Raw genomic sequence first — 54,734 nt, forward strand, 5'->3', positions numbered from 1 at the left:
CTTGCCCCCCTCTCCCCCGATCGGATCGCCGATTGCTCGGGAGCAGGAGCGGGGCTCCTGCCCGATCTGGGCAGGTCCGCTTCGCGGGAAAAAGGAGATCGAAACAATGGCGAAACTCACAAGACAGCAGCGCAAGGCACATGCCGAGGCCGAGGCCATTTTGACGAAAGACCGGCTTACCGAGAGCGAGCGCGAGTTTGTCTTTCAAAACTGGCACGAGGGGGCAAACTTCATCAATGGCGCAGCAGGCGCGTTCTTTACCCCTTATGATTTGGCCGGAGATTTTGCGCTCGATGGCGGAGGCGGTCGCGTCGTCGACCTTTGCGCCGGTATCGGCATTCTCTCCCATTTCATCAGAGAGCGGGCCAGATACGGCAGCCGCGTCACCGAGCTTACCTGCATCGAGATCAACCCCAAATACTGCGAGGTTGGCCGCAAGCTCCTGCCCGATGCCCGCTGGATCAACGCGGATGTGTTCGACTGGCGGGAGCTTGATCTAGGCAGGTTCGATATCGCCGTTGGCAATCCACCGTTTGGCCGTGTCCGCCGCAACGCCAACGGTCCCCGTTATCGTGGTGCGGAATTTGAGTTCCACGTCATCGATATTGCCGCCGAGCTGGCCGACCATGGCGCTTTTATCATTCCGCAGGGATCGGCCTCTTTTCAGTATTCCGGCCGACCATATTTTGACCGGCGCACCACAGGCAAAGGCGTCGATTTCGAGAAGGCGACCGGCTTTGTTATGGAGGCAGGAGTCGGAATCGACACCGCGATTTTCAAAGACGCTTGGAAAGATACCAGCATCATTTGCGAAATCGTTTGTTTTGATTTTGCCGAGGCCCGCGCCCGACGTGCTGCCGAGGCCGAGCGGATCGCCGCCAAACCCATGCCCCGGCCCGCCGAGCAATTGGCGCTACTCTAGGAGGTTAGATCATGTCCAAGAGCCATACCTGGGCCGCTCTACGGCAGGACGTAGAGCGGTTTGAGGTCGGGACGGATGCACGCTGGCGCGCTGAGTACCGGCAAGCTCAATACGAAAAGCGTCTGGCCGGTATCCAGCCGGACTTGTTCGGAGGCCCCACGCTGGAGCATTTTTTCAAATGCTCGACTGCTCCCGTAATGCAATGGTCGCCGGACTATGACGTGCAGCGATTTCATGACCTGTCACCCGAAGAGCAAACGGCGCTTCTAGCCGTTGATCCCCAAACCCCATGGGCGCGAACGGGCCGAAAGGCCCCTTCGCCGGCCGAGCGAGACGCAACAATTGCTGGCGCTAGGAATTGGCTGCGCCTCGGGCAGCGTGTACGCGTCAAATGCGCTCCCCCGTCGATCGATGGGCAATCCGAACGGCGCGTCGGTCGTGAGGGCGTCATTTGGCGTCTTTGCAGCGCGGTTTTTGCTGACTACGTCTATGTGAACCTTGATCCAAGGGGGCGCGAGCGAAGCGAAAAGATCGCATTCATCGAGTTGCGGGACATAGAACCCATCGAAGACTAGGAGGCACTATGAGCCGCTACATCATCGAAATCCGATCAAAAACAGCGACCGATCCGGAGGCGACAATTGGCTATGATCGCCCCTTGCGTACGTATTTTCTCACAGCGTTTCCCGATCCGGAAAACGAGGCCGTCGCCCTTTGGCTAGGGGCATTCCTTGAGGAGTACCCCAGCCTCGAAAGCCTTGTTCTGGCTGTCCGCACGCAGGGTTATGAGATTACGGGACTCACCCATGCCGACATGATCGCCATGCTGAAGGAGGCGGGACGCCCTACACCGCCCGGTATTGGCGAATTGCTGGGCCTTGTTCGATAGCAGATCAAACCCGGCCAGCCGTCGGGCGCATCGAGCGCCCGCCGACAGGTTACGAGGGGAGCCCCTAAAGCCCCTCCCCTCGTGCTCCCCTTCCCCCACGCGGACATGCCTCCCTTTGGTCAACATGAAGATCAGCCGGTTTTGGCGATAAGGCATGTTGTCGGCCAAACTCATGAAGCATCGCGGGAACTCGCCGGGGGAATGCCGATGGTCGCACAGTCGCGCTATCAACCCGCGTTGCCGAGCAGCTTCTTCGTTCAAGACGCGTCTGTATCGCGAACCGGTGCTGGTCAGTTTCATGGCGGTCAAAATGATGAGCTTTTCGATGGTCTGCTGCGCGAATTTAGCGGCTGACCGTTTTTAGCAACCCTTCAGGTTCTCCACTTCGTTGCGATCGCTGCGCGATGCGAAAAACGGCCGGACGCCGCTGCATTAGCTACGCACCATGCGAAATCATCATTTTTAGGGGAACCGCGATGAAACAGACCATCACCTACCTCCGTCTTACTGGCCGCCGCATCATGACCTTCATCAAGAAGCTGATCGGCAAGGCTAGGCATCAGGGCACGCTCAAAATCGGAGCGACCATCGGCTTTCCCCCTCTCTTCTCGATCTCCATCAGCTACGATGCGAAATTCGAAGGCAAGGCCGACAACGACAACAAGAAAATCGCCAAAACCGGCTGATCTTCAAGCCGCCCCTTCGGGGGCGGCTTTTTATCCGTGCCCATTTGGGTTCTGACTAAGAACCCAATTAGAACCCGGTTCCAGATAAGAACCCACATGGAACCCGGTTCCCGTCCGGTTCCATGTGGCCTTGTGCTGACTATGTGGCGGGTTTAAAGTCCCATCAAATCCGGTAGGAAGTGACAATATGGTAACTTCTTTACTGTATAGAACCGGGTAGGAACTCAATTGGAAGGGAGATTTAGTAATGCCGGTTATTGTTCTTTGCTCGACCAAGGGCGGCGTCGGGAAGTCCACGACGGCTCTTGTCTTGGCGCAGGTCTTCGCCAAAGCCGGATCGGCAGTTACCCTCATCGATGCGGACCCAAACCAGCCTATCGCGACATGGCAGACCCGTTTCGGAGACTCTGTCCCCGAAAAGCTGCACGTCCTGGGCGGGATCAATGAAGAGACGATCGTGGATGCAATCGACAATGCAGCCGCACAGCACCCCTTTGTCATCGTTGATCTGGAAGGATCGGCCAACCTGACCGCCAGCTATGCGATTAGCCGCGCCGACCTTGTTCTAATCCCAATGCGGGGCAAGCAGCTCGACGCCGATCAAGCGGGCAGGGTCATTTCGCTGATCGAACGGGAGAGCAAGGCTTTCCGCCGCAAGATCAATTACCGCGTCATATTCTCGATGACGACAGCGCTGTTGAGCAGGGAGCAGCGCCATATTCGTTCCAGCCTCGAAGAAAAGGGCATTCCAATTCTGCCAGCGTCGATGATGGAGCGGGCCGCCTTCAGCGCCATGTTCCAGATCGGCGGGACGATCTTCGATCTCTCTACCGATGACGTGTCAAACCCGCAGGCCGCACTGGTCAATGCTCAGGAACTGGCGACCGCAGTTCTTAACGTCCTGCGCCAGACGGAGGCAGAAGCGGCATGAGCAAAGACCGCATTCCGCTAGATCTACCTGACCTTGGCGATATGTCCGGATTTCAGCCACGCTCTGAGCCGCCAGTCGATACCAAGCAGGCCGTTCAAGAGGTGGCCGCGCGGCATAAGTTCACCGCCCGCCATGCCCCGGCCATACCGGAGAAAGTACAGGCCGCCGAACCGGCAAGTTTCGACGCGCGCAGTCTTCGCCGGTCGAACCGCACCGCCAAGCTGAATATCGCCACCACCGAGGCCAACCGGGAACGGTTCTGGAGGTTGGCGCAGGCCATGGGGATCACATCAGGAGACGAAGCCTTGTCCGCGATGATGGATGCCCTAGAGGCACAGCAGCGCGGGGCAGGGGGCCGGTAGCCGGTCAATCCCGGCCTCTTCCATGACATTCCGGCCGGCGTTGGCAATCGCCGGTCATGACGCGCAGAGCATACGGCTGGCAGTCGCACTATTCCTTTGCCTTGTCTTGCTTTGAATGACGGACGGCTGACAGGCGGCGCGTCTGGCGCAGCATCGCCGCCCCAAAAATTTCCCCGGCCCTTGGCCTCCTCGCGCAGCAAATTTTTCGGGCTTTGACGCCCTCCATTTCATTACGGCCCTTCGGGTGCGCCAGCCGCTTACCCCCCTGTCTCTTGAGCCTCCGTCAGCAAGACGAGGCAAAGGAGATAGCCGTGAGCGAAGCCCGCACAGATACCTATCAGCGCATTACCGACACCATCGTTGAAGCCCTTGAGGCCGGAACCCGACCATGGATGAAGCCGTGGAGTGCGCAGAATATCGGCGGCACCTTTCCACGCCCGGTTCGGTCCACCGGGGAGCCATATCGCGGAATCAACGTCCTCCTGCTCTGGATCGCATCCGCCGCTCATGGGTTCCAGTTTGACCGGTTCATGACCTACAAGCAGGCGCAGGGGCTTGGCGGCCAGGTCCGCAAAGGCGAAAAGGGAACTACGATCGTCAAATATGGCACCATCACGCGCACCGTGGATAATGGCCGTGGTGAAGACGAGGACCGGGAAATCCCATACCTTAAGGGCTACACCGTCTTTAACGTCTCGCAGATCGAGGACTTGCCCGGAGACTATTATCAAACCCCGGCAATCTTGCCCGAGGAACAGCGTATCGAGGGCGCCGAGCTGTTCATCGCCAATACCGGCGCGAATATCCGGCACGAGGGCGACAAAGCCTGCTATATTCCAGCAACCGACCTCATCAGAATGCCGCCGTTCCGGGCATTCGAGAACGCCGAAGCGTATTATGCGACGCTTTTTCACGAAACATCGCACTGGTGCGGCGCAAAGTCTCGACTGGACCGTATCAAGTCCACTGACATGCGCACACAGGACTATGCTTTCGAAGAGCTTGTGGCCGAAATTTCGGCTTGTTTTTTATGCTCTGACCTAAGCATCACTGCCAAGGTTCGCCCTGAAAGCGCATCATATATTGCCGGTTGGCTGAAGGCCCTGAAGCAGGATAAGCGTCTCATATTCAAGGCAGCTTCCAAGGCGCAGGCCGCAGCAGATTACCTTCATTCATTGCAGGAAAACCGGGCGGCGGCTTAGGCCGCCCCAAAGGAAAATGGGGCATCTGCCCTCGATTCACCTACGTATATATGCTACATAGTGATTAACAAATCTGAGGACCGCCATGGCACACGCCGCACGTCATTCCGACACCACCCCCGAACAGGTCATTCGCGCATTGGCACGCCAGCACGGCATTATCGCTGAGCGTACCGCGACTGACGAACTGGCCGACACCATCACCGAGCTTGCCGGTGATGAGGTCGTGCATGACGAGATCGAGGATCTTGTCGTCACAATGCAACGCAAGGGTATTATTTCGCCTGAAAAAGCAACTGCACTATATGGCGATTATTTAGCAAACGCATGACGTTCGACCCCTTCGGCGATTATTCTACACGAGGTTATCTTAGGAATACCCGAGGAGCCGATGAAATAACGGTAAAGCGGCTGGAACACGCCGCTTTTCGTGGTGCTCTTGATTCAGCGCTCGAATACCTGAAATCCAGATCAACGCTGACCTATGAGGACGTTCTGCAGACGCATGCAAAACTGTTCTCGGCCGTCTATCCATGGGCAGGGCAGGACCGTTCGGTTACGGCCCCCGATAGCGCTATAGGCAAGAACGGTAATTTCAACCTGTTTTCCCATCCCGATGATAGTCGCCGCGCGGTTGAAATGGCCTTGGGTATGGCCGCCAATCGCGACACTATGCGGGCCAAACCCGGTGAGATCATGGGCCTTCTGGCCTATGCGCACCCTTTCCTTGACGGAAACGGGCGCGCGATCATGACCCTTCACGCGGAACTCTGTCGGCGTGCGGGTATGAACATTGATTGGTCGCAGACCAATAAGGCTGATTATCTCGATGCGCTGACCAAGGAATTAGAAGCCCCGGGAAAGGGGCACCTCGACAACTATTTAAAGCCATGGGTCCGTATAGAAACCTTGGACCAGGCCCAGACAGCCGACACGCTGCGCGGTCTGCCTGGGCTTGGTCCTTCAGAGGCTTCGAAACATGGGCCAGTTATCATCCCAAAGCGCGATCTCGACGCCGGCGTGACGAAGGCTGATATTGAACGAGCCTTAGCCTCGAGCGATAGTTTCAACGACACGGACCGCAATCTCGAGAGGATGGCGGCGAACGTCTACAAGGACCCGGCGCAGGTCATCCAGGACATTCGAGAAGCGGCAATCTCGGGCGCGATCGGTGACCGTTCGGTGGTCAAGCGCATCGAATTGGACCCGGATTCCTATGGTCCCTACAAAGGTGCGGGCGGTATTTTTTCCAGCCAGCAGGAGCGGAAGGACTATCGCAACGCCATCGCCGCACGTTCAGGATTGCGCGGTGCTGCCGACCATCTCATTTCGACCGCTCATAGCATCCGGCAGACAGTTGCCAGCGACAAGCAGCAGCTTGCCGAGCGAGGCAAGATCGAGATCCGTATGCCAGACTCCGCGATGATGAATGCTATCGAGAAGAAGCAACCATTGTCCGAGGCGCAGTCGACCGAGATAGACAAGGCCATCCGTTCCTTCGAGCATCGCTTTGGTGATGATATTGGCAAAGTGCGGACTGCCCGCAACCTTGAGCCGCTTGCCCAGAAGCACGGGCTCGACATTCAGCAGCTGACCATGGCGCGGCAAGTGCTGAAAACGCTGGACAAGGGACAGTCTCAGGTGCGTGAGCAGGCCCAGGCCATCAACCAGTCTCAGCAGTTGGGCAAAGGCGGGCTTACGCGCTAATCGCTGTCCGAATCTCGAAGCGGGCGAGGGGGTCGATCACCTCCTTGCTCATCTACCTTGTCAGTTCACGTATTGCCGACGATGGGAAGCTAAGGGCGGTGTGCCGCCCCGCAACCGCTCCCATCTACGATTTTCCCCGGCCTTTGGCCTTCCTCGCGAAACAAAATCGCATCTAGTCCCGGTACTCCGCTGCGCTACGGCCTTCGGTGCGGTTCGGTCCATTTCCGCCCTTTGAAAGCTCCCATCGGCAACACGCTAACAAGGAGCTAAGCAATGACCGACACCCTCGCAAACTTCATCCAGATCGACGGCAAGAAGATCACCGGCAACATCGCCACCCTCTCTTTCGACATCGATGTAACCGGCGAGCCGTTCAACAGCGACAATGAGAAGGCCCCGAAGTACCGCCTTTTCGCCAAGAGCCCGCGTGGTCGCAACGTAGAAGTCGGCGGCATCTGGGAACGCTTCAACAACGAGGACAAGCCGTACCTGGCGCTTACCCTGAACACAGGTCACTCCCGCTGGTACGCCAACCTTGGCCGCTATCCGGGTCAGGACGACGACACCATCTTGGCCGTCATCCCGAACGACTACCTCAACAGCGAGCGCCGGTCCTGATGGACCGGCCTTGCCCCGGCTCAGCCGCTACGGCGGCCGAGCCGAGCAGGGGAGACGATCATGAGCAATGACAACACCCGCCTTTACCGCGTGGAGATCCAGCACATAAACGGGCAGGTTGATTGCCATCAGTGCCTCCACGCTGACCAGCTCGGAGAACTTCTGGCGCCGATCGTCGCCGAAGGGGAGGCCGCGGCCGGGATGACGATCGAGATTTTCGATTATCAACGGTGGCGTCCAGACGCGGCAAACAAGCCGCTCATCCGGTTTCAGGCGGTATAACGCCGGTCGACGGGCAAATAGCCCGTCGAAATAGCCCGGGAGGAAAACGGCTGGAACCTGCCGGCGTCGAGGGTCGCTATAGGCGGCCTATGGGGGCAGAGCATGCGGATAGGTATTCTCTCTCTCAACATTGGGCGATTGGACCAAGCTGGCCATCTTGCGTCAACGATGGACGGTTCCCCCAATTTTGCCGCTTCGCAACAAAATCGGCACCCCCATCCACCCTTCGGGCCGCTTCGCGGTCATTGACCCAAGCCGTCCACCTTGGGGCCGAACCTCTGTTTTCATTCAGAGGAGCTAACGATGACCACATACGATCACATTCAGGAATTGAGAGCCGAGCTTCGCAATGCGGTGTACGCAGACGAGCGCCGGTGGATTGAGGCGGAGCTTGTGAGGGCGACGGAACAGTACGAGGCTGAAGAGGCTGCTTTCATAGCGGATCTTCTCGCAGAGCCGCCCCACTGAGGGCGGCTTTCATGAACCGGGTTTCGGCCCGGTTCGGTTTTCCAGCCCGTAGGGCCGCAGCCCGCCCAAAGGGCGGGCGAAGCAGACGAAGGCCAGAACGCGCTTATCCAAATTGCGCCGAAGAGATGGCCGAAGTCTTGTGGTAAACCGAGCCGGGACGGCTTCTGTCCTGTAGCCTTACCAGCAATCATTCGACCTGGCGCTGACGCGCTAGGTCTTGAAGATTGGTTTTCCAGCCCGGAGGGCCGAAGCCCGCCCAAAGGGCGGGCGAAGCAGGCGGAGGCCTGAACGCGCTCCCACATAGCGCCGAAGAGAAGGCCGGAGCCTAGTGGAAAACTTGGCCCGAAGGGCCGCCGCTTTTATGTCCCGGCGTCGATCGTCTGTTTCGGCGCGAATTGGGACGCACCGACTCTTGAAGCCATTTCCTCACGACGGAAATAGATCGCACGACCGCAGCGCAGCGGCGGATTGCCACCTGTGAAAACTATCTGCTCATCGGTTCGCATCTGCGTCACCTCATGAGGCAAGATCAAGGGTCTTTGCGTCAACTGCTTGGAACGGGTGCGACCACTCCGGCCCCCGTTGGAGTTGCGCGTTACCTGATCAACCTCAATTGTGGTCGTGCCGCAGCGTTTGGAAATATACTCCGCGGTATCGGTATCGTTGACGGCAGCAAATGACACCCAGGATGCGGATTCGAACCACTTGCTGGTCGCGTCGCGGCCGCCAAATGCTTCGCGCATTTGTCCGAGTGACTGAAACAATAGCAGCAATGTGATGCCGTACTTGCGGCCAGCATCGCGGGCCGTCTCGATAATCCGCATATAGCCCAGCCGTGCGGCCTCATCCAGCAGGAACAAGGCGCGTTCGTTCACATCGCCATTGCGATTGTAGAGCGCTTTCAGAAAGGCACCGATAATCACGCGGGCCATGCCTGGATGATTTTCGAGCGTCGACAGATCGATGTTGATGAACACCGTCATGTTGCCCGAGGCGATATCTTCTGTTTGGAATGTGTTGCCAGACACCAGAGCCGAATAGTTGTCATACGACAACCAATGCGTCTCCTTGGCAGCGGTCGCATACACGCCCGAAAAGGTCTGCTCCGTCATGTTGATGAACGGTGCAACGTTCTCTCGTACGAACCGGGATGACGTGCTCTTGTGGATTTTTTCGAGCTTCTTCTGAAGTGTCTTTTCAGGTTGGGCGAGGCGTTTGCGTACCATGCGTAACGTCTTCTCGCCGGTCTTGAACTCTGGATCTTCTTCCGGGTCATCCTCAACATCGTCGGAATCGGTCAGCATGGTATCGGCTATGATTGCCGTTATGAGCTGTTCAGCCATGGTGCGGAAAAAATCATCAGAGCCGGAGGATACGCGTGGCTTCTCGCTCATCAACCAAGCCGCAACTGAGGCAATATCTTCCTCCGATGTGTTGCCGTGTTTTCCGATCCAGTCGAGGACGTTGAACCCGATATGGGACGCACGGGGATCAAGCGAATGAACTGTTTGATGATTGCGATAACGATGGTCTGAGACCATCGGCGCAATCTCGGTTGAGGGGTCGAGTACGATCAGCGAGCCTTTGAACTTAAGGGCAGTCGGGATCACGACCGATGTTGTCTTGAAGCCACCGGAGCCCGCGAACGCGAGGCCGTGGGTAGAGCCGAAACCGGCGTCGAAGCAGAGCAGGGGGGCTTTGCCGCCCTTACCCCATGTTTCCTTTCTGCGTGGATCGAACCCCACCTGGCCGACGGTATCCGCGTCAGGCCGGTAGTTCTCACCAACGACGATGCCGCCGGAAGTGGGGAAGAGCTTTGCGGCTTGTGACTGACTCATCCAGTCGTTAGCGCCATGAACAGCTCGAACGCCCTTAAGCCGTTTTGGACCGGTAGCGCCGAATGCCATGTTGCCGCGCTGACCGATCTTTATTCCGAACATGGCGACGAAGAATGATGTTGCGGCTCCACCGATCGTAAACCAGTCAACTAGTGGGCCAAGTTCGGTGTCTGGCTGACCGGCTTGAACGGACATGAGCCGCATTATCTCGCCGCCCACGCCTAGCGTAGCGGCGACGCCGCCGCCAATCATGACACCCCAGCCAGCCCACTGAATGAACAGTGATCCTTTTGTAGCGAACAAAAATATGATGCCGAGCAGCGCCGCTGTGACATAGGGAACCGCGAGCCCGATGCGACCTAGCGTCTGATACGATTGGCTACTGGTCCCGAAACCGGCGAACCAGAATTCAATCCCCTTCATTCCGATCGCTGCCGCCAGCATCAGTGCTGCCGGTGCGATCAGTAGCATCATTTTCTTGCTTGCCATCCTCGAACCCTCTTTTGCCCATGGCTTCGAGTCTCGCCCATTCTCCGGGGTCATTCCTCAGCCGCTCGTCCAGTTCACAAAGCCACCCTAAAAGGACGGCTTTGTTCATTTCGCGGAGTCCAGCCTTAACCACCAAACCGCCGAGCTGGATCTTCTCACGCGTATCTTTCTTGCGATCTTCGTTGCGGGCAGACTGCAATTGTCTCTCCGTGTACGCGATCCGGCCTCTGAGCCTTCGCGTTCGACTATTGCGCCTTGGATTGAAATCGCGTCACCACCTCTTTCAGCGCTTGAACGAGGTCGGAGTCAGCCACATCGATCTCATGAAGTCCGGCTTTCACGGCAAGACCACCGAGGCGTTCCGCCTCTCTGGCTTCCGCCTCTTTGAGTTCGTTCCTGAGCGCATCCATTTGCGCTCTGATCTCTGCTGGTGACTTTGGTTTTCTCGCCATTATCAGTGCTCCTTTGCGTTACAGTCTGAAGTTTTGCCTTATCCCAACGCGGCAGGCAATCTAACATATCTGCGCAGCGGCAAATCAACTTTACAATGTACCGGCTTGCCGGTACTTTTTGGTCTGTTTCTAACAGCGCAGTAATACGTTGCGTTGCAACGTCTGCTTTAAGCGCCCATTTGCTAGGGCGCTCTTGATATGGGATAGGCGCTCTTGGCCATCACGCACTTTACGCCACAGATTATAAGTCGCGGCGAAGGCCGGTCGGCTGTGGCTGCTGCTGCGTATCGACATTGCGCAAAAATGGAGAACGAGCGAGAAGGGCGCGTTGCTGACTTCTCAAACAAGTCCGGCCTTGCTCACAGCGAGTTTGCCATTCCCGACGATGCGCCCGAGTGGGCGAAGGCGATGGTTCAAGGCAAGACAGCGGCTCAGTCTTCCGAAGCATTCTGGAATAGGGTCGAAGCCTTTGAGGCCCGGAAGGATGCGCAGCTTGCCAAGGAGTTCATTCTGGCACTGCCGATCGAGCTTTCAACCGCGCAGAATATTGCCCTTATGCGGGATTTCGTTTCCGCTGAGATCACAGCTAGAGGGCTTGTGGCAGATTGGGCCTATCACGATGCGCCGGGCAATCCCCATGTGCATCTTATGACCAGCCTTCGCCCGCTGACGCAGGATGGATTTGGCGGCAAGAAGATTCCGATACTCGATCAGAACGGCCAAACAATCCGGGCAAAAAGCGGCCAGATTCAGTACAAGCTATGGGCGGGTGACAAGGCGGATTTCCTTGAACTACGCAATAGCTGGTATGCATCTCAGAACAAGCATCTGGAGTTGAACGGGCATGATGTCCGTGTCGATGGCCGGTCTTATGCCGAGCGTGGCATTGACCTGGCACCGACCAATCATATCGGTGTTGCAGCCAAGAACATTCAGCGCGAGGCTGAGGCCGAAGGTCGGACAGTTGACCTCGAAAGACTGGCCGAGCATCAGGCGGTTCGGGTCGAAAACGCGAAGCGTATCGAGCAGCGACCCGAGATCGTGCTTGAAGCCATATCGCGCGAAAAGAGCGTTTTTGATGAGCGCGATGTGGCGAAGTATCTGCATCGCTATGTTGATGATCCGGGACAGTTTGCCAATCTGCTTGCACGCGTCATGCAGAGTGCCGAGCTGGTGATGATCGAGGCCGAGGGCGTGGATTTCGCCACGGGCGAGGTGCTGCCGAACCGCTATGCCACGCGAGACATGATCCGCATCGAAGCCGAGATGGCAGATCAGGCTGAACGCCTTTCTGTGCGTGGTGGCTTTGCAGTTTCGGCTTCGTCGCGTGCGGAGGTCATTGCAGCACAGGAACACCAATCTGCCGAGCGCGATGTTGCTATAGAGCGCATTACCGGTGATGAACGCTTGTCGCTTGTCGTAGGTCGCGCCGGTTCCGGCAAGACCACGATGATGAAGGCTGCCCGCGAAATCTGGGAGGCCAATGGTTTCAAGGTTGTTGGCGGCGCACTTGCGGGCAAAGCCGCCGAAGGGCTGGAGAAGGAAGCGGGGATCACCAGCCGCACACTCGCGTCATGGCAATTGCAATGGCAGCGCGGGCAGCATCAGCTTGACGACAAGACGGTGTTCGTCATGGACGAATCCGGCATGGTGGCGTCACGCCAGATGGCCGACTTTATCGCCGCGGTCGATAAGGCGTGCGCAAAGATCGTGCTCATTGGTGATGCTGACCAGTTGCAGCCTATCGAGGCGGGTGGGGCATTCCGGAAGCTGGCCGACGCCATTGGGTATGCAGAGCTTGGAACGATCTGGCGTCAGCGCGAAACATGGATGCGAGAAGCCTCCATGGATCTCGCCAAGGGCGATGTGCAGAAGGCACTTACCGCCTATAACGAGCGTGGCCATATCGTTGAAGCACAGACCAAAGACGGCGCGATCGCCGCATTGGTCAAAGACTGGATCCAGGACTACGACGCCAATAAGTCGAGCCTTATTCTGGCTTTCATGCGCAAGGATGTTCGCGCCCTCAATGAGCAGGCGCGAGCCTCGCTTAAAGGGCGGAAAATCATCGGGGCGGGGCACGAGTTCAGGACAGAGGATGGCGTTCGTGAGTTTGCCGCCGGCGACCAGATTGTGTTCCTCAAAAACGAGAAATCCATCGGTGTCATGAACGGCATGATCGGCCGAGTGGTCGAAGCCGAGAAGGGGAAGATCGTCGCGGAGGTCGGAGACGATAAGCGGCGTGTCGAGATCGATCAGGCGCTATATCGCAATGTTGATCATGGCTATGCCACGACCATCCATAAGAGCCAGGGTGCGACTGTCGATAAGGTCAAGGTTCTCGCTTCGCCCATGTTCGATCGTCATCTTTCCTATGTGGCGCTCACTCGTCATCGCGATAGCGTTGAGCTTTACGCCGCCACGGAAGAGTTCGCCAGATATGGTCGCGTCGATCATGCAGCCGGCGTCACCGGAAAACTCGTCGATGCTGGTATGGCGAAATTCCGGGAAGGCGAGGACGTGAAGCCGACCCCATATGCCGATCTTTTGGATGCATCTGGGACCACGCATCGCCTTTGGGGCGTCAGTCTGCCCGATGCGATGGAGAAGGGCGGCGTGACGGTCGGTGACGTGGTTACGCTGCGCAAGGATGGGACCGAGGAGGTCATCGTCTCCGTACCGGTTATCGATGAGGTGACGGGTGCCAAGACGTGGGAAGAGCGCATTGGCGAGCGCAATGTTTGGTCTGCAACGCTTGTTGGTGACCGAGATACGGCAGCGCAGAGCATTGCCGCCGCCCATCTGTATTCCAAGGGCGGGCGTGTCGACCATAGCGCTGGCATCGTTGGCGAACTTGTCGAGGTCGGGAAAGCCCATTTCCGCGAAGACGAGGAAGGCCGCGAAACGCCATATGCAGATGTTCTCATGCCAGATGGTGCGGTGCATCGCGTATGGGGCGTTTCCTTGCCCAAGGCTGTAACGCACTCCGGCGCGGAGTATGGCGATACTGTCCGCCTCCAAAGAGATGGCGTCGAAGACGTCAACGTGCCAGTTCGCACGGTCGATCAGGCGACGGGCAAAACGACGACCACATGGGAAAGCGCGCAGCGCAATGTATGGACGGCAAAGGTCATCGAGACGGCCGCCGCCCGTGAAGCTCGTATTGATGCCCTTGAACAGCAGCCGCAGCAATCGAAGCTGCTGGCCCAGCTCGTTGCCCGCATGTCGCGTTCAGGGGCGAAGACAACCACGCTCGATTATGCAGGGTCGCGACACTATCGACAGGCGCTCGACTATGCCACGAACAGAGGGCTTTACGGGCTTCGGGTCGCGGCGGCGCTTGCCAAGGATCAGGCTCGTTGGATCAAGACGCAGCGCGACCGGCTGGCAGCAGCTGGCGCGAAACTATCCAGCTTCATCGAGCGGTTCGGCCGGGGCCAGACCGTTCAATCTCAGCCCGCCAATACGGCGGCTCAAAGCCAGCCTTGGTTACGCGGTGTCGCGACCTGGGCGAAGTCGATCAAACAGGCAGTGGAGGCGAAAGTGCAAGGCGATGCGACCCTTACCGTTCATTGGACCGATATCAACAACCGTATGAAGCTTATCTATGAAAAGCCGGACGACGCCATGAAGGCGATGAATCTTGCGCCGGCTCTCAATAGTGATGACGCGACGGCGAAGTCTGCGCAGGACCGCATCATCAACCAGCTCAGTGCCAACCCCGAAGCCTATGGCGAGTTGCGGGGAAAAACTGGCATGTTCGCGTCGGGCGCGGCCAAGGCCCAGCGTCAGAACGCCATGGGCCACGTCGATCCACTGGCGAAATCGATCAAAGATTACATCCGCATCCGCGCCGAGGTGCAGGAGCTCCACACCGGCACATTGAGCCAAGAACGGGATCGCCAACGTGTCGATGTTCCGTCAATTTCCAATGAGGCCAGCAGGACCCTTGAACGCATCCGCGATGCAATCGACCGTAACGATCTGCATTCCCATCTTGGCTTTGCCCTGTCCGACAGGATCGTGCGAGCCGAGATCGAAGGCTTGAACAAGGTGCTGGATCAGAAATTCGGAGCCAACACCTTCAGCAATGCCGAGGCGAAGGGCAAGAAATTCGACAATGCCGCCTCCAAGGTTGCGCCCGGTGATCAAGCGAAGCTGGTTGCAGCATGGCCTCTGTTCAACGCTGCGCACCAGGTTGCGGCTCATGAAAAGCAGCAAGTGCAAGCGCAGGCAAAGGCTCAGGCGCAGAAGCCGGGGATGACCCGTTGAGCACCCGTCGCAAGGCCCTCACCATTCTCGGCGCTGGCGCAATTTTGATCGGTGGTATCGCCGGCACGTTCGCCTTTGGAGGCTACCGGATCAATTTCACGCCGTCCTACAATCTTGGCCTCTGGCAGATTGTCGCCATGGACAGGGAAATTAGGGCAGGGGACCGCATATTCATCTGCCCGCCCGACGGCGCTGCGGTCAAGCTGGCTCTTGAGCGCCAGTACCTACCGCGCGGGCTTTGCGCCTCTGGCAGCGGCCCTCTCATTAAAACTGTTGCGGCGGTGGCCGGTCAATCGGTCGAAATTGGCGGCCAGGTCATCATCGATGGTAATCCGCTTCATTCATCGCGCGTCCTCTCCGCCGACGCAGAAGGCCGCGCCATGCCGGTCTATGCCGGTGGAATTGTTCCCGAGGGCATGGTTTTCCTGCATTCCGAATTTGTTGGTTCCTATGACTCGAGATACTTTGGCCCGCTCCCCGCAAACGGCACTCTTGGCCTCGCGCGGGAAATCCTCACTTACGCCCCGTAACCTCGCGATCAGCGCCGCATTCGTCGCTGGCGGTGTCATCACGGGCACTATCGGGTGGAGCGGTCATGCCATCGCATTCCCGGTTGGCGTAGCGTTTCCCGCACTATGGGCATTCGCCCCCTCGCGTGTGGTGGCGTCGCTTGTGGCGGCTGCCCATTTCTTGGGAGCTTCGCGCGGCCTGCCGGTCGGAACTTCAATCTTCTTTGGCGAACAGCTCGCCATCGGAATTTCATTCTGGCTGATGGCGTCGATCCTGTTCGTCATCGTCCACGCCACACTCTGGACCTCGAAAGGCGGTTGGCATCGTCCGCTTCGCTATGCGATCGCCGCCATCCTCATGAGCGTGCCGCCATTCGGGATAACGGGCTGGGCAAGCCCGATCACAGCGGCCGGCATTCTTTTTCCCGGCTGGGGGTGGTTGGGCCTCGCGGCGATGGCGACCGGCCTCCTCGTCATGACGACGAGAGCTTGGCCGGCCGCCGCGCTCGTCCTTGGTGGACTTTACGCATGGTCCGCCGCAACGTGGACACCACCAGCTCTACCGGAGGGCTATGCCGGCATCAACACGGCATTCAAGTTTACTGCCCAAGGCCAGTACGCCGACTATTCCCAGCACCTTGAGACAATCGGGCTCGTCAAGGAGGCCGTGGGGCAGGGGGCGTCTGTCGTCGTCCTGCCAGAAAGCGCGCTTGGCCTTTGGGGACGGACGACCGAGAGTCTTTGGCAACGAGAATTGGCCGATCTCGATGTGCGAGTTATTGGCGGCGCTACCGTGGTCGATTCTGTCGGCTACGAAAACGCGATAATGGAGTTGACCCGCGACAGTTCGCAAATAGTCTACAAACAGCGAATGCCCGTCCCCGTGTCGATGTGGCAACCGTGGACGACTGGCGGCGCGCACGCTCAGTTCTTCCGCAATCCTTACATCGATGCAGCTGGTCAACGGGCTGCGCCGCTCATCTGCTATGAGCTTCTTCTCGTGTGGCCTGTTCTGCAGTCCATGATGCACGAGCCCGATATGATCATCGCGAGCGGCAACGGTTGGTGGACTGGTGGCTCCAACATTGTCTCCATTTTGAAAGCGAGCGGCGAGGCATGGGCCTCTCTGTTCGATATCCCTCTAGTAATGGCGTTCAACGAGTAAGAAAGGACCTGCCATGATTGATGCTGATTTCATCAAGCAATGCGCCGATCCACGGCTAAGCGTCGAGATCGTTCAGCAATTCGTTCAGGAGATCGGAGCACCCGACCACCTGCAGGTGACTGTAAAGAGCGGCAACCGCACTTTTGCCGTCCCGAAACCGGCGACTGCCGAAGAGGCACTGGACCTCACTAAGAAGTACGTCGGCCAAGCGGTCGTCCGGGTTGGTCTGACACAATATCCGGCCGGAATCGGCATAAAGAATGCGGATGAGTTGAGCCTGAAGCTATTCGATTCATGCGAAAATCTCCGCATGGGGACGGCGATGTTCAGCAAGATCTATCGCATCGCTACAAAATTTTACGGCAACCCGCGCCCCGAAGCATTCGAGGACGCCATGCTTTCCTACGCCAGTGGTTATTATGAAGGTGAGAACGTTTTCTATGCCGAAGATCCCGGCGACGTTGCCGTGTGGAAACAGGCCCCGGGCACCCAAGAGGGCACGGGCGAAAACGAGGCCGCTGATCCTGTCGGAGATGTCATGGCGGCGGGGGCAGGCGAGGGAGGGCAATTGCCGGCTGACGTTCCGGCAGAAGACCCGAACCGCGCCACCATGCGGATCAACCTCAGTGGGATAAAAGACCATAATGTAGAGGTGGGGCCGGCCAGCAAGTGAAGTCTCATATCATCATCGAGATCATGCTTTGTGCCTTCCAGTGCGAACCCGTTCAAGTCGGGGTTTGGGATGGCGACACAATCAGGATCGAGAGCCGTAGTATAGAGCGCGTTCGCATCTTCAACATTGACGCCCCAGAGCTGGAGGGCAAATGCGGATACGAAATCGACCTGGCATTTAGCTCGAAAAGCCGGCTGGCCGAAATTCTTCAGGGGCAGCGCGTGCAAATTCATCGACAGGGCGAAGACCGATACGGACGCACCCTAGCCGCACTTTCGGTCAATGGCCGAGATGTGGGAGACCAGTTGGTACGGGAAGGACTTGCTAGAACATGGAGCGGCCGACGTGAGCCGTGGTGCAGATAGACCGAGAGGCACTTCTATTTGATAACTGATGAGACCGAACACCTGACAAAGACGCTGGCTTGGACCGTGGCCATGATTGGGCAAAGCGGTCCCGACGGTCGCAAACGTATCGCCTCCGCATATAGAGAAGCACGAGAGCTTATCGCCGGTATCCCGAAAGACAATGGCGATGCTCGACCGCGCATAACCGCCTGTTTTGCACGCTCAGACGCCTACAGAGCGGCAAATGACATAGCTTGCGTCGGCTGGATACTTACGGCGATACAAGAGAGGGTGAACGAAAGAGACCTTCCTGATTGGCGGAAACTCCGCAAGGTCGTCAACGCATCTGTGAAAATGTTACCCATGACAAAGCCTACGTTGCACTAGGGAGACAATGCCTTAGAATTGTCAGTAGATGTTCTGAGGTGTCGTTTGAAAAAGCTCGAACTTGTTTTCAATATCAGTGGTTTCGTGGCTTTGGCGACGTGGATTTTGTCTGACGAATATTCGGCCTATGGCGCCCTCGCGTCGATATGCTATCTCGCGATCGCTTCAATCTATCTCCTCTTGACCTCACAAGAGAAAATCTACCGCTTGTTTGCGTCAATTTCGCTGACCGTGATTTCGGCCGCGCTCGGAATAGCGTTGCTGCGAATGTCGGGGCTAACCGGCTAAATTGCTGCATTTCTTGGCGGCGACGCCTGCCGCAACTCCAATTGCTCCAACTGTCTGATGGGCAACGATCAAGGATCGCCGTCCTACCGCGACAGGTATCCCGCTAGAAACTCGGCCGCGCTCTGGTGAGCTGCGCCGGCACTGCGCGTCCCTGACTTCAAGAAAAAGTCGTGCGCCCCGCCTTCGTAAACATCAAGGGTAACAGGGCCGCCAAGCTGCTGTGCCATCCGTTGCAGCTCCCGGCCAATGGACAAGGGAAACGTCTGATCGGCACTGCCCCAAATCAAATGAAGGGGTGGCAATGAGTGGACAGGCTGCGAATAGCCGCTTGGGAAACCGCCATCGACCAGCACCAAGGCGTCAATGTCAGATCGCCCAGCCGAAGCCGCCGCCGCGATTTGCGCACCTAGGGAAATGCCGAGAACACCTACCTTGCCGTCGTGGCGTGGTCGACTGTCGAGATAGGCGGCTACATCTTGAACGGCGGAAATCCAGTCCGGCAACCGCTGCGCATAATGGGTTATCCGCGCCCGCGCGCTGCCCGCCGTAGCGATGGCGTCGAGGTCGGCCGCTGACAGGATATGAACGAGATACGCATTCAAACCCGCTGCTCGGAGCGTCTGCCCTATCTCGCCGTAAACGGACGCTCCAAAGCCCCTGCTGCCGCTCAAGATTAGAACAGCCGGGCAGGTTGCGTTCGCGCAATCCCCGAAGCTCTCAACAAGAACTGCGCCGTTGGTTGTCGGCACTGTGAACTGTTGCCGAGATGATTGAGCGGTCGCCCCGACTGAAAAAAGGGAAAGGGCCGTAATGATGATGCTGAATAGACGCATGAACCTACCTTGTGTGCTTTCGCCGCTAAACTCCCCCAAACCTGCGACAGACGTGAGATTCATGCTTTCTTAAATATGAATCGATCTTATAAAATTTTAGCATTCATGTTGCGGAATTGCGGCACTAATAATTTGGCCACCATAAAAATCAGTGTCAGGGTGGCAAACAATGGGCAATGTATCCAGCAGCGTGCGAAAGAGTTTTCTAATAAAGACCCTTCTCGCGTTTGTACTGAATATCATACTCTACTCCGCTCAAGCCCATGCGGGATATGCTGATCTCATTCTAGACGCGAATACAGGCAAGGTTCTGAGTTCAAAGAACGCAGACGTTTTGAATCATCCTGCGTCGCTCACCAAGATGATGACACTCTATATGACTTTCGAGGCGCTGCATGACGGCCGCCTTTCTTGGGATCAGCGTATCACCATGACGAAGAACGGGGCTGCAACCATTCCAACAAAACTTGGTGTCCCGGCCGGAAAAACCTTCACCGTGCGCGAGGCGGTGCTCGGCATGATCGTCAAATCTGCAAACGATGCGGCCGAAGCGATGGGCGACCATCTTGCAGGATCGGAAGAGAAGTTCGCGTCTGCCATGACGCGAAAGGCCCGCCAACTCGGCATGAACCGCACCACGTTTCGCAATGCTTCCGGGCTTCCGAACAGCCGGCAGGTGACAACGGCGCGGGACATGGCAACGCTCGCCGTCGCATTGATGCGGGATTACCCGAAGGAATACGCCCTTTTTTCCGAACGCTCTTTTGTGTTTCGGGGCCGCAAGATCACAGGCCACAACAATCTCATGTATCGCTACAAGGGAATGGACGGCATCAAGACCGGCTATACGAATGCCTCCGGCTTCAACCTTGTCAGCGCCGTGAATGACAACGGCCGGCATGTCGTTGGCGTCGTCCTCGGCGGCAAGACCGCCCGTAGTCGCGATGCGCGCATGGCTGCGCTACTCGATGCAGCAATGCCGGCCGCGTCCCTGCTCGGTCGTTCTGCAATTGCACAGGCTTCGGTGCTGGATGATTTCGATCTATCGAACATCCCTCTCCCGACTTCGCCGGATCGAACGGAGGGAATCGAGGTGGCTTCGGTCAGCGCAGACGTGACGGGCTCCATTCAGGCAACCGATGCAATGCCCGCCGCCGGCAATGGCGGCCGATGGGAAATCCAGATTGCCGCGACGGACTCGGACAAGGCCGCGAAAAACCTGCTCTCCAAGGCTCAATCGGATGCCCTGGTCGGGTTCAGCGAAATCTCTCCCTATACGCAGAGGATCAAAAGCAACGCGGCCACTCTCTACCGCGCACGGTTCACCGGGTTCGATAACCGATCCTCGGCCGCATCAGCCTGCAAGGCGCTCAAGAGCCATTCCTATTCCTGCCTTGTGCTGGCAAATGAGGGATAGGAGCGGCCATTCAATCGAGCGATCCGCTCTCATCGGGAAGGCTGTGGTCAGCCCAATCTTTCCGGGGAATCGGATCGCCCACCAGAAACTCAAACGCTGCGACCTTTTTGTGATCTGGGGTCAGCTCACATTTGAATTGAAGCTTGAACCAGTCCCGCTTGCTGTGTAGCGCCGCGCCGTCAGCCGAAAAAGCGTTCCCCACCATTTTCGGGTCCGCCATCGCATAGGCGACGACGCGATCCGGTCGAAGCTCCTTGCTCCATGTACCAACTTGCGCCATGGCTTCCAGCCCGCAAAGCTGCTCGATCTGATCGGCAGGCGCAAGCGCCGCCAGTTCCTTCCTCGCCTTTCGGCTTCGGGGATCGGCAAGAACCTTCTCGGACAACATGCTCGACGGCTTCACCATCGCCGGCGTTTCATCGTGAGGCTGCGCCACCTGCGGAATCGTCGGCGTCTCTGCACGATCTTCCGGCATGTTTTCCTGCGGTGTCACGCCCGTTTCAGACGGGGAAACCCGCTGTGGCAGCTCGTGCCTTTCTTCCGCCGGCGGAAGGGTCACGATTTCCACGTCAACACTTTGCTCGTGCGGGGGCCTGAATTGCGGCCGATCGGGTAGCAGCAAGATTACCGCAACCGCGAGGACGTGCAGAAGGGCCGATGCACCGAAGCCCCATCCGCTAAGCTGATTTTTCGCCCTTGGCGTCCCCTGCATGGTCCGTCAAGGCGCAGCGGCGGCGATCTGCTGCAACAGGTTGACGAAATTGCTTGTCCGGACACCCTTCGCGTTTTGGGCCGGGTCCACGATCTGCACGACCACCAGCCGCTTTGACGGCACGATAGCGATGGCCTGGCCGCCATACCCGGATGCAAGGGCAGCGCCGGGGCCGAAGACTTCCGGATTCAGCGTCCACCAAAGATAGCCATATCCCATGCTTCCGCGATCGGTGGCGGAATAAGCGGTCGTGGACTCTTTCACCCACGAGGCCGGGACGATCTGCCGACCGTTCCACCGGCCACCATCAAGAAAGAGCTGGCCGAAGCGGGCCGCGTCTCTGGCACTCAGATTGAACGGATAAGCCGGGTGCTCCGACTGACGTTCGGCGATATACCTGCCATCCCGCGCCGAAAAATCCTCCATGCCGATCGGCGCGGCGATCCGCTGCGCAAAGCTCTGGAAAATGTCCTCGCCGGTCTGTTGCCGGTAGATCGTGCCGAGCGCATTGAAGTCCCAATTATTATACCACCAGAAGGTGCCGGGGGCGTGACTGCCGCGCTCCGGCCTGTTGCGCCGCATGTCGCCGGTTTCATAGGCGGCGGGATGATAGATGCCGGATCGCGCCATGAGCAGATCGCGCACGGTCGCCTGTTTCTCTGCCGCCGTGAGGGCAGGGGGCTTATCGTCAATGCCGAGATCGGCAAGGGTGCTGGCGAGACTGATCCGACCTTCCGAAACTGCGATACCATAAAGCGCGCTTAACAGGCTCTTGCGGACGGAGGCCACGTTCACCTTGCGGGACAAATCACCCCAACTGGCGATCACCTTGCCGTCCTGCGCCACCATGACAGCCGTAGGCTTCAGCGTGACGGCATAGTCCTGAGCCTCCTTCAGCCCATCAACTGACCAGCCGGAAGATGCAGGATCGGTGCTTTGCCACGGCTGTGCACTCGCGTTTCCGGTGAATGAAAAAACAAGCCACGCAACAAGAACTAGGAAACGAAATGCGAACACCTGCACGATGCCTCCAGATTTAAGGTGCAGCCGCGACGATCTTACGCATGAGCTGGAAGAAATCCCGCATCTCTATGCCGCGTCGGTTCTGAGCTGGGTCCACGGTTTGCACGATCACGAGCCGCTTTTCCGGCACATAGGCAACGACCTGCCCGCCATAGCCGGCGTTGAATGCGCCGTCCTGTCCCCACTGATCGGCGCGCAGCGTCCACCACATATAGCCGTAGCCGCTATTATGGTCGGATGGCTGCGACAGCGCCGTGGTGGACTCCCGCACCCAAGCGGCGGGAATAACCTGCCGGCCGCCCCACTCGCCGCCGTTGAGGAAAAGCTGTCCGAACCGCGCAAGGTCGCGGGCGCTCATAGTGAACGGGTAGGCTGGATGGACCGATGATTTTTCGAGGGAATAGCTGCCGTCACGCGCCGAAAAATCCTCCATGCCGATCGGCGCGGCGATCCGCTGCGCGAAGCTCTGGAAAATATCTTCGCCGGTCTGCTGCCGGTAGATCGTGCCAAGGGCGTTGAAATCCCAATTGTTGTAGAACCAGAACGAGCCGGGCGTATGACTGCCGCGCTCGGGTCGCTTCTGGCGAATATCGGCGGTTTCATAAGCGGCGACGTGGTAGATTCCCGATCGCGACATAAGCAGGTCGCGCACGGACGCCTGCTTCTCGGCTGCCGTCAGGGCCGGGGGCTTATCGTCAATGCCGAGATCGGCAAGGGTGCTGGCGAGACTGATCCGACCTTCCGAAACTGCGATGCCGTAAAGCGCGCTCAACAGGCTCTTGCGAACGGAGGCGACATTCACCTCGCGGGACACATCACCCCAACTAGCGATTACCTTGCCGTCCTGCACCACCATGACGGCCGTAGGCTTCAGGGTGGCGGCATAGTCCTGAGCCTCCTTCAGCCCATCAATCGACCAGCCGGAAGATGCAGGATCGGTGCTTTGCCACGGCTGTGCGGCTGCATTCCCGGCGATGGAAAGGAAGAAGAAGGCAGTAATAGCAAAGATAATTTCCCGCATAAATATCCCGGAACTGTTGTCTCGAAAACTCCAAAGCCTGCAACAACTCTACACCACTGAGCTGGCGCTGACACGTGGATGGTGCAACACTGATCCTTCTTCGACGTGGTAACCGCCTCTGCAAATGCTGCGACAAGTGCGCCCCGGTTGTCCCGCAAGAATGCTGGCTGCGACCGGGCTTCCCGATTTCAGCAGCCGGATGCAGACGCCTTGCTTCCAGCGATCTATCGTAGGTTTTAGTCGCTGATGGTGATTAGTTAGCTTAGCTCAAGTTCTGTTTCGCCCATTCAGCCATTGTCGTCCCCGGTCGGCCCAGCACTTTTTGCACATCGTCACGAGCAACTGCCTGATACGCAAGCTTGCCAGCCGCCGCCAATTCCATAGTAATAACGGCACTTTCCATGTAGGCACGACTAGACGCGTCAGGTATCGCCGCGATGGCCTTCCGTAGGGCATCAGCATCAAGTGGCATGTATTTGACCTCGCGATCGAGATGAGCGGAAAGGATGTCGGCGACCTCCGTTCCCTTCAACACTTCGACGCTCAGGAAGTAGTTAGCGCCACCGTGCTTTTCTGGGCCTTCGCGGAGCACAACCGCTGCAACAGCGGCAATGTCCGCAGCGCAAACCCAACCAACTGGAACGTTGTTTGGATATGCTGAAAATGATCCCGTCTCACTGATGGGAGGATCAGTAACAAGGCTCGAGTCGGTTATGACGTTGGGGTGCAGGTGCGTCCAAGCGATACCGCTTGCCTCGATATAGGTTTCGATCATGTCGTGCCAGGCGAAATGCGGTTGATCATCACGGCGCGAGGTAAACACTCCAAGATGCACGATGTGGCTCACGCCTGCCTCAACGGCAGCATCGACCATCTTTTTACTCTGAAACAGCATATCCGCCGTGTAGCCCGTCAACAGGAATAGACGGTCCACACCTGCCAGCGCGGCGGGGAAGGTCGAAGGGTCATTAAGATCCAAAACGACACCGTCTTGGCCTTCCGCTCGCCATTTCTCAGCCACTTCCGGGCGGCTTGTGGCAAGTCTCACGTCGATGCCTTCATGGTCTTTTTCGAAGTTTTGGACTAACTTTGACCCGATGCGGCCGGTTGCTCCGAGTAGGAGGATTTTCGCTACCATGTTTCTTCCTTTCGATGCGATTGAACGCAACATATACACGCAATGGCTTGAAACGACAAATGTGTCACTAGATGACTCATTCGGCATATGATACCATTTTCTGATGAATCAACCTCTGAAATTTCGAGAAGTCGCGAAACGCGCGATAAGAGAGCAGATCAGCGCCGCCGCCCTGGCGCGTTTCAGAGATCAAGGTTTTCATGAGACAACTGTCGAACACATTGCTGCCGACGTCGGCATGTCGACACGAACGTTCTTCAGATATTTCTCCTCGAAAGACGAAGTTCTTTTGGAGGCTACGTACGCTTTCGAAGATCGGTTCCTGAACGCCCTACAAGAGGTGTTGCGTACCGATAATCTCTGGGAAGCGCTTGGATTAGCACTCCGGGTTAGCACTATCGAGTGCCGTTCAGACGTCGCTCAGCATGAACGCGAAGTACAGAAGCTCATCCAGAATACACCGTCGCTCATGGCTCGACAGTTAGAGGTGATGGATCACCTGCAGGCTGAAGCAGCTTCGCGCTGCTGCTTACTGAACCCACAGGCGGCCCGGTTGGACGAAGGCACGGTCCATGCAGTGGTTGGCTCAGCCTTCTCCTGTTATCGCACAGCTGAATTGCGTCTCGATGTTGACGCTACAAGCGATGAGGCAGGAAAGGCGTTAAGCTTATTGATGCAAGCTTTGAAGCCCGTCGCGCTTCAAGACTAGCCACCCCTGTATGCGATTTCATTAACCGCCTCGGGCAGAAGCAGCAGTTGCGAACGATCCGTTCCTGAAAAATGTGCCATGGCAGGAATCTACCATTTACGGTCTGGCGGAAGGCTTCGCCGCGCCACAAGGCTTACCAGAAAATCCCCGAGACGATTTCCGACAGAATCGCGCCGTAGAGCCTGGCGGAGGGATACCATCTCCGAGCAGTGCGGTGCGGTCCATGGTCGCGCGAGGCAGAGGGCGGTTCACTGGTCCAAACTGGCTCGAAATTCATTCAATTCATGAATCGCATAATCAACATTATGGAACTAAGTCATTGATATTGCTATCTAATTCAGCCTTGCGTTTTCAGTCCAATGCGTTGTCCAAGGATCCAACATCGAGATATCGGCCAAGCGACCGCAAATAGCTCACGATCTCCGGAAGCAGAAAGTCACGATCTCCATAAACCTCATTTATGCGCGCGAGTTCTTCCCGTGCTGCATTCAGTTCCTCGATCTCACCGAGCACATAACGTCCATGGCCAATGGCACAAATATCGCAACCAGCTTTGATGACATCTTCGACGAATGCGGGAATCTGCTCCGCCTGCATCAGCTTCATACCGATCACCCAAAAATTGAAACAAAAAGAACGAACAGCCCGACAAGGAATATCGGCCCCCCGGGAATGACCATCAGTCCCATTCAAGCCTTATTCCATCCTTCCAGGCGCTCAAATTTCACCTTCTCCTCGTAGGAGCCGAGTTGGGCACGCCGGCGGCGTTTGTCCGTTCAAATCGAAGCCTGTCGATATTCTTGTGCCGGTTGAATGCAAGCAGTACCTAAGTACCCTGCGGGCATACAAACCTACACCATCTTGCACGCCAAACCCCGTAAATGCTCGTTAAAATTGAGAATTTTCTCTCTGAAGAGTGAATTGAATCAACGTTCTAGCCGTTCTGGAACGTAGCAAGTGCGGAATCGTCGTTTGATACGAAAGCCCCGCTGTCTATCTTTTGTGACAGTTTTATGACGGAAACAGGGAGGCGGTTACGATGATTAGGCACGATATTATTCTCGAAGACACCACGTTGCGCGATGGCGAGCAGGCTCCCGGCGTGGCCTTCTCCAAGGAAACGAAACTCAAAATTCTGGACAAGCTCATTCAGGCCGGCGTTCGCTGGGTTGAGCCGGGCATTCCTGCTATGGGTGGCGAGGAACTTGCCACCCTTCACGCCATGCTCGAGCGCAAGGACGAGGTCCGATTGATCGGGTGGAACCGCGGGATCATGGAAGATGTCGCCGCGACCATCGATATGGGTTTCGAGGCCGTTCACATCGGCCTGCCGACGTCGACCATCCACCTGAAGGGCAGCGTCGGAAAAGATCGTCCCTGGCTGCTTCAACGGGCAGCGGAGATTATTAAGTACTGTAAAGACCGGAATGTGTTTGTCTCGATAAGCGCGGAGGATGTCGGCAGAACCGAAATCTCTTTCCTCCAGGAATATGCCGGCGCGGTTACCGAAGCTGGAGCAGATCGGCTTCGTCTTTCCGATACCGTCGGCATTCTCTCACCAGAAGAGTACGGCCGGCGAGTCGAGGCAGTTGGACGAGTGACGTCCATTGATACCCAATGCCACTGCCATAACGACTTTGGGTTGGCGGTCGCCAACACACTGGCTGGCCTCAACGCGGGAGCTCGCTATTTCCATGTCTGCGTGAACGCCATGGGCGAACGGGCAGGTATGCCCGATCTGGCCCAAATGGCGTTGGCGCTCAAGCATCTTTATGGGCGTGACGTCGGCATCAATACCGAGCATCTTAAGGAGCTCGCGGAGATGGTCGCGGCCGCCAGCCACCAGCCCCTGCCTGCTTGGCAACCAGTCGTCGGCGACAACGTGTTCGCCCACGAGTCCGGAATCCACGTCAACGGTATGCTGAAAAACACCAGCACCTTCGAACCCTTCACTCCGGAAGAAGTGGGCAACGTCCGTCGCTATGTGATTGGAAAGCATTCTGGTCGCGCAACATTACGCAGCGTACTCGAAAACAACGGTATTCCGGTTGACGAGGATAAGCTGGCGACTTGCCTGAGCGAGGTGCGCGCGGTCGCTATCCGGCAAGGTGCGGCACTCACCCCCGACCAGTTCTGTGACCTCTATAAGGGTCACGAACATTTGGTTCCGGTGGAGGCAGCCCAATGAGCACCCCCACGCTCGTTGAACAAATCATCTCAGGTCACGCGAAGCGTGACCTGGTGTCCCCGGGCGATCTCGTGACAGCGAACGTCGATCGCGTCTATCTTCAGGATGGTAACTCTCCGACGATTGCCGGACTATTTGCCAAACACGGCTTCGCCGAAGTCTTTGATCGCGAGCGTGTCGGCATATTTTTCGACCACTCGGTTATCGCCCCTGATAAGCATATTGCAGCGCGGTTGCGTGAAGCGGAGCGCCTTGCAGAGCGGCTGGGCGTTCGGGTGTTTCGCGCGGGGGAAGGCATCAGCCACGTCGTTGCGCTCGAGGAAGGTTGGTACGAACCTGGCACGATCGTTATCGGTTCGGATTCTCACACATGCACCGGTGGCGCAACGCAATGTCTATCGTTGGGAATGGGAGCCTCCGATTGCGCTGCGGCAATGGTGACCGGTGAAACCTGGCTTAGAGTTCCCGATACGGTTTGGATCAACGCACTTGGCCGTCCGGGATCTGCAGCGCGTGCTCGCGACGTCGCTCTGTTTGCATTGGCAGAAAACAGCCAATTGCCATTCCTCTACAAGTCGGTCGAGTGGACGGGAGAGTGGTTTGACGATCTCGGACTCGATTCCTGCGCAAGCGTTGCAAACTTGGGCGTGGAGATGGGCGCCAAATGCACTTTTCTTCCTCCGGGTCCCGGCCGACCTGAAAACATGAAGCCTATCGATCTTCCGGAAGCTGATGATCCGCGCGTCATCCGCCTGAATATCGATGGTCTTCCACCGATGATCTCCAAGCCGCATTCGCCGGGCAACGCAGTGCCCATCAGTGACTGCGAGGGGCTTGAAATCAATTATGTCTTCATTGGCACCTGCACCAATGGGCGGCTTGAAGACATCGCCGAGGCTGCCGCAGTTCTCAGCGACGCCAAGGTTCGAGCCGGTGTTCAATGTCTTGTCACGCCCGGCTCGCAGCGCGTGTACCTGGAGGCTATGGAGCGGGGCTACATTTCCCAACTCGTAAAAGCAGGCGCGATCATCTCTCCGCCTGGATGCAGCGCTTGTCTTGGCACGCAAGGCAGCATTCCCGCATCCGGCGACCGCGTGCTTTCCACGATGAACCGCAATTTCCTGGGGCGTATGGGGAATCCAGAGGCGGAAATCTACCTCGCCTCCCCGCTCGTGGCGGCGCACACAGCCATCCGTGGCGAAGTGCCAAAGCTCACGGAGTTGATGATATGACCAAGCTTGGACCTCTGCGCGTCCGCAGAATCGACCGGGTGATCTCAACCGATGACATTATCCCAGGTCGCTATAAGCACATGTTCACGGACACGTCCGAGCTCGCAAAACATGTGTTTGAAAACATCTTTCCCGGCCTTGCTGAGACGTTTCGGCCGGGGGACGTCATTTCCAGCTCAACAACGTTCGGTATCGGAAGTTCACGAGAGCAGGCCGCCAGCTCGCTTCTGGCCGCCGGCGTACGAGCCGTCATCGCACCCAGCTTCGGTCGCATCTTCTTTCGGAATGCGTGGAACTTGGGTCTTATTGCCGTAGAGGTCGCAGACTTAGATGCCGGAGAAGGCGACGCCGTAACCATCGATCTCGATGCCGGCCGGATCGAAGGTCCCGGCCGCTCAGCTGCATTCTCGCCCCCGCCCGCGAGAATGCTGGAGATGATCAACGCAGGGGGGCTGCTACCGTTGGTGGCTTCACGTCTGGCCGAGCAAGGCCGAATCCAAGCTGGAGGTTCAGTTCAATGACCATGGCGAACAGAATTCTGCCCGAGAAGAGGCGAGCTCAGCTCAAGGAGTTGCTTTCAGCTGGACGGCTAGTGCGGGCGATTGAAGCCCATAGCGGAATTTCCGCCCTGATATCGAGCGAGACGGCAGGAAATGGCGTCGAAAGCCGTCATTTTGACGCGCTGTGGGTCTCGAGCCTCACGAGTTCTGCCGCCCGGGGTCTTCCCGACATGGAACTTTACGCGCTGGAACGGCGCTTGGAACTCATCGATGAAATTCTCGGTGCCAGTGCGAAACCGTTGATAGTCGACGGTGACACGGGTGGCGATGCCAACGCCTTCGAATACTTGTGCGCCCGTCTGGAAAGTGCCGGCGTTAGCGCGGTAGTGGTGGAGGACAAGCAGCACCCCAAGCGTAACAGTTTGTCGCTGACTTCTTCGCACGTCCTTGAAGATCCGGAAACCTTCGGGCGAAAGCTCTACCGGGGTCGTAAGGTCCTCTTGTCGCCCGACTTCCGAATTTTCGCCCGCCTGGAGAGCCTGATCGCCGGGGAGACGGTGGAGGATGCATTGCGTCGAGCTCGCATTTACGTGGATCATGGCGCGCATGGTGTCATGATCCATTCCAAAGAGCGCGAGCCTACAAGCGTCCTTCGATTCCTGGATCGCTTCAGGGAGCTGGGGTTCACCCAGCCGGTGATTTGCGTCCCGACGACTTACAACAATGTGCGGGCTGAAGACCTGCACGCCCGTGGCGCCAATATCGTTATCCACGCTAACCATCTTCTTCGAGCAGCTCATTTTGCTATGCGGCAGGTCTGCCGTTCTCTTCTGGAGAACGACCGCTCAATGGAAGCGGACAACATGATCACACCAGTCTCGGAGATCTTCCGAGAGGTTGGTTATGATGCGGCGCTTGCCCGGGATTCAGCAAGGGACAGCGTTAGCTGACTGGCAAACATGGACATTCTTATCCTAGAAGGGGATGGCATCGGGCCTGAAATAGCTGCGTCGTGCGCGTGCATTCTTAGTCATTTGAACGCAGAGCGCAAACTGGGCCTCACATTGGAGCGACGATCGGTCGGCTTAACGACATTGCCGACCGAGGGTAGCACCCTGCCCTCCTCCGTCCGGCGAGCAGCCGAACAGGCTGATGGTATCGTACTGGCTCCCCTTTCCACGTTCAGCTACCCGCCGCCCTCTGAAGGTGGGATCAACGCATCGGCCGAGTTTCGAACGGGATTGAACCTTTTCGCAAATTTCCGTCCTTGCAGGCGGCGTCGGGTGGCTGCTGACGGCGCCGATATCGATCTCGTTGTGGTGCGGGAAAATACCGAAGGGTTCTATGCGTGCAGAACGATGTATGCGGGATCGGGCGAATTTATGCCCGATCCTCAAACTGCGTTTGCGCTACGCAAGATCACGTCAGGGGCAAGCCGGGCGATCGCCCGTGAGGCTTTGCAGTTGGCTTCGACGAGGCGCAAAAAGCTCACCGTCGTACACAAGGCAAATGTTTTAAAACTGTCCGACGGGCTGTTTCTTGAGACAGTCCGCTCTGTTGCCGTCGAGTTTCCGTCGGTTGAGATTGAAGAACAACTCGTCGACGCTACAGCTGCGCTCCTAGTGCGGGCGCCGGCGAAGTTCGATGTCGTTCTCACGACAAACATGTTCGGGGACATTCTGTCCAACGAAGCGGCCGAGATAGCCGGTGGATTGGGTATGGCGCCGTCGCTGAATGCGGGTGCCGATCGAGCAATGGCACAAGCTGCACACGGTTCAGCACCAGATATCGCGGGGCAGAATTGCGCCAACCCGGCCGGTTTAATTCTTTCGACCGCAATGCTGCTGAATTGGCTAGGCCACCGATCGAGGCGTCCCGAGCTGATTGAAGCCGCGACGGCGATCGAACAGGCGATCGACACAGCCCTAAGTGACCCCGCGCGTTGCACCCCCGACCAGGGTGGCTCCGCCACTACCGTCCAATTCACAGATGCAATTATCCATAAGCTCTAGGAGAGAGTTGAGCATGAGACGGAAAGCTGCCTGCTACGCGGTGCTCGTGTGCGCTGTCCTTGGAAACACGATGGGTCCCACGATGAGCGAAGAAAATTTCTCTGGCCTGGAACAGAACGCGAGGGAATTGGTCGATCCGTTTATCGAATCCACGCGACGGATGGTCGAAATTGAGTCTCCATCCCTTGATGAGGCGGGGCTGCTCGCAATGCAAAATGAACTATCTCGCCAAGTTCATGCGCTAGGTGGTGACATAGAGCTAATCCCGGCGACAAAAGGGCCTGGCAATAATCTTGTGGCTCGGTGGAAGGGGATGGGCAAAACCAACGTCCTCCTTGTCGGGCATATGGACACCGTCTATCCCCCCGGCATTCTTCAAACCTTCCCCTTCCGACGAGATGCTGGCCGGATTTATGGGCCTGGTGTTCTCGATGATAAAGGCGGCATTGCCATGGCGTTGATGGCCGTCCGCCTACTCCGAGAAGCTGGGCGGGACAACTTCGGCATGGTGACGCTTCTGGCCACGACGGACGAGGAGAAGCAATCTGCAGGATCAAAGGATCTGATCAGATCAATGGCCATGGAGAGTGACGTTGCTTTCATTCTTGAGTTTGGTACGCCCGATGATCGCATTGTCCTTTCAAGGAAAGGCATAGGCTATTTCCGCATCGAGGTTGCTGGAAAGGCCGCACATGCGGGCGCCGAGCCTGAGAAGGGATGCAACGCTGTAGCGGAAATCGCGTACCAGATCGTTCAGATGAGGCAGCTCGAACGGCTCGATCTAGATACCTCTTTTAACTTCACGCTCCTCAGCGGGGGCGAGCGCAGCAACATTATTCCTGCTGAGGCGAAAGCTCAGGCTGACGTGCGTGTGTTGCGGCCGAATGAATTTGACCGTCTGGAAGAGGAAGCAGCTGGGCTTGCAGCGAACAGTAAGCTTTTCCCCTGCTCAGTTATCAAAACCTCCTTGGAGCGCGGGCGCCCCCCCTTTCCTCTGACAGATGAAACAAGTCGCTTAGTCGAGCGTGCGCAGTCGATCTATCGCGAAATCGGCATGGAGCTGAAAACGGAAGCGAGCGGCGCAGGGACAGACGGCAACTACACTTCCGCCGCTGGGACTGTAACGCTCGATGGCTTAGGTCCCGTTGGCGGCGGTGCACACACTGCTGGCGATGAGTACATTGAAGAGGCGCTTATCGCCCCTCGAATCTATTTACTGGCAAGACTGATCGAAGACATTTCTCGTGCGCCGGCGGCGAAATGATCCATATCCGTGATTGACTCCCTGTCGAATTCGGTTGCGGCCTTCCTAAGCCACTCGCAGAATGTTGAAGCCTTCGTGTTACGGCGATGGCGCCGTAGCGCCACGTAGCTCTGTCCGCTTTCTGTGAAACCGAAAGGCGCAATCAGGCGGCCGGCCTTTATATCGTCAGCAACCAGAGGCCATGGCGCGATGCACATTCCAAGGCCGCCGACTGCCGCTTCAAGCATAAAGTAAAAGTGCTCGAACTCAGTACCACTTTCCGCCCCTGCCTTGATGCCAGACAGCCGAGTCCAGTCGACCCAGGCAGAACGTCTTGTCTGCGTGCTCAGCCTCGGTAAACGCATGACACTACCGCCGTCTGCTGGCAGATTTCCGGCATGGACTGGACCAAATCGTTCGGAAAATAAGGGGATCACTTCGCAATCGTCGGGCCATGGACCCGTGCCCACTCGAATAGCAACGTCGAAGCTTTCGCGCGAGAAATCTACCGGGGAATCCGCCGTGCTCAAGCGGACATCAATCGACGGATGGTCGCTTCGAAAACGGTGGAGCCGCGGGATAAGCCATTTCATCAGGAAGGTGCCCAAGCAAGAAACGTCCAGCACACCATCCTGAGTATCGGACACGAGGCGAACAGTCGCGTCGATCTGGTCAAAGGCCGCACTTAGGCCCGGGATCAATATCCGGCCTGCTTCGGTGAGTTTTGGGGCATGTTTCGGCCCTTCAAAGAGCGGTGTGCCCAGGACCTCTTCCAGATGTTGTATCTGGCGACTGATGGCGCTGTGGGTGACGTTCAACTCCTCGGCGGCGAGTTTCATCAGGCCCAGACGGCCGGCGGCTTCGAAGGCGCGTAGCGCATTAAGTGACGGCATGTGTCGCATATGTGCGTTTTCCTCACTTAGGTCGTTCCAAGAAATCGATTATGAGCAGCGTGATAGCTCGATATATAGACTACATGAATGCGAGAAAAACACGAGTTCAAGCTTTTATAGGTATTATGTTGGTCCCTCTCCATCAACTGATTCGATGGATCGAGCGTGCGCACCAACGCAGGTGTTTATCCGAGCTTGACAGTAACCAACTCGTCGATGTCGGCATTTCACCTGAAGCACGTCGCCAAGAGTGCAGGAAGTGGTTCTGGCGATAACCCCCCATGTTGAGGGGTTAGACATCAAAAATTGCCCTAAGGCATTGATCTCGCTCAAATGTGGTGAATACTAATTATGACCCTCGCCGCTATATCGCTAGTTGTCCTTGCATCGTTCGTTCACGCCACTTGGAATTTGCTCTCCAAGCGCGCTTCGTCAGTTGGGCCGATATTTGTCTTTGCATACAACCTTGTCGCCTGCGTCGCTTATGCGCCGTGGGTAGTCTATCTCATCGCTCATCAGAGGATTGAGTGGAGCTGGACCGTAGTGGGATTTATAGTCCTTAGCGGTCTCATACACTTGGCTTACAGCCTGTCTCTTCAGCGGGGATATCAGAAGGCAGACTTCTCGGTCGTCTACCCCGTAGCCCGTGGCACCGGCCCAATGTTGTCAACGGTCGGCGCAATCCTTCTTCTCGGCGAGCGGCCCGCGATCGAGGTCATACTTGGCCTTGTGGCAGTGGTAGGAGGTATCACGCTGATTGCTACGCAGGGGAGACTCGAGGCGTTTCGCAATCCAGGAGGGCTGACCGGCGTAAAATGGGGTACGACCACAGGGGGGCTCATAGCCTCGTACACCGTTGTCGACGCCTACGCTGTGAAAGGCCTCGGGATCGCACCTGTCGTTTTGGACTGGTTCTCCAACCTTCTCCGGTTCTTCCTTCTTGCTCCGCTGGTGTTTGCCGATATTGGTCGGGCTAGAGAGGCGATGCGCGGCTTCTGGTTGCTTGCGATCGGGGTCGGCCTCTTGTCGCCGCTCTCCTATATCCTCGTGTTGACGGCTCTCAATATGGGAGCTCCGCTGAGCGTGGTGGCGCCGATGCGTGAAATGTCCATGATGATCGGTGCAGTGATGGGTATGATAATCCTGCGGGAAGCTGTTGGGTTTTGGCGTATTTTCGGCTGCGCGGTCCTCATCGTCGGCGTCATCTTGCTCACGACGTGAGAGGGCGGCAATCTATACCAACGACCGTCTCAAATCTATGCCCTTACCTAAAGTCACTAGGTTCGGGTTCAGCAATCGCTTTGATGACACTGACGATCCTCTTGCGCAAGGAATGCGAGGTGATCTGGGCAAATGCCAAATTGAGGTCGCGGCCTTCCTTGGTTTCGATAAAGCGCACCAACTCGCCGGCGGTGTGATCCGGATCGCCAAGCGCCTCACTGGCCGGGCCTTCAAAGAAATACGAGACGGGCATTTCAAAGATAGTGGCGATCGCCGCAAGACGGCTTGCACTAACCCGGTTATCTCCCTTCTCGTATTTCTGGACTTGCTGGAACGAAATACCGAGAGTGCCGGCCAACGTCCCTTGGCTCATACCGCGCATACGTCGTTGAGCTTTGATCTTGCTACCTACTTCTATGTCGATCGGGTTTGGCGCATTTGACATTCAGGACCCTTTCTCAATTCAAAATCCTTGGTCTCAACATGTAGTTTTCAACGCTGCCTCGCAGAGCGACGTCCATGCGGCGCGCAATTCAAGCAGTTCGGTTTGATGGGATGTCGGAAAGCCTCGCTTGATCCGTTGCGCCATTGACAGGCCGAAACGGTTCTTGTCGCCGAAGCCGGCCGGCAGAATTTCGCGAGCGCTGCAAAGCGCGAAGAATCTGACAGGGGCTTGATCGTCTACCGAGGCCTGGATGGATAGATCGACCGCGGAGGCGAGATAGTCGGACAAAAATTGACCGAATGCTGCAGCCAGCCGCTCTCTTTCATCGTTCTGCAGGGGCGCAGGAAGGTGGCCCTCCCAAAGCGTTGCCAAATTGGCATCGGATCGTTTTTCGGCCTCTTCCGCGAGCGTCCAAAGCCGCTCACGATCAGACGCCCAAGGGGCACTGATATTAGAGGGCACGATAATGCGAGCTTGAAGAATCCGGCGAGCGCGGGACGATCGAAAAACCTTCCCGTTGACGCCCTTTAGCTCTTGGCCACTATGGTCGGCCGCAACAGCGATTACGCTATCTTGTTGACGACGGCCGATCCGCGCGACCTTCAGGACGTGCAAGCCGGTCGAAATGTTGCTCATCATTCCCCATTGGGATCGAATTTCAAAACCACCCGATCCTCCCAATTTTTACGGTTCCAGACGTGCGGGCCGTTAGCCGGTTGATCGTCAGCGTTGCTTTCCAGCACTTTCCCATCAAACGTGATGCTAATTTTGCCACTGGCACCAAGGCCCACCTCGTTGAGATCAGCGAGAGCTTTTGGCGGCACTTCCGGCGATGAAATCACTACCGTTCCATCCTGTTCGCGCCGGATCGTCAGAAAGTTGTTGCTGCCGCCATTGGTGTTCGGAAAGCCGATCACCGGCGCGGCCTCGCTCAGCTCGCCGGCGACAGTCATGGCAAAGTCGTACCTGCCCTCCCCGACATAGGAGAACCGCGTCATACCGGGAAGGTTGAGCGCGGACGCTTCCTGCGCCTTCATTTGCTCCTCATGGTTGGCAGGAAGAACCTGCCCCTTAGCCAGAGCGCCGATCGTTCGCGGCTCAGCTAGCCGACCCTTAATAGCAGCGTCGTAACGATAGCCTCTGACCGAAATATCGGCGTTGAGTTCTTCTGGCAAAACGCAGCCGCTCAGAAGAGCGGCCACGCCTAGAATGACGGGGAGTCGGAGTCCTTTACGTGTTATTCTGACCATTTACCGCTCCACGTAGCCGGTTTGATATGCGCCGGGAAAAACAATGTCCTGATCGACAAGGATATTGAAATTGTACCCAGGCCGAATTTCCAAGGTCGGCTGGATATTCATGTTCTTGTCGATCGTCCGTTCAGCAACACGCCCGAAGGTTTCAGCGAAGTTGCGGCGAGCTGCATCCGATGGGTCATTCTGGGAAACGCCAAAGGCGTTCCGGTTGCTTTCTGGCAGTGCCATGTCAACGCCCGTGCCAATGGCAGCAACAAGGATAGCTGACCCCCAAACACGCCAGAAATGGCTGTTCACCTTGTCTGTGAAGCCGCCATACCCTTGCGTATCAACGCCTGCCATGCCGCCGATCTGGAGCGTCGAACCATTTGGGAAAATGATGTCGGTCCAGATCACCAGCACACGTTCCTGACCATACGACACTTGGGAATCGTATCTGCCAAAGAGCTTTGTTCCCTGCGGAATCAAAAGCCGATGGCCGGTTGCACTATCGTAGACATGCTGACGGACTTGCGCCGTGATCCGGCCCGGAAGGTCCGAATTGATGCCGGTAACGAGGGTGGCGGGGATCATCGAGCCGCGTTTCAATTCATAGGGCGAGAGTTGCGGAACGACCTGATTTGGGAGATAGCCAGCGTCGGCAACATCTTGGTTCAGGAACGAGATCTTGCCTTGCTGATTGTTCGGATCGGCCATGGCACCCGGGCCGCCGGCGCCGCCAATGCCGGCGCGCAGCGCTGCGGCATAGAGATCGGACATGCCGCCCGAGGCGGGCTGTCCGCTGCCCTGCCCTTGGCCTTGCGCCTGCTGACCCATTCCCTGCTGCTGAGCAACGCTCGTTACATCGACGGCCATAGGGCTGTTGCGAGCATTGCTATTCGCCTGAATCGCCGCCAACTGTTGACGATTTTTCTCACGCAACAACGCTTCCTCATGCTCACGCATGAGGCGTTCGCGCCAATCGGCCTCCGGCTCGAGCGTCGAAACTTGCTGCTGTTGCTCCGGCTGCTGCGTATTCGGGCGCGTTCCTGGCTGGAAGGGATTGACCCCTTCCGGCGTTTCCATCGTCGTGTTCCCGGGCGTGATAATCAACGGGTCGGCTCGCGCCGGCTCATTCACTCCGTCACCGATATTACGGGTTAGTTCGTCGGCAAAATCCGACGCTGGCTGGCCTATGGCCTCTTCCGGCTGCCCGCCACCCCCGCCGATTAAACCGCGTTGCGACATGCCCCAGAGGACCACGACTACAAGGATAACGATCAGACCGATAAAAAAGTAGACCGGCACCCGGTTTAGGCGGCGGATTTTGGGGCGATCATCGTCATCACCCGCCGATCCCAGATCAATTGAACTCATGTCCCTGCCCTCTTAGCTTTTGCCGCGCGTCATCACTGAAAGCGGGCTCGATGGCACAGCGCCGGTTGTGGTGGTCTGATACGAGCGCGCCAGCTCGACACTTGGCGTCGAGATCCGCGCAAGTACCTGTCCGTCGGCAGTATCCACCGTGTAAGCCAATGCAATCGCGCCTCCACCAGACGCGGCCGGATCAACTGCATAGCCCCAGGTGCGCAAATGCTTGTCGAAGGCGGATGCAAAAGCGGTGTTATCGCTCTTGAGAGCGATCGTGCCGGTTCCCGGTCCGACATGCTCGGCAAGACGCGCCACCATATCAGCGGCGACACCATCGGCCGCCGTAGCATCGAGATTGGCAGCGTCTATGCTGCCTTGGGGCGAAAAATAGCCCCCTGTTGTCGTGCAGGCAGCCAACGATACCGAGACGAGCACAATGGAAACGACGCGCGAGATTTTGGAGTTTACCAGCATCGGTTAACCCCTCCTTTGAATGGTTATTTTCTGCTGCTGACGGCCCACTCCTGAAATCAGGATCGCTTTGTCGATCAGATAATCGACCACCATCATGTTGTTGTTGAGCCGGTAGTTGACGATCTGGTTTTGACCGCCAGAGACGACATAGAGGACCGGAGCATCGCCGCTACCAAGATGGCCGGGGAATTGAATGTAAGTCTTGGTCCCATCCGAATAGATACGGGTCGGCTTCCAGCGGGCCGAACCCGACATGGAGAAATTGAAGTTGAGGTTTTCGGCCGGAATTCCCGCGCCGGGAATGATGCTGTCTGAAATCTGCTGGTTGACGGCCGCGATCTGCTGGCGAACGTCTTCCGGGTATTTAAAGGCCACGCGCGCCATATAGTTCGAGCCGTGGGATTGCAGATTGATATGATAGGTGCGGCGCGACGTGGTGACGACCATGGATGTTTTAAGGCCCGCTTCTGCGGGCTTAACAATAAGGCTGATGCGTTGACCTTGCGGCGAACCGGATGAAGCCGGCTCGACCTGCCAGCGGACGGTATCGCCTACAAGAACATCGCGGACTGCTTCGCCGGGTTGCAGCTGCACTTCGCAAAGCTGCAACGGAGCGCAGATCACCGTGGGCTGGGTTTCCCCGAACAGATAGATCACCTGGCCATCAGCGCCGCGCGTCATCACCGCGCCGGCGTTCTGCCATTGTCCGGAGAGCTGCGTACCGCGCTGTCCGTTTCCATAATCTGCCGATTGGCCCACCGTGGGGGCAATCGTGGACAACATAAGTGCGGCGGCAACGCTCGCGCGCAATTTCACAATGTTAAACATTTATCTCTCCGCGAGCGTCTTAAAGTTGAGCGGTCCAATCGAAGTCTTTGAGGTAAAGACCGATTGGATTTAACCGAATGATAGCTTCGTCCTGGGGGGGCGATAGTGTGACGGTCGCAACTCCGCGCCAGCGCCGAGTACGCAATTCCTTGCCTGCACGGTCGCGTTCGATCTCCGTCCAATCGATCTGGTACGACTGGTTGGAAAGAGCGACGATGTTGTTGATTTCGACCGAAACTGTCATGGTCCGGGCGCGATCAAAGGGCGAGTTGTTGCGATACCAGTTGTTGACCTTCTCGGTGGAAGGATCTTGCCGACGCAACAGAGCATATGTCCGGTCGATATAGCCCTTCTGAACGATGTTATCGGGCGTTATCGAGCGGAAATTATAGACAAACTGGCCAATCATGTTGCGAACGACGCGCTCGTCCGCATACTCGATTTGGGCGGGGAAACCGCCGGTCACTGAATTGCCGAGCGTGTCGACCTGCACGATATACGGCACCAATTTTACTTGGCTGGCCTGATAGAGCGCAAACCCGAAGCCGATCGTCGCCATGACGAGGGAAACCGATCCGACCGTCATCCACGCCTTGGCGGCACGGTTGGAACCACCCATCCGCTCGTTCCATTCGTGCCGAGCCGCGAGGTAAGGGTTTTCTAGGTGCTTTAGTTTTTTGGCCATGGCCGACTTTCCTGCCTTCTAAAAATTGCGGGCCACGCCGCTTATTTGCCTTCAGTCTTCCGATTCCGGAGGCCCATTGATCTCGAAGAGCCGCCAGCGCCCGAGCCGTGCGATCCCATGGCGGCTTTTGCGGCGGTTCCTGCCATTGCGCTGCCGCCTGCCTTCATCCCGGCCATGGTTTGGCCGAGGATGCCGGCGCCACTGGCCTTGGCCGCGCCTGCCGCTGCAAAGCCCGCGCCGACGCCAGCCGCGGTCGATGCGGCAAAGGCCGTGACCTGTGCGCCGGATCTGATCGCTTCCATGCCGTTGCTGACCGAGACGCCCTGAACCACGCCCTGGATGATGTTCGGCACGTACATGGCGATGATGAACACCACGACCGACAACCCGCCCACGATGATGGACGAGAGCCATTGCTGTTCGCCCGCTGGCGGTGCTTGCGCAAAGGAGATCAGTGTTTGGGAGCCGATGGCAGCGATCATCACCAATGCCATGAGCTTCATGCCGACCGAGAAGGCATAGACGAGATACTTGATGGCGAAATCCTTGGTGAAGCTGGAGCCACCGAGGCCGAGCATGATCATGCCGGCCAGCAGGCCGACATACATTTCGACCAGTACCGAAACGAAGATAGCGGCGACCAAGGCAAAGCTGACAATGACCAGAATACAGGCGAAAACCGCCGCGATCGCGCCAACATTGTCTTCGAAAAGCCCGACCTTGATATGGTTCGAAAGCTCGCTGGCTACATTAATGCCCGCGTTGAATGTGTCGGCCGGAGAGGCCGACCCATTGCTGCCCGAGCCGATCTGGAACAGGCTCAAAACAATGTCCTTGCCGAACTGCGGACCAACTTGGAGCAGAAAGAGGAAGAAGCCGATGAATATGACGCGGCGCACCAACTCGGCCGCCCATTGATCGAGCGATGGCGCGGAGATCGCAAGCCAGACCGCCGCAATGCCGAACTCAATACCAGCCAGAAGCCAGAACAATGTCCGCGCGCCATTCAAGAGTCGCGTTTCCCACGTCTTGGCGGCAGCTTCCATCGATTGTTCAAGCGTCGTCAGGACCGAACCGTCCTGAGCAAATGCCGCATCGGTCAAGCCGATCGCGGCGATGGCGAAAACCGCCAATCCTAAAACCGTCGCCCCGCGCATGGTGAAATCCTTAGAACCTGGGTTGCATCTTCTGGCCGCCCTCTGTGGGCAGAGGATCTTTCGGCGCAAAGAAATCTTGTGCCCTCTTCTCGACCTCGGCATTTGCCGAGGCCCTTTGGTTCGAAACCACGAAGTAGGTAATGCCTCCCCCCGCTAAGGCGGCGAGCAATAGAACGACGGCGAGAACGGGGAGCTTGAAGGTCATTTTTAGAACCGCACTTCCATTTCCTGTCCGCCCGACGTTGACGGCTTGTTGCTGTCAAAGAAGGTGTCGCGGCGCTGCTGGGCGAGGTCCTTGGCGGCCTGTTCGGACTGATACCAAGTTCCCATCATGGTGGATTGCTGGGCGATTAGACCGCGCAATTTCTGCATCTGGTCGACCTGCTGGCTGGCGATCGAATGACCAACCTGCAAAGCCTGCATTTGGCCGACTGCCGATTGCGATTGCTGTTGAAGCTGTCGCATCGTGTTTTGCTCTGTATCGAACTGCTGGGCCGTCAGACCGGCTTGCGCGAGCGTTCCGCCGATCGTGTCACGGTTCGTCTGAGACCAGCTTTGGTATTGCTGCGTGTAGTCCTCGCCACCTTTGACACCGGAGGCAAAGTCCTCAAAGCTGGGGAACCGCTGTTTCAGAACATCGTCCAAGCTTCCCATGGAGAAGGCGATGCCATCTCCCTGTTGCGTCAGCTGGCGCAGCCGATTGAGATCCTGTTGCGCCTGACCCCAAATATTGTCGGGCAGCTTTTCCAGATTCTGCAGCATCGTCCGGTACTGGTCGAGCTGGTTCTGAATCTGCGTGACCTGGTGGGCGATCTGCTGGGCCTCATTCGCCAGCGATTGCACCCCCTGCCCCGACTGTTCGAGAAGCTGGGCGTTGTTGAGAAGCTGAGTCCATTCGGTGGCGCCGCCTGTCGCCGCCCCCGCGTGAACCGCGCTGGGGCTGACAGCCAGCATCAAGCCGACGACAACATTACGAAGCAAAGAGCGACGCAGCATTTTCGATTCCTCTCATTTGAAGCCAATATTGCGGCCAGTCATCACCGTGCTGGTCGTAAAGATCACTGATACGCTTGAGGTCTTCCTTGCCAGACACGCCAACGAAAGACAGGGTGATGGGGCCAAGGCCCATTTCGAACAGGCGCCGGCCATCGGGCGAAACCACGTAGTATTCACGCTTTGGCGTGGCGGTCGCGACGATCTCGATTTGGCGGTCGTTGAAGCCGATCCGCTCGTAAAAGTCCCGCGTGCCGCTTTCCCGCGCCGCGCCGTTCGGCAGGCAAATCTTGGTCGGGCAGGATTCCTTGAGAACGTCCATGATGCCGGACTTGTCCGCATCGGAAATCGACTGCGTTGCCAGCACGACCGCGCAGTTCGCGCGGCGCAGGGTTTTGAGCCATTCACGGATTTTGTCACGGAATGCCGGGTGGCCGAGCATAATCCATGCCTCATCGAGAATGATGAGGCTGGGAGCGCCCGTCAGTCGCTTTTCGATGCGGCGGAACAGATAGAGCAATACCGGGACGAGGTTGCGCTCGCCCATGTTCATCAGCTCGTCAATTTCGAACGTCTGAAAGGTCGAGAGATTGAGATTATCGGTTTCAGCGTCGAGCAAATGGCCCATAGGGCCATCGACCGTATAGTGACGCAGCGCGTCCTTGATCGACTTCATCTGTACGCCTGACACGAAATCCGAGATCGACCGCCGTTCCGATTTCGACATGAGGTCGATCTGATGTGCGATCGCGTTTCGATGATCGGGCGTGACCTTTTCGCCCTGCATTTCGATCAGGGTTTCGAGCCATTCAGACGCCCACGCCTTATCGGCGTCGGTGTCGAGATCCTTCAGCGGGCAGAATGCGAGATCTTCACTCGCGCCCACATCATAGAAATCACCACCCACGGCGCGCGTTAGCGGATACATGGACCGGCCTTTGTCGAAGGCGAAAATCTGGCTGTCGAGATAGCGCCGGAACTGAGCAGCGATCAAAGCTAGCAATGTCGACTTACCCGACCCGGTTGGCCCGAAAATCAAGGTGTGGCCCAGGTCGCCAACATGTAGGTTGAGACGGAACGGCGTCGAGCCAGAGGCCACTTGCATCAGCGGCGGCGAGTTCTCGGGATAGAACGGGCAGGGATTGTAGGGCTCGCCAGACCAGACCGAATTAAGGGGCACAAGGTCCGCAAGGTTGCGGGTGTGGATCAGCGGTTCACGGATGTTGGCGTACCAGTTGCCCGGAAGGCTGCCCAAGAAAGCTTCCGTGGCATTCAGCGACTCGATGCGAGCGCCGAAACCTTCCGATTGGACAAGGCGGCGAACGCTTTCCGCCTGCTTGCGCAATTTGGCGTCGTCATCCCCGAACATGACGATGACCGGCGTGTAGTAGCCATAAGCGACGAGCTGGGAGTTTGCCGCAGCAATCGCATCCTCAGCTTCGCTCACCATTAGAAGCGCGTCTTGATTCACCGATCCGCTATTGGTCTTGAAAAGCTGGTCGGTGAAGGGCCGGACCTTTTGAATCCACTTCTTGCGCGTACGTTCGAGCCGCTGGGTGGCTTCAAGCGGGTCCATGAACATGAACCGCGACGACCACCGATAGGTCAGCGGCATGAGATCGAGAACGTTGAGGATGCCCGGCCAGCTTTCAGACGGAAAGCCGTCGATCGCGACGATCTGCATGTAACGGCCGTCCACCATGGGCGAGAGGCCATGGTGGAACTCAGCGGTTGCCAGATAATCCAGATACATCGGGATTTCGGGAAGGCGAACGGGATGGTTCTCGCCCACGAGGCAAAACCGGACGAACTGGAAAAGATCGTCGTATTTGGCGACACGATAGCCGCCACGGTCTTCGACTTCCTGAGTGATCATGCGACGGATCGAAACCACGTTCTGCATGTATTGCTCGAACTCGCGGATCGAGTTCCGGAAATATTCAAGAATGCGGTCAGCGTGCGAAGTGGAGCGAGATTCCGGGTCTGCATACACGTATTTGACCAATCCGGATTTACGGGTATCGGGCTCACGATAGGTCAGGACGATAGCGTGCTGGCTCTCAAAGTGGCCTTCGGCCATTTCGAAACGCTTGCGCCGTTCGTCATCGATCAATTGACTTACCCGGTCAGGGAAATGCGACCGATCCTTGGCCGGATAGTCGGTAGTCGGCACGCGCACGGCTTCAACCTGAATCATCCAGCCCGTGCCGAGGCGGGCGAGTATGGAGTTGATGTTGCGCGAAACTTCGTTGCGCTCGTAATCGGTCGAGCTTTCGCTGTCCGGGCCAGCGAAGTACCAGCCCGCCATAAGTGAGCCGTCCTTGAGCAACATGATGCCGTTATCGACCAAGCCGGCATAGGGCATGAGGTCGGAAAATGATGCGCCCGTATGGCGAAATTTCTTGAGTGAAACCATCGGTCAGTATTTCCGCCAAGGGCTAGAGGTTGGCCGGTAGTGGGCGCGGTACTTCATGTGCCGGAGATAGACCTGGCGCATGAGAGGATCGGCCTTCGCCATCATGCGAAGCAGGCCGACAACCACGATCCAGATGACGAAGCCGACCACGGCGGAAACCGCGGTCAGCACGACGAAAATGAGGATGACCGCAGTAAGCCCGGTCATCAGGACGAGCTCACGGTCCGCCCCGAAAAGCAGGGTCGGACGTGAGAGGGCGCGGTGAATCCGCACCCTATCCAGCCGGCTTTCCTGCTCAGCCATGCGCCTTTTCCAGTGCCATGCTCTGCTGCGCCTCAAGCGGAATACCGATTGAGGAACCGCCGCCGCCGAAAAGGCCAACAACTTGCGTAGCGCCGAGAAGAATACCGCAGACGAGAACGACGTAAGCCAAGCGGCGGGCGAAGTCGTTGATCTCGCCACCGAAGATCAGCATGCCGCCGGCGACAGCGACGGCAATAAGCGCGATGCCCATGGCGACGGGGCCGGTAATGGATTGCTGGATTTGTTGCAACGGGCCTTCCCATGGAAGGCCACCACCACCACCACCGGCGAGCGCCGGTTCGATCATCATAATTGAGACGGCCGCGAAGCCGAGAAGCGTTAGGATTTTACGCGACATGGAGTTTTCCCTGAGTGTCAGATGTGGAGTTGCCGATTGGTGTGATGATGTATTGGCCCGCGCGGAAACCATCGACCTTGAGTATTTCTCGAACGACGCGCCCTTTGGGCGTGCGTTCGATGGAAACGATCAAATCGACCGCCTCCCCGATCACTTCGGGCATAGGCTGGGTGCTTACTTCCGCGACGAGCTGTTCGAGACGGGTGAGAGCCGCAAAGGCCGAATTGGAGTGAACCGTTGCGATCCCGCCAGGGTGGCCGGTATTCCAAGCTTTGAGGAGCGTCAGCGCAGCGCCATCGCGAACCTCGCCAACGATGATGCGGTCCGGCCGCAAGCGCATCGTCGATTTCAGAAGACGGCCCATATCGACCGTATCTGTCGTATGCAGGATGACATGATTTTTCGCCGCGCACTGAATTTCGGCGGTGTCTTCCAGAATGACCAAACGGTGTTCGGGCGTGACTTCGACCAGTTCCGCGATGATCGCGTTGGTCAGCGTCGTTTTGCCCGTGCCCGTACCGCCTGAAATAACGATGTTCCTGCGCGCCGCAATCGCCTCGCGGATCGCATCGACCTGAGCGGGCGTCATGATCGCATCGGCCACGTACTTGTCGAGCCGGATCGCCATGGAGGCTTTCTTTCGGATCGTGAACATCGGCAGGTGTGAAGCTGGAGGCAGCAGCCCTTCGAACCGATGGCCGCCCAATGGTAGCTCGCCCGATATGATCGGGCGGTCCATATCGACTTCGGTTTTGAGAGCGTGCGCGACCTTGCCAATGACGATCTCAGCGTCATGCGATGTCATTTCGCCGGCGCTTTCCATGCCTTCACCGATGCGCTCGATGAAAATTTTGCCGTCCGGATTAAGCATCACCTCGACCACAAGCGGGTCTTCGAGTGCTTCGATAATGATTCGGCCAAGCGCATCGCGCAGACCATTCTCGAGCCTCCTGCGAGACTCTTTCGCGCCGTCCCTACTCACTCAACAGCCCCTCTGCCGTGAAACTCATATGACTATGTTGAACTCACAGTTCTGATTTAGAATCTAGCAGTCGTCAACCTAGGGTACTGAAAAACCTCTCGAAGCCTGAAACTTTACACATGGAAACCGGGTATCTGGCACCTGATGGCAACTCCGGTTGGAATCGCCTAATTGCGTTTTTCAGACTAAGAAAAGATCAAGCACCGTCGAAAACGATGGCTAGACTTTTCTATATGCGAAAGTTAAAAGGGATGCAACCGCAAGACCGACTCGTATGGCATCTGGTGAAGCAGGTCGTTGAAACCATATTCCCCGACGAAACAGGGGCCGCCCGCCTGCAACAGGTGGCGGTGTTGCTTACTATCAACGCGCTTCAGGATGGACCGGAGCCGGTTACGACGGCCCGGATCGGGGAAATCTACGGGATTACCCCTTCAATGGCGCATAAGTTGATCGCGCGACTGTTAGATCGCGGCCTGATCGAGAAAAAGACTATCCTCAATAGACAAAATCGCGGCCATTCGACCGCTTTGCGAGTCGTGGAAACTGACATCCTCAAGCAACTCACTGCGACAATACGCAAAGACAGCTGACTATTTCGCAGGGCGTTTGGTGAAGATTGCAAAAGGCAAACTCAATACTTCTCACCCTATGTCGAAATAAACGCCCTCTCCCCTGCAATTCCTGCTCATCAGATCGCCTCGCCCTGGCCGTTGTCCACGGCTTCAGGACGCTAATGCATGCCTGGGCGGATATGGTTACTGGTAAATTAACGAAACAGAGTAGAATTGCGCCGGTGCTAGATTCGCACCGAGTCGCGAGTTAGGCGCTTTAACCGGCCTGCTCGATTTAACGTTTCTGCGTCTAGGTCCTCATTTTTGCAAAATGTCGGTCCGCAGAAAAAATAAATCGTGGTGCTCACGTTAGCTAACCACGGCGCTCAGGAACGTTAAACGGTTGTAGGTGGTCTTGCATGTCGGTCGCGAATCCGGCATCAATACCAATATTCCAAGTCAACATTGAAAGGATGATGTTTGAAGACAGCCCCAAAAAGATAAAGGCCCCGAAGCCGAAGCGACGGAGCCTATCTTTGAACCCTGGGTCGCCAAACCCTGAGCCACTTGAAACCTTGCTCTCAAAGATAGTCTCTCCGGAAATTTTGTCAATGATAAACGCCGCTTTCGGCGACGGGATCGCTTTGCCATTTCAAAGGAGATCCTATGTCGACACCAACCGGTTTCCGGGCGATGACCCCTGGAATAAGCAATGCCCTCCAGCTTGCCGAGCAATGGGGTATTCAGACGGCCGTTGCCAAAGAGCGCGCCGTTTTGGCCTTTAATCAGGCCGCAAAACTCATTGGAATTTCCGCGCAGGGGCGTGAGATCATCAACATGATCCTCAGCTTCACGCGCGATTGCGATTGGCATGGCGATAGCCGTCCGCTCGCATGGCCAGACAATCAAAGGCTGATGGATCAGACCGGACTTTCGCCAGCTGCGCTCAAGCGAAACTTTCGCGTACTGGCCGAGGCCGGATTAATCGCCTTCAAAGATAGTCCGAATGGTCGCCGCGTGGGTAAGCGCAATCCGCATACCGGCAAGATTGATCTGGACCGGAGCTACGGTTTCGATCTCTCACCTCTTGGGGTCAGGACGCCCGAGCTGGAACAACTGGCCGCTGAGGAGCGCCGTCGGGCCGATTATACGCGGAACCTGGCGCACCAGTTCACGTGTCATAGGAAAATGCTCACCTCGATACTGGAAGCGGCGACGGAGAACGACTTGCCCGGACCTTGGCGAGAATGCGCCGAGGAGCTTGCCGTATTGGCACACGCCCGACGCGGCCGTTGCGATACCGCACGGCTCGAAAGCCTTTGTGACCGTATCGCCGCCGTCCTTGAACGGGCGAAGACGGCCTATGCCGCAGCAGCTGACCGATTTGGTGAAGATAGGCATACCGGCCCTGCCCCGACCGAGGCGACGAGAGGAGCCGAAGGTCCTTCATTCGACATTAATATGAGCCCCTTGGGGTCCACCAAAGAGCCGCACATACAGAATACAACCGAGAAAAATAAATTCGATTTGTACAGAGAAGAACGGCGAGCCGCTGACGCGGCTCAACTCAATTTGCTAGACGCCGGCGATGCCGGCGAAGATGGCTTTGGAAAAAAGCCTGAGCGTGACGCAACGCCGGGGCAAGACTGCAATATTGTCGCTAAACCGATCGACTTGAACACGATCCGGACATTCTGCCCTGAATTCTGGCAATGGGTGTACGCTAAAAACGGCGTTCCCACATGGGACGACGTGGTTGTTGCCGCTTCAGGGGTGGTCCGCGCGAGTTTGAATATACCGGAATCGACGTGGAAAGCCGCGGCGCGGCTTCTGGGCCGGGAAAGCGCGGCCGTTGCGGTCGCTCTGATCTTTGAAAAGAACGCTGAGGGTATTATTACCACACCCGGAGCGTACCTGAATGGGATGGTGAGAAAGGCGCAAGAAGGGGACTTGCACTTGCCGCCGTCGCTTTTCCATTGGCGCTCGCCCCGGAAAAATCGGGGAACTCCGCCAAAAACAATAAATTAGGAGTTCGGCAATGCAGCTGACCACCCGAACCGACAATGCCATCAAGATTATGCTCTATCTCGCCGCCCAGGTCGAGGACCGATGGGTGCCGGCGCCAGAGATCGCCTCTGCAATAGCAGCCTCCGCTTTCGTAGTGCAGAAAATCGTGCTCGACTTGTCGCTTGCCGATCTTCTGCGCACATCGAGGGGGCGGTACGGCGGAATAAAGCTCGCTCGAAACCTAGCCGACGTCCAGCTTTCGGAAGTTGTGTCCGTTGGCGAAAGTGAGACAGGCTGGAAGTTCACCGAATGCGATCGTCACCCGAATTGTGATTGCTATCTCAGCGGCGGGAAATGCACGTTGCGCGCAATGTATCGTGGTGTCCAAGAGCAGATTATGGGCATTTTTGCCAAGATAACTCTTGCTCAGGTTCGCACTGAAGAAACCGATCAGGCGGCCAGAGAACACGCCGTTAGATGGCGTGAAAGAACAAATGATCACGGTAAAGTGAATGCACGAGTATGACGCTTTATGAATGGTGTCGCTAACGCCAAAATTGTACGGCTCCGCGCAATTTAGAACTGAACTTGAGATTTAGGGGCTTGCCCGTGTGGCGAATCTTCAAATTATGGGCAATTGCTCTGTGTGTGGTTCTGACCGCAACGTGTTTAGCGTCGGCGCAGTCCAAGACAGGTAGAATCTCGGTTTGGAGTGGCAGCGAGTTTCAGATGAAGGGGTCGAACCTCACAGTTCGGCTTTTTGGCATTGAGACCTGCGGGCTGGATCAAAAGGCGCACTACCAGAATGTGGCCTGGCCTTGCGGGATTGTCGCTGCAGGATGGTTGACGCAGCTGACGCTTGGTTACGAGATCAAGTGTCTGGAGGAGGGACAGGCGGGTTATGCCGCTATTTATGGGCGCTGTTATTTGCCCAGCGGTGAGGACATCGCAAAGCTGGCGCTGGAACAAGGAATGGCATTGGCCGCTCGTCAGAATGGTCAGCCGATCGTGAATGCCTATGGATTAATCGAGGAAAAGGCCCGTAGCAGTCAAACCGGAATCTGGTCTTCGAATTTTGTGCATGGGGGGGTGTTGTATCGCGCAGGAGAGTACTGAGTGTTTAGTGGTAGTTCATGCAAGATAAATAATGGCGCATTCGGGCTTTTGCCCGACCCGGCTATCCCCGCCCCTTCGGGGCTAATCGAGCCAGATTCGGCTTGCTTCGGGGCATTTCTAAGCCCTGCCGCCGTCTCCTCCGGAGCCGTCAGCAGACCAGAAAAGCCGGCCTCGCAATTGACCTGTCTCGACCTATCGGGGTCTATCCGTCGCGCTACAGTGGTGTTTTCTCTTGAGGAGAATACCGCATGGACGTGAATTCCCGAGAAGAACTCCCGGTGCAGCTCGCACCGGTCTATTACCAATACGCCGTCGATAAAATCGTCTGCTCACGTGGACCTAACGACACCCAATCGAAGGCCATCAAATGCGTGGGCCTCTACTCTGTCATCGTCCGCATGGCGGCCGAGGACCGGGAACTGACCCACGCCAAGATCGCGGAGCGCATCGGAACGACCTATCCCGGCCTTCTGAAACCGCTCGAATATCTCAAACGTCTTCAGCTCGTTGCTGCCGTTCGGCAGAAAGTGCCTGGCACTCAAATCAATGTGCAGCACATTTTGGTGCCGCGGCCGCTGATCGAGAACGTTAGGCGGGATCTCAAACGCGCCGCTAACCTTCCGCCCGACGAGGACCTGACCGAATTCGGCCTTGTCGTGCCGCGACCCTGGCACGATACCGTCAATCATGTTCTCGATTATCGGGATGAGGGCGACACAACGGGCCGAGCCCTGAAAGCCCTTGGCCTTATTCCATTCATGGCTCGCCTTGCTGCTGACGGTCTACCTGTCACAAGGCCCGTTCTTTCAAGAAAATTGGGCATAGCCGAAAACACTCTTGCACCCCTCATTTCTCTCCTCGAAGCAAGAAACTTGGTTGAGATCGAAGAGCGCCGCATTCCCGGTCACATCGGCACGGAATATGCCATCCATATTCCATCCGCGATCGTTGAGCGCGTTCGCCGCGCCGTGCGCCGGCTGGAAAAGGAGGGCTCAATCCGCAACTGGCCGAACAGTGTGCGCAACCGGACACTTGCCCGTGAAGTGCATCAGAAATTGGCGGAAGACTACGGACGTCGTTTCGCGCCCTGAGCGTCAGGTTGGGATCGGTTCCGGTGTGGGGAAATTTTCGGACGTTTCAAGCTTCCGTAGAAACTGAGGACTGAAATGGAAAACCTTTGCCTTGCCGCGCCCCAAGGAAGTCCTTCCCCACGTCTCGGTAAGCAAACCGCGCTCGATCAGAGAGGTTATTCCTTCTTGTGCTGTGACCCGATTCATACCAGTCATTTCGGTCAAGGTCGTAAGCGATAGCGGTAGCCCTTTAGCCCTCAAAAGATAAAGCACAACAATTGTCGTGAGCTGTTTTGTACTGGATGCCGCCGTTGTATCCTCTGGCGCACTGACAATCACCTCCTGAAACAGCGCTTCAAGAAGCGACAGGTCGCGCGATTTCTTTAAGAATAGATCGAGGGTCGGGGATTTTATGCTCATAGGTCAGACGTTCTATGCGGCAGCTGGTTGCAACCGCTGAACGACCGGCAAATCGCGCTCCTGGGCCTTCGACAGCTCATAATTGGCCTGTAGGTTCATCCAGAACCGCGCCGAGCTGACACCCGCCCGCTCCAGCCGGATAGCAAGGTCCGGACTGATACCGGCGTGCCCATTGACCACGCGCGATAGCGTCGTTCTGGACACGCCGAGCCGCTGGGCGGCGTCTGTAACCTCGATACCGAGCGGTACAAGAACGTCTTCACGCAAAAGCTCGCCGGGATGGGGATGATTCTTCATCATAGTTCCTGTCCTTCAATGATAGTCCATATAGTCGACCAGCTCTGCATCCGAGCCGATGAAGCGGAAGGTCACACGCCAGTTGCCGTTTACCCATACTGCCCAATGGCCTTCCAGATCACCGTGCAGCGGATGGAGCCGGTAGCCCGGAAAATTCATCTCTCCCGAGTTCGTTGCGCCATCCAGAGCGGCGAGAATGCGTCTCAGCTTTGGAGCGTGCGCCGCTTGGATGCCACGGGTCGAACCTGTTTCAAACAGAACCTTGAGGCCCTTGTGACGGAAGCTGATAATCATATCGATGATATGTAGCGTGTATCGCGTCACGCTTCAAGAAATTTAGGCAATGGCGGTTGCGCTTGGTCAGCGCTGCGCTCGAGCAGGCGCACCGTCCAATTCTTTTTTCTGCAGGAGGGGAAAGGGCGGCTCCGCCCCCTCTCCCCAGCAAGCCGAAACAGGGCATCCCCCATCCTTCACTCACCACCTGGGCGCCGGCGATGCCGGCTTGGCGCTTCGTTGCAGGACGCGGGCGCGGATTTGCTGCGCGGATCCGCACTGCCGCGCGCCTTCGGCGTGGGTGGTCCCCCCTGCCCTGTTTCGGCTTGCCCCCCTCTCCCCCGATCGGATCGCCGATTGCTCGGGAGCAGGAGCGGGGCTCCTGCCCGATCTGGGCAGGTCCGCTTCGCGGGAAAAAGGGAAAAATAGGAGTTTCACCCCATGACCGAGATCATCACAGTTCCATTGAACAAGCTGGACGCCGACCCCAAGAACGTCCGCAAAACCTATACTGTCGAGAGCATCGAGGGCCTTGCCGCATCGATCCTCGCCAATGGTCAGTTGCAGAATATCGTTGTTCGCAAGGCTCCGAAGGGCCGCTTTTTCGCTACCGCTGGCGGTCGTCGCCTTGCCGCCTTCCGGCTGCTGGCCGAGCGCGGCCAGATCGCGGAGGATCACGCCATCGAGGCAAAGGTGAAACACGCCGACGACGCCACAGAAATCAGCTTGACCGAAAACGTCATGCGCGAGGCCATGCACCCCGCCGACCAGTTCGCAGCGTTCAAGGTGCTGTTTGATGAGGGCAAGACCGTTAGCGATATTGCCGCCCGATACGGCACGACCGAAATCATCGTCAACCGCCGTTTGGCGCTGGCAAAGGTTTCCCCGGTTCTGTTCGAAGCCTACCGCGCAGAGCAGATGAGCTTTGAGCAGCTTTCAGCCTTCACCATCACCGATGATCATGCCCGACAGGAGGAAGTTTGGACGAACCTGCCGACATGGGACAAAGGCCCGCAGACCATCAAGCGCCAGTTGACCGGCGAGGAAGTCCCGGCCAGCGATAAGCGGGTAGCCTTCATTGGTGGCCTCGATGCCTATGAGGAAGCCGGTGGCCCTGTTCGTCGTGACCTGTTTGTAGAAGATCGCGGCGGTTTTGCTTGCGATCCGGCATTGCTGGAAAAGCTGGTGGCCGAAAAGCTGGAAAGCGAAGCCGAGGCAGTGAGGGCCGAGGGCTGGAAATGGGTGGAAATCGTTTCGCAGCAGCCGAACAACTTCTATTCCATGGACCGCGTTTACCCGCAGCGTGTCGAACTCAGCGACGAAGCACAAGCAAAGCTGGACGAGCTTGCGAGCCAATATGACGAACTGGCCGCGCAGATCGAGGCGGGACCGGAGGACGAAACAGCAGAGGACCGGCTGGCCGATCTGGAATTGCAGATCGAGAACTTGCGTTCATCGGAAAGGGTTTTCAGGGACGAAGACCGTGCCTATGCCGGTGTGTTCGTCATGCTCGACTATCACGGTCGTCTCACCGTCTCGCGTGGCATGGTTCGTGCGGAGGACAAGAAGAAACAGGAGCAGGCCGCAAGCGGCACGGTTGGCGGGGATGAGGAAGACGAGGACGACGAGAAGGCCGCAACCCTCACCCATTCGGCAACCTTGATCGAAGATTTGACGGCTCAGAAGACCGCCGCCCTGCGCGTCGAAGTTGCCAACAATTCCGACATTGCGCTTGTTGCCGTGGTGCATGCCCTGTTGCTCAGCACCGTCTATCGTGGCCGGTATGGCATGGGACAGGCGCAGAGCGTTATGCAGATCAGCCTTACCCATGAACGGCTGGAGGGTTCGTTGAAGCGCCCAGATGAAAACAAGGCGCTCGAAGATTGGGAGAGCATTGGGGAGAATTATGGTCATATACTCCCCGGCGACAGCGGCGACCTGTGGGAATGGCTGCTGGATCAGTGCCGCGACCAGCTTTTGAATCTGCTGGCATTTGCGTCAGCCCATTCGGTCAATGCCGTGGAACTGAAATATTCAGGTGACCGGAAAGAGGCGTTCGCCCATGCCGACCAGCTGGGCCAAGCCCTCAATGTGAAGATGGGCGATTACTTCACCCCGACCGCAGAGAGCTATTTCAGCCACTTGAACCGCCAGAGCATCGGCGCGGCGCTTGCCGAGGTGTGCGGCGCTGACTTCGCCGCTGGCGTGTCCAGCATGAAGAAGGCAGATGCCGCCGAATATGCGGCAAAGTCGATCAAGGGCACCGGATGGCTCCCGCCTCATATCCGCATTCCGCTTGCCCCGACCGATGAGGCCGAAGGCGCTGAAATCCACCCTTTCCCAGTGGCGGCTGAATAACCAGCCGCTGCATCCCGGCCACGTCATCTCCTGCGTGGCCGGGTCCCCATTCTATGAGGTATAGACCCATGCCCCCCATTCTCCCCCTGAACAATGAGGAACATGTAGCCGTTCAGGCTTACGCCCTCGAACATGGCCGCAACTGGAAAGCCGCTTTGCGCGACGACTGGATGAATGCCAGAACGACCGGCATCTTGCAGGCGCTGCGCAATTCTCATGGCCCTAGCTGGCTGGCCAGCTATTCTCTTGCGGACTGGCCGCGCTCCCTGTTCAGCGCCGAGATTGCGCTAGACCAGACGCCCGATCCGCGCCTTGCCGCCCTTGCATGCCGCAAGATGATCGCCGCTTACATCGAATCTGACGGTTCGGTGAAGTGGGAGGAACTGGACGACGCTTGCGCCCTTGCCGTGCAGGCGTTCGGTTTACCCGCCAATTTCATCGCCATCGCCAGACAGGTTGGTGCGGACGAATAAATCCTTCTATCCGGCATTGCCGTATATTTACTTGACAGATAGGGCGGCATTGCCGTATAGATCGATCCTATGCAGAGTGTAATCCAGACCCCCACTTTTCTGACGCAGGCCAAGCGATGCGGCCTATCCGATGAGGAGCTTCAGGAGATTGTCGCTGTTATTGCCGCTGATCCCGAAGGCGGAGATTTGATGGCAGGGACAGGCGGGGCTCGAAAGATGCGCCACGCCCGCGAAGGTCAGGGGAAAAGCGGCGGATTTCGGACCATTCACTATTTCGGGGGTGGCGATAT

At 57.3% G+C, this 54,734-nt stretch carries 64 protein-coding genes (1 of these 64 running past the window's edge); 37 read left to right on the forward strand and 27 right to left on the reverse strand.

Annotated elements, in window-relative coordinates:
- From J2X71_RS36970 to J2X71_RS37030, 13 genes are all read left to right on the forward strand, one after another.
- Positions 1 to 922 (forward strand): hypothetical protein (locus J2X71_RS36970; RefSeq protein ID WP_310390383.1); only part of this gene is annotated, 922 nt, incomplete at its 5' end.
- 11 nt (positions 923 to 933) lie between these two features.
- Positions 934 to 1,497: a hypothetical protein gene (locus J2X71_RS36975; RefSeq protein ID WP_310390384.1), complete on the forward strand. Its 564-nt coding sequence runs from the start codon at positions 934 to 936 to the stop codon at positions 1,495 to 1,497.
- 8 nt (positions 1,498 to 1,505) lie between these two features.
- On the forward strand, positions 1,506 to 1,811 hold the full coding sequence (locus J2X71_RS36980) for a hypothetical protein (protein ID WP_310390385.1): 306 nt from the start codon (positions 1,506 to 1,508) through the stop codon (positions 1,809 to 1,811).
- A gap of 207 nt (positions 1,812 to 2,018) precedes the next feature.
- A complete protein-coding gene (locus J2X71_RS36985; RefSeq protein ID WP_310390386.1) occupies positions 2,019 to 2,165 on the forward strand; it encodes a hypothetical protein in 147 nt (48 codons plus the stop codon).
- A gap of 122 nt (positions 2,166 to 2,287) precedes the next feature.
- On the forward strand, positions 2,288 to 2,497 hold the full coding sequence (locus tag J2X71_RS36990; RefSeq protein ID WP_310390387.1) for a trans-acting factor B: 210 nt from the start codon (positions 2,288 to 2,290) through the stop codon (positions 2,495 to 2,497).
- 247 nt (positions 2,498 to 2,744) lie between these two features.
- A complete protein-coding gene (locus J2X71_RS36995; RefSeq protein ID WP_310390388.1) occupies positions 2,745 to 3,428 on the forward strand; it encodes a ParA family protein in 684 nt (227 codons plus the stop codon).
- Positions 3,425 to 3,790, forward strand: a complete 366-nt coding sequence (locus J2X71_RS37000) for a hypothetical protein (RefSeq protein ID WP_310390389.1) — start codon at positions 3,425 to 3,427, stop codon at positions 3,788 to 3,790. The genes J2X71_RS36995 and J2X71_RS37000 overlap by 4 nt, the downstream gene beginning before the upstream one ends.
- Before the next feature lie 311 nt (positions 3,791 to 4,101).
- Complete coding sequence (locus J2X71_RS37005; protein ID WP_310390390.1) at positions 4,102 to 4,992, forward strand: zincin-like metallopeptidase domain-containing protein; 891 nt, start codon at positions 4,102 to 4,104, stop codon at positions 4,990 to 4,992.
- An 85-nt stretch (positions 4,993 to 5,077) separates the two neighbouring features.
- Complete coding sequence (locus tag J2X71_RS37010; protein ID WP_310390391.1) at positions 5,078 to 5,323, forward strand: hypothetical protein; 246 nt, start codon at positions 5,078 to 5,080, stop codon at positions 5,321 to 5,323.
- Positions 5,320 to 6,699 (forward strand): Fic family protein, encoded by a 1,380-nt coding sequence (locus tag J2X71_RS37015; RefSeq protein ID WP_310390392.1) that lies wholly within the window; start codon positions 5,320 to 5,322, stop codon positions 6,697 to 6,699. The genes J2X71_RS37010 and J2X71_RS37015 overlap by 4 nt, the downstream gene beginning before the upstream one ends.
- 273 nt (positions 6,700 to 6,972) lie before the next feature.
- Entirely contained in the window at positions 6,973 to 7,317 is a 345-nt protein-coding gene (locus tag J2X71_RS37020) for a DUF736 family protein (RefSeq protein WP_310390393.1), read from the forward strand.
- A gap of 60 nt (positions 7,318 to 7,377) precedes the next feature.
- Positions 7,378 to 7,599 (forward strand): hypothetical protein, encoded by a 222-nt coding sequence (locus tag J2X71_RS37025; protein WP_310390394.1) that lies wholly within the window; start codon positions 7,378 to 7,380, stop codon positions 7,597 to 7,599.
- Positions 7,600 to 7,902: 303 nt separating this feature from the next.
- Positions 7,903 to 8,067 carry a hypothetical protein gene (locus tag J2X71_RS37030; RefSeq protein ID WP_310390395.1) on the forward strand — a complete coding sequence of 55 codons (165 nt, stop codon included), beginning with the start codon at positions 7,903 to 7,905 and terminating at the stop codon, positions 8,065 to 8,067.
- A 359-nt stretch (positions 8,068 to 8,426) separates the two neighbouring features.
- On the opposite strand, the gene traG is transcribed toward J2X71_RS37030, so the two are convergent.
- From traG to J2X71_RS37045, 3 genes are read right to left on the reverse strand one after another with little or no spacing between them, the layout of a single operon-like run.
- On the reverse strand, positions 8,427 to 10,394 hold the full coding sequence (gene traG / locus J2X71_RS37035; RefSeq protein ID WP_310390396.1) for a Ti-type conjugative transfer system protein TraG: 1,968 nt from the start codon (positions 10,392 to 10,394) through the stop codon (positions 8,427 to 8,429).
- Entirely contained in the window at positions 10,315 to 10,593 is a 279-nt protein-coding gene (locus J2X71_RS37040; protein ID WP_310390397.1) for a conjugal transfer protein TraD, read from the reverse strand. Before J2X71_RS37040 ends, traG begins: the two co-directional genes overlap by 80 nt.
- Positions 10,594 to 10,639: 46 nt before the next feature.
- Positions 10,640 to 10,846, reverse strand: a complete 207-nt coding sequence (locus J2X71_RS37045) for a TraC family protein (protein WP_310390398.1) — start codon at positions 10,844 to 10,846, stop codon at positions 10,640 to 10,642.
- A gap of 213 nt (positions 10,847 to 11,059) precedes the next feature.
- On the opposite strand from J2X71_RS37045, the gene traA reads away from it, so the two are divergent.
- The 6 genes from traA (at position 11,060) to J2X71_RS37075 (ending at position 18,487) form a co-directional block, all read left to right on the forward strand.
- Positions 11,060 to 15,118, forward strand: coding sequence for a Ti-type conjugative transfer relaxase TraA (traA, locus tag J2X71_RS37050; RefSeq protein WP_310390399.1), 4,059 nt, complete (start codon positions 11,060 to 11,062; stop codon positions 15,116 to 15,118).
- The gene (gene traF, locus J2X71_RS37055; protein WP_405049797.1) at positions 15,115 to 15,648 is read left to right on the forward strand and encodes a conjugative transfer signal peptidase TraF; all 534 of its coding nucleotides are present in this window, start codon (positions 15,115 to 15,117) and stop codon (positions 15,646 to 15,648) included. Before traA ends, traF begins: the two co-directional genes overlap by 4 nt.
- The gene (locus J2X71_RS37060; protein WP_310390400.1) at positions 15,569 to 16,792 is read left to right on the forward strand and encodes a conjugal transfer protein TraB; all 1,224 of its coding nucleotides are present in this window, start codon (positions 15,569 to 15,571) and stop codon (positions 16,790 to 16,792) included. Before traF ends, J2X71_RS37060 begins: the two co-directional genes overlap by 80 nt.
- A 13-nt stretch (positions 16,793 to 16,805) precedes the next feature.
- Positions 16,806 to 17,465, forward strand: a complete 660-nt coding sequence (locus J2X71_RS37065; RefSeq protein ID WP_310390401.1) for a conjugal transfer protein TraH — start codon at positions 16,806 to 16,808, stop codon at positions 17,463 to 17,465.
- A 23-nt stretch (positions 17,466 to 17,488) separates the two neighbouring features.
- Positions 17,489 to 17,830 carry a thermonuclease family protein gene (locus J2X71_RS37070; protein WP_310390444.1) on the forward strand — a complete coding sequence of 114 codons (342 nt, stop codon included), beginning with the start codon at positions 17,489 to 17,491 and terminating at the stop codon, positions 17,828 to 17,830.
- 414 nt (positions 17,831 to 18,244) lie between these two features.
- Positions 18,245 to 18,487 (forward strand): hypothetical protein, encoded by a 243-nt coding sequence (locus tag J2X71_RS37075; protein WP_310390402.1) that lies wholly within the window; start codon positions 18,245 to 18,247, stop codon positions 18,485 to 18,487.
- An 83-nt stretch (positions 18,488 to 18,570) separates the two neighbouring features.
- Here J2X71_RS37075 and J2X71_RS37080 read toward each other — a convergent pair whose 3' ends face one another.
- The gene (locus J2X71_RS37080; protein WP_310390403.1) at positions 18,571 to 19,320 is read right to left on the reverse strand and encodes a dienelactone hydrolase family protein; all 750 of its coding nucleotides are present in this window, start codon (positions 19,318 to 19,320) and stop codon (positions 18,571 to 18,573) included.
- 169 nt (positions 19,321 to 19,489) lie between these two features.
- On the opposite strand from J2X71_RS37080, the gene J2X71_RS37085 reads away from it, so the two are divergent.
- Entirely contained in the window at positions 19,490 to 20,737 is a 1,248-nt protein-coding gene (locus J2X71_RS37085) for a serine hydrolase (protein ID WP_405049798.1), read from the forward strand.
- A 10-nt stretch (positions 20,738 to 20,747) separates the two neighbouring features.
- Here the strand turns inward: J2X71_RS37085 and J2X71_RS37090 are convergent, their stop codons facing one another.
- The 4 genes from J2X71_RS37090 to J2X71_RS37105 all read right to left on the reverse strand — a co-directional run bounded on the left by J2X71_RS37090 (position 20,748) and on the right by J2X71_RS37105 (position 24,631).
- The gene (locus J2X71_RS37090) at positions 20,748 to 21,305 is read right to left on the reverse strand and encodes a DUF930 domain-containing protein (protein WP_310390404.1); all 558 of its coding nucleotides are present in this window, start codon (positions 21,303 to 21,305) and stop codon (positions 20,748 to 20,750) included.
- A 150-nt stretch (positions 21,306 to 21,455) separates the two neighbouring features.
- Positions 21,456 to 22,472 (reverse strand): serine hydrolase, encoded by a 1,017-nt coding sequence (locus J2X71_RS37095; RefSeq protein WP_310390405.1) that lies wholly within the window; start codon positions 22,470 to 22,472, stop codon positions 21,456 to 21,458.
- Between the two features lie 13 nt (positions 22,473 to 22,485).
- Positions 22,486 to 23,493, reverse strand: a complete 1,008-nt coding sequence (locus tag J2X71_RS37100) for a serine hydrolase (RefSeq protein WP_310390406.1) — start codon at positions 23,491 to 23,493, stop codon at positions 22,486 to 22,488.
- Between the two features lie 262 nt (positions 23,494 to 23,755).
- The gene (locus tag J2X71_RS37105) at positions 23,756 to 24,631 is read right to left on the reverse strand and encodes an NmrA family NAD(P)-binding protein (RefSeq protein ID WP_310390407.1); all 876 of its coding nucleotides are present in this window, start codon (positions 24,629 to 24,631) and stop codon (positions 23,756 to 23,758) included.
- A 103-nt stretch (positions 24,632 to 24,734) separates the two neighbouring features.
- On the opposite strand from J2X71_RS37105, the gene J2X71_RS37110 reads away from it, so the two are divergent.
- Entirely contained in the window at positions 24,735 to 25,340 is a 606-nt protein-coding gene (locus J2X71_RS37110) for a TetR family transcriptional regulator (RefSeq protein WP_310390408.1), read from the forward strand.
- A 351-nt stretch (positions 25,341 to 25,691) separates the two neighbouring features.
- Here the strand turns inward: J2X71_RS37110 and J2X71_RS37115 are convergent, their stop codons facing one another.
- Positions 25,692 to 25,937 carry a hypothetical protein gene (locus J2X71_RS37115; RefSeq protein ID WP_310390446.1) on the reverse strand — a complete coding sequence of 82 codons (246 nt, stop codon included), beginning with the start codon at positions 25,935 to 25,937 and terminating at the stop codon, positions 25,692 to 25,694.
- Between the two features lie 442 nt (positions 25,938 to 26,379).
- Here J2X71_RS37115 and J2X71_RS37120 point away from each other — a divergent pair, with 442 nt between their 5' ends.
- The 6 genes from J2X71_RS37120 to J2X71_RS37145 all read left to right on the forward strand — a co-directional run bounded on the left by J2X71_RS37120 (position 26,380) and on the right by J2X71_RS37145 (position 32,536).
- Complete coding sequence (locus J2X71_RS37120; protein ID WP_310390409.1) at positions 26,380 to 27,528, forward strand: homocitrate synthase; 1,149 nt, start codon at positions 26,380 to 26,382, stop codon at positions 27,526 to 27,528.
- Positions 27,525 to 28,760 carry an aconitase/3-isopropylmalate dehydratase large subunit family protein gene (locus J2X71_RS37125; protein ID WP_310390410.1) on the forward strand — a complete coding sequence of 412 codons (1,236 nt, stop codon included), beginning with the start codon at positions 27,525 to 27,527 and terminating at the stop codon, positions 28,758 to 28,760. Before J2X71_RS37120 ends, J2X71_RS37125 begins: the two co-directional genes overlap by 4 nt.
- Positions 28,757 to 29,281 (forward strand): 3-isopropylmalate dehydratase, encoded by a 525-nt coding sequence (locus J2X71_RS37130; RefSeq protein ID WP_310390411.1) that lies wholly within the window; start codon positions 28,757 to 28,759, stop codon positions 29,279 to 29,281. The genes J2X71_RS37125 and J2X71_RS37130 overlap by 4 nt, the downstream gene beginning before the upstream one ends.
- The gene (locus tag J2X71_RS37135; protein ID WP_310390412.1) at positions 29,278 to 30,210 is read left to right on the forward strand and encodes an isocitrate lyase/phosphoenolpyruvate mutase family protein; all 933 of its coding nucleotides are present in this window, start codon (positions 29,278 to 29,280) and stop codon (positions 30,208 to 30,210) included. The genes J2X71_RS37130 and J2X71_RS37135 overlap by 4 nt, the downstream gene beginning before the upstream one ends.
- A gap of 9 nt (positions 30,211 to 30,219) precedes the next feature.
- Complete coding sequence (locus J2X71_RS37140) at positions 30,220 to 31,272, forward strand: isocitrate/isopropylmalate family dehydrogenase (protein WP_310390413.1); 1,053 nt, start codon at positions 30,220 to 30,222, stop codon at positions 31,270 to 31,272.
- A gap of 82 nt (positions 31,273 to 31,354) precedes the next feature.
- Positions 31,355 to 32,536: a glutamate carboxypeptidase gene (locus tag J2X71_RS37145; protein ID WP_310390414.1), complete on the forward strand. Its 1,182-nt coding sequence runs from the start codon at positions 31,355 to 31,357 to the stop codon at positions 32,534 to 32,536.
- Here the strand turns inward: J2X71_RS37145 and J2X71_RS37150 are convergent.
- Positions 32,482 to 33,417 (reverse strand): LysR substrate-binding domain-containing protein, encoded by a 936-nt coding sequence (locus J2X71_RS37150; protein WP_310390415.1) that lies wholly within the window; start codon positions 33,415 to 33,417, stop codon positions 32,482 to 32,484. The genes J2X71_RS37145 and J2X71_RS37150 overlap by 55 nt on opposite strands.
- Before the next feature lie 116 nt (positions 33,418 to 33,533).
- Between J2X71_RS37150 and J2X71_RS38225 the strand changes: the two genes are divergently transcribed.
- Positions 33,534 to 33,683 carry a DUF1127 domain-containing protein gene (locus J2X71_RS38225; protein WP_405049801.1) on the forward strand — a complete coding sequence of 50 codons (150 nt, stop codon included), beginning with the start codon at positions 33,534 to 33,536 and terminating at the stop codon, positions 33,681 to 33,683.
- 76 nt (positions 33,684 to 33,759) lie between these two features.
- Positions 33,760 to 34,629 carry a DMT family transporter gene (locus J2X71_RS37155; protein WP_310390416.1) on the forward strand — a complete coding sequence of 290 codons (870 nt, stop codon included), beginning with the start codon at positions 33,760 to 33,762 and terminating at the stop codon, positions 34,627 to 34,629.
- Between the two features lie 43 nt (positions 34,630 to 34,672).
- Here J2X71_RS37155 and J2X71_RS37160 read toward each other — a convergent pair whose 3' ends face one another.
- The 14 genes from J2X71_RS37160 to trbB are packed head-to-tail and all read right to left on the reverse strand — an operon-like array spanning position 34,673 to position 45,876.
- Complete coding sequence (locus J2X71_RS37160) at positions 34,673 to 35,074, reverse strand: helix-turn-helix transcriptional regulator (RefSeq protein WP_310390417.1); 402 nt, start codon at positions 35,072 to 35,074, stop codon at positions 34,673 to 34,675.
- 33 nt (positions 35,075 to 35,107) lie between these two features.
- Positions 35,108 to 35,713 (reverse strand): MobA/MobL family protein, encoded by a 606-nt coding sequence (locus tag J2X71_RS37165; RefSeq protein ID WP_310390418.1) that lies wholly within the window; start codon positions 35,711 to 35,713, stop codon positions 35,108 to 35,110.
- Entirely contained in the window at positions 35,710 to 36,324 is a 615-nt protein-coding gene (locus J2X71_RS37170; RefSeq protein WP_310390419.1) for a hypothetical protein, read from the reverse strand. The genes J2X71_RS37165 and J2X71_RS37170 overlap by 4 nt, the downstream gene beginning before the upstream one ends.
- Positions 36,325 to 37,686: an IncP-type conjugal transfer protein TrbI gene (gene trbI, locus J2X71_RS37175; protein WP_310390420.1), complete on the reverse strand. Its 1,362-nt coding sequence runs from the start codon at positions 37,684 to 37,686 to the stop codon at positions 36,325 to 36,327.
- Between the two features lie 12 nt (positions 37,687 to 37,698).
- Positions 37,699 to 38,154, reverse strand: a complete 456-nt coding sequence (gene trbH / locus J2X71_RS37180; RefSeq protein ID WP_310390421.1) for a conjugal transfer protein TrbH — start codon at positions 38,152 to 38,154, stop codon at positions 37,699 to 37,701.
- Positions 38,155 to 38,157: 3 nt separating this feature from the next.
- The gene (gene trbG, locus J2X71_RS37185) at positions 38,158 to 38,982 is read right to left on the reverse strand and encodes a P-type conjugative transfer protein TrbG (RefSeq protein WP_310390422.1); all 825 of its coding nucleotides are present in this window, start codon (positions 38,980 to 38,982) and stop codon (positions 38,158 to 38,160) included.
- 19 nt (positions 38,983 to 39,001) lie between these two features.
- Entirely contained in the window at positions 39,002 to 39,667 is a 666-nt protein-coding gene (gene trbF, locus J2X71_RS37190; protein WP_310390423.1) for a conjugal transfer protein TrbF, read from the reverse strand.
- Between the two features lie 41 nt (positions 39,668 to 39,708).
- Positions 39,709 to 40,824 (reverse strand): P-type conjugative transfer protein TrbL, encoded by a 1,116-nt coding sequence (gene trbL / locus J2X71_RS37195; protein WP_310390424.1) that lies wholly within the window; start codon positions 40,822 to 40,824, stop codon positions 39,709 to 39,711.
- Between the two features lie 10 nt (positions 40,825 to 40,834).
- Complete coding sequence (locus J2X71_RS38230; RefSeq protein ID WP_405049799.1) at positions 40,835 to 41,029, reverse strand: DUF2749 domain-containing protein; 195 nt, start codon at positions 41,027 to 41,029, stop codon at positions 40,835 to 40,837.
- Positions 41,030 to 41,031: 2 nt separating this feature from the next.
- Positions 41,032 to 41,820, reverse strand: coding sequence for a P-type conjugative transfer protein TrbJ (gene trbJ, locus J2X71_RS37200; protein ID WP_310390425.1), 789 nt, complete (start codon positions 41,818 to 41,820; stop codon positions 41,032 to 41,034).
- A complete protein-coding gene (locus J2X71_RS37205) occupies positions 41,795 to 44,233 on the reverse strand; it encodes a conjugal transfer protein TrbE (RefSeq protein WP_310390426.1) in 2,439 nt (812 codons plus the stop codon). The genes trbJ and J2X71_RS37205 overlap by 26 nt, the downstream gene beginning before the upstream one ends.
- Positions 44,234 to 44,236: 3 nt before the next feature.
- Positions 44,237 to 44,536, reverse strand: coding sequence for a conjugal transfer protein TrbD (locus tag J2X71_RS37210; protein WP_310390427.1), 300 nt, complete (start codon positions 44,534 to 44,536; stop codon positions 44,237 to 44,239).
- The gene (locus J2X71_RS37215; RefSeq protein ID WP_310390428.1) at positions 44,529 to 44,894 is read right to left on the reverse strand and encodes a TrbC/VirB2 family protein; all 366 of its coding nucleotides are present in this window, start codon (positions 44,892 to 44,894) and stop codon (positions 44,529 to 44,531) included. The genes J2X71_RS37210 and J2X71_RS37215 overlap by 8 nt, the downstream gene beginning before the upstream one ends.
- On the reverse strand, positions 44,884 to 45,876 hold the full coding sequence (gene trbB / locus J2X71_RS37220) for a P-type conjugative transfer ATPase TrbB (protein ID WP_405049800.1): 993 nt from the start codon (positions 45,874 to 45,876) through the stop codon (positions 44,884 to 44,886). Before trbB ends, J2X71_RS37215 begins: the two co-directional genes overlap by 11 nt.
- Before the next feature lie 119 nt (positions 45,877 to 45,995).
- Between trbB and J2X71_RS37225 the strand changes: the two genes are divergently transcribed.
- The 5 genes from J2X71_RS37225 (at position 45,996) to J2X71_RS37245 (ending at position 50,644) form a co-directional block, all read left to right on the forward strand.
- Positions 45,996 to 46,469: a helix-turn-helix domain-containing protein gene (locus J2X71_RS37225; protein ID WP_310390429.1), complete on the forward strand. Its 474-nt coding sequence runs from the start codon at positions 45,996 to 45,998 to the stop codon at positions 46,467 to 46,469.
- A 627-nt stretch (positions 46,470 to 47,096) separates the two neighbouring features.
- Positions 47,097 to 48,458, forward strand: a complete 1,362-nt coding sequence (gene repC / locus J2X71_RS37230) for a plasmid replication protein RepC (protein ID WP_310390430.1) — start codon at positions 47,097 to 47,099, stop codon at positions 48,456 to 48,458.
- Positions 48,459 to 48,468: 10 nt separating this feature from the next.
- Entirely contained in the window at positions 48,469 to 48,963 is a 495-nt protein-coding gene (locus J2X71_RS37235; RefSeq protein ID WP_310390431.1) for an Rrf2 family transcriptional regulator, read from the forward strand.
- Between the two features lie 203 nt (positions 48,964 to 49,166).
- On the forward strand, positions 49,167 to 49,553 hold the full coding sequence (locus J2X71_RS37240; protein WP_310390432.1) for a thermonuclease family protein: 387 nt from the start codon (positions 49,167 to 49,169) through the stop codon (positions 49,551 to 49,553).
- Between the two features lie 248 nt (positions 49,554 to 49,801).
- Positions 49,802 to 50,644, forward strand: a complete 843-nt coding sequence (locus J2X71_RS37245) for a hypothetical protein (RefSeq protein WP_310390433.1) — start codon at positions 49,802 to 49,804, stop codon at positions 50,642 to 50,644.
- A 3-nt stretch (positions 50,645 to 50,647) separates the two neighbouring features.
- Here J2X71_RS37245 and J2X71_RS37250 read toward each other — a convergent pair whose 3' ends face one another.
- Genes J2X71_RS37250 through J2X71_RS37260 form a run of 3 tightly spaced genes read right to left on the reverse strand, consistent with a single transcriptional unit; the run spans position 50,648 to position 51,634 of the window.
- Positions 50,648 to 51,043 carry a hypothetical protein gene (locus tag J2X71_RS37250; RefSeq protein ID WP_310390434.1) on the reverse strand — a complete coding sequence of 132 codons (396 nt, stop codon included), beginning with the start codon at positions 51,041 to 51,043 and terminating at the stop codon, positions 50,648 to 50,650.
- Positions 51,044 to 51,055: 12 nt separating this feature from the next.
- Positions 51,056 to 51,343, reverse strand: a complete 288-nt coding sequence (locus J2X71_RS37255) for a HigA family addiction module antitoxin (protein WP_310390435.1) — start codon at positions 51,341 to 51,343, stop codon at positions 51,056 to 51,058.
- A gap of 12 nt (positions 51,344 to 51,355) precedes the next feature.
- Positions 51,356 to 51,634 carry a type II toxin-antitoxin system RelE/ParE family toxin gene (locus J2X71_RS37260; RefSeq protein WP_310390436.1) on the reverse strand — a complete coding sequence of 93 codons (279 nt, stop codon included), beginning with the start codon at positions 51,632 to 51,634 and terminating at the stop codon, positions 51,356 to 51,358.
- Positions 51,635 to 52,054: 420 nt separating this feature from the next.
- Between J2X71_RS37260 and J2X71_RS37265 the strand changes: the two genes are divergently transcribed.
- From J2X71_RS37265 to J2X71_RS37275, 3 genes are all read left to right on the forward strand, one after another.
- Entirely contained in the window at positions 52,055 to 53,971 is a 1,917-nt protein-coding gene (locus J2X71_RS37265; protein ID WP_310390437.1) for a ParB/RepB/Spo0J family partition protein, read from the forward strand.
- 68 nt (positions 53,972 to 54,039) lie between these two features.
- Positions 54,040 to 54,444 (forward strand): hypothetical protein, encoded by a 405-nt coding sequence (locus tag J2X71_RS37270; RefSeq protein WP_310390438.1) that lies wholly within the window; start codon positions 54,040 to 54,042, stop codon positions 54,442 to 54,444.
- Between the two features lie 69 nt (positions 54,445 to 54,513).
- On the forward strand, positions 54,514 to 54,734 hold the 5' portion of the coding sequence (locus tag J2X71_RS37275; RefSeq protein ID WP_310390439.1) for a type II toxin-antitoxin system RelE/ParE family toxin. The gene runs 130 nt beyond the window's last position; 221 of the gene's 351 nt are visible here — the first part of the coding sequence; the start codon lies at positions 54,514 to 54,516; its stop codon lies off the right edge, out of view.

The organism is Rhizobium sp. 1399 (assembly GCF_031455475.1).
Lineage (GTDB): Bacteria > Pseudomonadota > Alphaproteobacteria > Rhizobiales > Rhizobiaceae > Rhizobium.

Bases quoted from the DNA above. Each gene is read 5' to 3' on its own strand.
- J2X71_RS36975 (WP_310390384.1), top strand. From the start codon at position 934: ATGTCCAAGAGCCATACCTGGGCCGCTCTACGGCAGGACGTAGAGCGG.
- J2X71_RS36980 (WP_310390385.1), top strand. From the start codon at position 1,506: ATGAGCCGCTACATCATCGAAATCCGATCAAAAACAGCGACCGATCCG.
- J2X71_RS36985 (WP_310390386.1), top strand. From the start codon at position 2,019: ATGGTCGCACAGTCGCGCTATCAACCCGCGTTGCCGAGCAGCTTCTTC.
- J2X71_RS36990 (WP_310390387.1), top strand. From the start codon at position 2,288: ATGAAACAGACCATCACCTACCTCCGTCTTACTGGCCGCCGCATCATG.
- J2X71_RS36995 (WP_310390388.1), top strand. From the start codon at position 2,745: ATGCCGGTTATTGTTCTTTGCTCGACCAAGGGCGGCGTCGGGAAGTCC.
- J2X71_RS37000 (WP_310390389.1), top strand. From the start codon at position 3,425: ATGAGCAAAGACCGCATTCCGCTAGATCTACCTGACCTTGGCGATATG.
- J2X71_RS37010 (WP_310390391.1), top strand. From the start codon at position 5,078: ATGGCACACGCCGCACGTCATTCCGACACCACCCCCGAACAGGTCATT.
- J2X71_RS37015 (WP_310390392.1), top strand. From the start codon at position 5,320: ATGACGTTCGACCCCTTCGGCGATTATTCTACACGAGGTTATCTTAGG.
- J2X71_RS37020 (WP_310390393.1), top strand. From the start codon at position 6,973: ATGACCGACACCCTCGCAAACTTCATCCAGATCGACGGCAAGAAGATC.
- J2X71_RS37025 (WP_310390394.1), top strand. From the start codon at position 7,378: ATGAGCAATGACAACACCCGCCTTTACCGCGTGGAGATCCAGCACATA.
- J2X71_RS37030 (WP_310390395.1), top strand. From the start codon at position 7,903: ATGACCACATACGATCACATTCAGGAATTGAGAGCCGAGCTTCGCAAT.
- traG (WP_310390396.1), bottom strand. From the start codon at position 10,394: ATGGCAAGCAAGAAAATGATGCTACTGATCGCACCGGCAGCACTGATG.
- J2X71_RS37045 (WP_310390398.1), bottom strand. From the start codon at position 10,846: ATGGCGAGAAAACCAAAGTCACCAGCAGAGATCAGAGCGCAAATGGAT.
- J2X71_RS37060 (WP_310390400.1), top strand. From the start codon at position 15,569: ATGACTCGAGATACTTTGGCCCGCTCCCCGCAAACGGCACTCTTGGCC.
- J2X71_RS37065 (WP_310390401.1), top strand. From the start codon at position 16,806: ATGATTGATGCTGATTTCATCAAGCAATGCGCCGATCCACGGCTAAGC.
- J2X71_RS37070 (WP_310390444.1), top strand. From the start codon at position 17,489: ATGCTTTGTGCCTTCCAGTGCGAACCCGTTCAAGTCGGGGTTTGGGAT.
- J2X71_RS37080 (WP_310390403.1), bottom strand. From the start codon at position 19,320: ATGCGTCTATTCAGCATCATCATTACGGCCCTTTCCCTTTTTTCAGTC.
- J2X71_RS37085 (WP_405049798.1), top strand. From the start codon at position 19,490: ATGGGCAATGTATCCAGCAGCGTGCGAAAGAGTTTTCTAATAAAGACC.
- J2X71_RS37100 (WP_310390406.1), bottom strand. From the start codon at position 23,493: ATGCGGGAAATTATCTTTGCTATTACTGCCTTCTTCTTCCTTTCCATC.
- J2X71_RS37105 (WP_310390407.1), bottom strand. From the start codon at position 24,631: ATGGTAGCGAAAATCCTCCTACTCGGAGCAACCGGCCGCATCGGGTCA.
- J2X71_RS37110 (WP_310390408.1), top strand. From the start codon at position 24,735: ATGAATCAACCTCTGAAATTTCGAGAAGTCGCGAAACGCGCGATAAGA.
- J2X71_RS37115 (WP_310390446.1), bottom strand. From the start codon at position 25,937: ATGCAGGCGGAGCAGATTCCCGCATTCGTCGAAGATGTCATCAAAGCT.
- J2X71_RS37120 (WP_310390409.1), top strand. From the start codon at position 26,380: ATGATTAGGCACGATATTATTCTCGAAGACACCACGTTGCGCGATGGC.
- J2X71_RS37125 (WP_310390410.1), top strand. From the start codon at position 27,525: ATGAGCACCCCCACGCTCGTTGAACAAATCATCTCAGGTCACGCGAAG.
- J2X71_RS37130 (WP_310390411.1), top strand. From the start codon at position 28,757: ATGACCAAGCTTGGACCTCTGCGCGTCCGCAGAATCGACCGGGTGATC.
- J2X71_RS37135 (WP_310390412.1), top strand. From the start codon at position 29,278: ATGACCATGGCGAACAGAATTCTGCCCGAGAAGAGGCGAGCTCAGCTC.
- J2X71_RS37140 (WP_310390413.1), top strand. From the start codon at position 30,220: ATGGACATTCTTATCCTAGAAGGGGATGGCATCGGGCCTGAAATAGCT.
- J2X71_RS37145 (WP_310390414.1), top strand. From the start codon at position 31,355: ATGAGCGAAGAAAATTTCTCTGGCCTGGAACAGAACGCGAGGGAATTG.
- J2X71_RS37150 (WP_310390415.1), bottom strand. From the start codon at position 33,417: ATGCGACACATGCCGTCACTTAATGCGCTACGCGCCTTCGAAGCCGCC.
- J2X71_RS38225 (WP_405049801.1), top strand. From the start codon at position 33,534: ATGTTGGTCCCTCTCCATCAACTGATTCGATGGATCGAGCGTGCGCAC.
- J2X71_RS37155 (WP_310390416.1), top strand. From the start codon at position 33,760: ATGACCCTCGCCGCTATATCGCTAGTTGTCCTTGCATCGTTCGTTCAC.
- J2X71_RS37160 (WP_310390417.1), bottom strand. From the start codon at position 35,074: ATGTCAAATGCGCCAAACCCGATCGACATAGAAGTAGGTAGCAAGATC.
- J2X71_RS37165 (WP_310390418.1), bottom strand. From the start codon at position 35,713: ATGATGAGCAACATTTCGACCGGCTTGCACGTCCTGAAGGTCGCGCGG.
- J2X71_RS37170 (WP_310390419.1), bottom strand. From the start codon at position 36,324: ATGGTCAGAATAACACGTAAAGGACTCCGACTCCCCGTCATTCTAGGC.
- trbI (WP_310390420.1), bottom strand. From the start codon at position 37,686: ATGAGTTCAATTGATCTGGGATCGGCGGGTGATGACGATGATCGCCCC.
- trbH (WP_310390421.1), bottom strand. From the start codon at position 38,154: ATGCTGGTAAACTCCAAAATCTCGCGCGTCGTTTCCATTGTGCTCGTC.
- trbG (WP_310390422.1), bottom strand. From the start codon at position 38,982: ATGTTTAACATTGTGAAATTGCGCGCGAGCGTTGCCGCCGCACTTATG.
- trbF (WP_310390423.1), bottom strand. From the start codon at position 39,667: ATGGCCAAAAAACTAAAGCACCTAGAAAACCCTTACCTCGCGGCTCGG.
- trbL (WP_310390424.1), bottom strand. From the start codon at position 40,824: ATGCGCGGGGCGACGGTTTTAGGATTGGCGGTTTTCGCCATCGCCGCG.
- J2X71_RS38230 (WP_405049799.1), bottom strand. From the start codon at position 41,029: ATGACCTTCAAGCTCCCCGTTCTCGCCGTCGTTCTATTGCTCGCCGCC.
- trbJ (WP_310390425.1), bottom strand. From the start codon at position 41,820: ATGCTGCGTCGCTCTTTGCTTCGTAATGTTGTCGTCGGCTTGATGCTG.
- J2X71_RS37205 (WP_310390426.1), bottom strand. From the start codon at position 44,233: ATGGTTTCACTCAAGAAATTTCGCCATACGGGCGCATCATTTTCCGAC.
- J2X71_RS37210 (WP_310390427.1), bottom strand. From the start codon at position 44,536: ATGGCTGAGCAGGAAAGCCGGCTGGATAGGGTGCGGATTCACCGCGCC.
- J2X71_RS37215 (WP_310390428.1), bottom strand. From the start codon at position 44,894: ATGTCGCGTAAAATCCTAACGCTTCTCGGCTTCGCGGCCGTCTCAATT.
- J2X71_RS37225 (WP_310390429.1), top strand. From the start codon at position 45,996: ATGGAAACCGGGTATCTGGCACCTGATGGCAACTCCGGTTGGAATCGC.
- repC (WP_310390430.1), top strand. From the start codon at position 47,097: ATGTCGACACCAACCGGTTTCCGGGCGATGACCCCTGGAATAAGCAAT.
- J2X71_RS37235 (WP_310390431.1), top strand. From the start codon at position 48,469: ATGCAGCTGACCACCCGAACCGACAATGCCATCAAGATTATGCTCTAT.
- J2X71_RS37240 (WP_310390432.1), top strand. From the start codon at position 49,167: ATGAAGGGGTCGAACCTCACAGTTCGGCTTTTTGGCATTGAGACCTGC.
- J2X71_RS37245 (WP_310390433.1), top strand. From the start codon at position 49,802: ATGGACGTGAATTCCCGAGAAGAACTCCCGGTGCAGCTCGCACCGGTC.
- J2X71_RS37250 (WP_310390434.1), bottom strand. From the start codon at position 51,043: ATGAGCATAAAATCCCCGACCCTCGATCTATTCTTAAAGAAATCGCGC.
- J2X71_RS37255 (WP_310390435.1), bottom strand. From the start codon at position 51,343: ATGATGAAGAATCATCCCCATCCCGGCGAGCTTTTGCGTGAAGACGTT.
- J2X71_RS37260 (WP_310390436.1), bottom strand. From the start codon at position 51,634: ATGATTATCAGCTTCCGTCACAAGGGCCTCAAGGTTCTGTTTGAAACA.
- J2X71_RS37265 (WP_310390437.1), top strand. From the start codon at position 52,055: ATGACCGAGATCATCACAGTTCCATTGAACAAGCTGGACGCCGACCCC.
- J2X71_RS37270 (WP_310390438.1), top strand. From the start codon at position 54,040: ATGCCCCCCATTCTCCCCCTGAACAATGAGGAACATGTAGCCGTTCAG.